Source organism: Marinobacter pelagius (assembly GCF_900114925.1).
GTDB lineage: Bacteria > Pseudomonadota > Gammaproteobacteria > Pseudomonadales > Oleiphilaceae > Marinobacter > Marinobacter pelagius.
Map to the genome: position 1 here is coordinate 110,383 of NZ_FOUR01000009.1, position 57,671 is coordinate 168,053.

General features: G+C 58.3%; 44 protein-coding genes and 2 tRNA genes (1 of these 46 running past the window's edge). 20 read left to right on the top strand and 26 right to left on the bottom strand.

Translation table 11 applies throughout. The features are described 5' to 3' along the window. Window positions 1-5 precede the first annotated feature (5 nt). The 5 genes from BM254_RS16205 to BM254_RS16225 all read left to right on the top strand — a co-directional run bounded on the left by BM254_RS16205 (window position 6) and on the right by BM254_RS16225 (window position 6,635). Window positions 6-1,478, top strand: a complete 1,473-nt coding sequence (locus BM254_RS16205) for a complex I subunit 5 family protein (protein WP_217647768.1) — start codon at window positions 6-8, stop codon at window positions 1,476-1,478. 223 nt (window positions 1,479-1,701) lie between these two features. After that, entirely contained in the window at window positions 1,702-2,301 is a 600-nt protein-coding gene (locus tag BM254_RS17920) for a PEP-CTERM sorting domain-containing protein (RefSeq protein ID WP_092006189.1), read from the top strand. An 853-nt stretch (window positions 2,302-3,154) separates the two neighbouring features. Next, window positions 3,155-4,423, top strand: coding sequence for a tyrosine-type recombinase/integrase (locus BM254_RS16215; RefSeq protein WP_092006192.1), 1,269 nt, complete (start codon window positions 3,155-3,157; stop codon window positions 4,421-4,423). A gap of 21 nt (window positions 4,424-4,444) precedes the next feature. Further along, window positions 4,445-5,299 (top strand): mechanosensitive ion channel domain-containing protein, encoded by an 855-nt coding sequence (locus BM254_RS16220; RefSeq protein ID WP_175497291.1) that lies wholly within the window; start codon window positions 4,445-4,447, stop codon window positions 5,297-5,299. Between the two features lie 133 nt (window positions 5,300-5,432). Further along, window positions 5,433-6,635 (top strand): MFS transporter, encoded by a 1,203-nt coding sequence (locus tag BM254_RS16225; RefSeq protein ID WP_092006195.1) that lies wholly within the window; start codon window positions 5,433-5,435, stop codon window positions 6,633-6,635. 20 nt (window positions 6,636-6,655) lie between these two features. Here BM254_RS16225 and BM254_RS16230 read toward each other — a convergent pair whose 3' ends face one another. Next, entirely contained in the window at window positions 6,656-6,898 is a 243-nt protein-coding gene (locus BM254_RS16230) for an HP1242/YdcH family protein (RefSeq protein WP_092006324.1), read from the bottom strand. 185 nt (window positions 6,899-7,083) lie between these two features. Between BM254_RS16230 and BM254_RS16235 the strand changes: the two genes are divergently transcribed. Further along, window positions 7,084-8,052: a beta-ketoacyl-ACP synthase III gene (locus BM254_RS16235; protein ID WP_092006198.1), complete on the top strand. Its 969-nt coding sequence runs from the start codon at window positions 7,084-7,086 to the stop codon at window positions 8,050-8,052. Window positions 8,053-8,091: 39 nt separating this feature from the next. Here BM254_RS16235 and BM254_RS16240 read toward each other — a convergent pair whose 3' ends face one another. After that, window positions 8,092-10,521, bottom strand: coding sequence for a YbcC family protein (locus BM254_RS16240; protein WP_092006201.1), 2,430 nt, complete (start codon window positions 10,519-10,521; stop codon window positions 8,092-8,094). Further along, window positions 10,518-12,134 carry an NADH-quinone oxidoreductase subunit L gene (locus tag BM254_RS16245; protein WP_092006204.1) on the bottom strand — a complete coding sequence of 539 codons (1,617 nt, stop codon included), beginning with the start codon at window positions 12,132-12,134 and terminating at the stop codon, window positions 10,518-10,520. The genes BM254_RS16240 and BM254_RS16245 overlap by 4 nt, the downstream gene beginning before the upstream one ends. Before the next feature lie 115 nt (window positions 12,135-12,249). Here BM254_RS16245 and BM254_RS16250 point away from each other — a divergent pair, with 115 nt between their 5' ends. From BM254_RS16250 to BM254_RS16265, 4 genes are all read left to right on the top strand, one after another. After that, entirely contained in the window at window positions 12,250-13,149 is a 900-nt protein-coding gene (locus BM254_RS16250; RefSeq protein WP_092006207.1) for a LysR family transcriptional regulator, read from the top strand. Between the two features lie 107 nt (window positions 13,150-13,256). Next, a complete protein-coding gene (locus BM254_RS16255; protein WP_092006210.1) occupies window positions 13,257-14,735 on the top strand; it encodes a flavin-containing monooxygenase in 1,479 nt (492 codons plus the stop codon). Between the two features lie 87 nt (window positions 14,736-14,822). After that, window positions 14,823-15,506 (top strand): FadR/GntR family transcriptional regulator, encoded by a 684-nt coding sequence (locus BM254_RS16260; protein ID WP_092006213.1) that lies wholly within the window; start codon window positions 14,823-14,825, stop codon window positions 15,504-15,506. Beyond that, window positions 15,503-16,513 carry a bile acid:sodium symporter family protein gene (locus BM254_RS16265; RefSeq protein WP_092006216.1) on the top strand — a complete coding sequence of 337 codons (1,011 nt, stop codon included), beginning with the start codon at window positions 15,503-15,505 and terminating at the stop codon, window positions 16,511-16,513. The genes BM254_RS16260 and BM254_RS16265 overlap by 4 nt, the downstream gene beginning before the upstream one ends. Here BM254_RS16265 and BM254_RS16270 read toward each other — a convergent pair. Beyond that, window positions 16,484-17,155 carry a J domain-containing protein gene (locus tag BM254_RS16270; RefSeq protein ID WP_092006219.1) on the bottom strand — a complete coding sequence of 224 codons (672 nt, stop codon included), beginning with the start codon at window positions 17,153-17,155 and terminating at the stop codon, window positions 16,484-16,486. The genes BM254_RS16265 and BM254_RS16270 overlap by 30 nt on opposite strands. Window positions 17,156-17,414: 259 nt before the next feature. On the opposite strand from BM254_RS16270, the gene BM254_RS16275 reads away from it, so the two are divergent. Genes BM254_RS16275 through BM254_RS16285 form a run of 3 tightly spaced genes read left to right on the top strand, consistent with a single transcriptional unit; the run spans window position 17,415 to window position 22,404 of the window. After that, on the top strand, window positions 17,415-19,439 hold the full coding sequence (locus BM254_RS16275; RefSeq protein ID WP_245777462.1) for a TonB-dependent receptor plug domain-containing protein: 2,025 nt from the start codon (window positions 17,415-17,417) through the stop codon (window positions 19,437-19,439). A 35-nt stretch (window positions 19,440-19,474) separates the two neighbouring features. Beyond that, window positions 19,475-20,449, top strand: a complete 975-nt coding sequence (locus BM254_RS16280; RefSeq protein ID WP_245777463.1) for an ABC transporter substrate-binding protein — start codon at window positions 19,475-19,477, stop codon at window positions 20,447-20,449. Continuing rightward, window positions 20,446-22,404 (top strand): ATP-binding protein, encoded by a 1,959-nt coding sequence (locus BM254_RS16285; RefSeq protein ID WP_092006225.1) that lies wholly within the window; start codon window positions 20,446-20,448, stop codon window positions 22,402-22,404. Before BM254_RS16280 ends, BM254_RS16285 begins: the two co-directional genes overlap by 4 nt. Before the next feature lie 39 nt (window positions 22,405-22,443). On the opposite strand, the gene gorA is transcribed toward BM254_RS16285, so the two are convergent. The 11 genes from gorA to gspE form a co-directional block, all read right to left on the bottom strand. Beyond that, the gene (gorA, locus tag BM254_RS16290) at window positions 22,444-23,805 is read right to left on the bottom strand and encodes a glutathione-disulfide reductase (RefSeq protein ID WP_092006227.1); all 1,362 of its coding nucleotides are present in this window, start codon (window positions 23,803-23,805) and stop codon (window positions 22,444-22,446) included. A 26-nt stretch (window positions 23,806-23,831) separates the two neighbouring features. Continuing rightward, the gene (locus BM254_RS16295) at window positions 23,832-24,503 is read right to left on the bottom strand and encodes a GNAT family N-acetyltransferase (RefSeq protein WP_092006230.1); all 672 of its coding nucleotides are present in this window, start codon (window positions 24,501-24,503) and stop codon (window positions 23,832-23,834) included. Between the two features lie 14 nt (window positions 24,504-24,517). Then, entirely contained in the window at window positions 24,518-25,048 is a 531-nt protein-coding gene (gspM, locus tag BM254_RS16300) for a type II secretion system protein GspM (protein WP_092006233.1), read from the bottom strand. Window positions 25,049-25,052: 4 nt separating this feature from the next. Next, the gene (gspL, locus tag BM254_RS16305; RefSeq protein ID WP_092006237.1) at window positions 25,053-26,357 is read right to left on the bottom strand and encodes a type II secretion system protein GspL; all 1,305 of its coding nucleotides are present in this window, start codon (window positions 26,355-26,357) and stop codon (window positions 25,053-25,055) included. Window positions 26,358-26,359: 2 nt separating this feature from the next. Then, window positions 26,360-27,373 carry a type II secretion system minor pseudopilin GspK gene (gspK, locus tag BM254_RS16310; protein ID WP_092006240.1) on the bottom strand — a complete coding sequence of 338 codons (1,014 nt, stop codon included), beginning with the start codon at window positions 27,371-27,373 and terminating at the stop codon, window positions 26,360-26,362. Beyond that, window positions 27,370-28,137 carry a type II secretion system minor pseudopilin GspJ gene (gene gspJ / locus BM254_RS16315; protein WP_092006243.1) on the bottom strand — a complete coding sequence of 256 codons (768 nt, stop codon included), beginning with the start codon at window positions 28,135-28,137 and terminating at the stop codon, window positions 27,370-27,372. Before gspJ ends, gspK begins: the two co-directional genes overlap by 4 nt. Beyond that, entirely contained in the window at window positions 28,137-28,511 is a 375-nt protein-coding gene (gspI, locus tag BM254_RS16320; protein ID WP_092006246.1) for a type II secretion system minor pseudopilin GspI, read from the bottom strand. The genes gspJ and gspI overlap by 1 nt, the downstream gene beginning before the upstream one ends. Beyond that, window positions 28,511-29,038, bottom strand: a complete 528-nt coding sequence (gspH, locus tag BM254_RS16325) for a type II secretion system minor pseudopilin GspH (protein ID WP_092006332.1) — start codon at window positions 29,036-29,038, stop codon at window positions 28,511-28,513. Before gspH ends, gspI begins: the two co-directional genes overlap by 1 nt. 6 nt (window positions 29,039-29,044) lie before the next feature. Further along, window positions 29,045-29,497 carry a type II secretion system major pseudopilin GspG gene (gene gspG / locus BM254_RS16330; protein ID WP_092006249.1) on the bottom strand — a complete coding sequence of 151 codons (453 nt, stop codon included), beginning with the start codon at window positions 29,495-29,497 and terminating at the stop codon, window positions 29,045-29,047. A gap of 68 nt (window positions 29,498-29,565) precedes the next feature. Next, on the bottom strand, window positions 29,566-30,777 hold the full coding sequence (gene gspF / locus BM254_RS16335) for a type II secretion system inner membrane protein GspF (RefSeq protein WP_092006252.1): 1,212 nt from the start codon (window positions 30,775-30,777) through the stop codon (window positions 29,566-29,568). A 3-nt stretch (window positions 30,778-30,780) separates the two neighbouring features. Beyond that, entirely contained in the window at window positions 30,781-32,289 is a 1,509-nt protein-coding gene (gene gspE, locus BM254_RS16340; protein WP_092006255.1) for a type II secretion system ATPase GspE, read from the bottom strand. A gap of 263 nt (window positions 32,290-32,552) precedes the next feature. Here gspE and BM254_RS16345 point away from each other — a divergent pair, with 263 nt between their 5' ends. From BM254_RS16345 to BM254_RS16365, 5 genes are all read left to right on the top strand, one after another. After that, window positions 32,553-33,143 carry a type II secretion system protein N gene (locus BM254_RS16345; RefSeq protein WP_245777464.1) on the top strand — a complete coding sequence of 197 codons (591 nt, stop codon included), beginning with the start codon at window positions 32,553-32,555 and terminating at the stop codon, window positions 33,141-33,143. A 227-nt stretch (window positions 33,144-33,370) separates the two neighbouring features. Beyond that, window positions 33,371-34,975, top strand: a complete 1,605-nt coding sequence (locus BM254_RS16350; protein WP_092006261.1) for an FAD-binding oxidoreductase — start codon at window positions 33,371-33,373, stop codon at window positions 34,973-34,975. A gap of 3 nt (window positions 34,976-34,978) precedes the next feature. After that, window positions 34,979-36,556: a glycerol-3-phosphate dehydrogenase/oxidase gene (locus BM254_RS16355; protein ID WP_092006265.1), complete on the top strand. Its 1,578-nt coding sequence runs from the start codon at window positions 34,979-34,981 to the stop codon at window positions 36,554-36,556. A gap of 1 nt (window position 36,557) precedes the next feature. Then, window positions 36,558-38,117: an FGGY-family carbohydrate kinase gene (locus BM254_RS16360; RefSeq protein WP_092006268.1), complete on the top strand. Its 1,560-nt coding sequence runs from the start codon at window positions 36,558-36,560 to the stop codon at window positions 38,115-38,117. 115 nt (window positions 38,118-38,232) lie between these two features. Continuing rightward, the gene (locus BM254_RS16365; RefSeq protein WP_092006272.1) at window positions 38,233-41,109 is read left to right on the top strand and encodes an EAL domain-containing protein; all 2,877 of its coding nucleotides are present in this window, start codon (window positions 38,233-38,235) and stop codon (window positions 41,107-41,109) included. Here BM254_RS16365 and BM254_RS16370 read toward each other — a convergent pair. Then, on the bottom strand, window positions 41,090-41,758 hold the full coding sequence (locus BM254_RS16370) for a phosphoribosyltransferase (RefSeq protein WP_175497292.1): 669 nt from the start codon (window positions 41,756-41,758) through the stop codon (window positions 41,090-41,092). The genes BM254_RS16365 and BM254_RS16370 overlap by 20 nt on opposite strands. A 282-nt stretch (window positions 41,759-42,040) precedes the next feature. Between BM254_RS16370 and BM254_RS16375 the strand changes: the two genes are divergently transcribed. Further along, entirely contained in the window at window positions 42,041-44,173 is a 2,133-nt protein-coding gene (locus BM254_RS16375) for a hypothetical protein (protein WP_092006278.1), read from the top strand. 57 nt (window positions 44,174-44,230) lie between these two features. Here BM254_RS16375 and BM254_RS16380 read toward each other — a convergent pair whose 3' ends face one another. From BM254_RS16380 to BM254_RS16405, 6 genes are all read right to left on the bottom strand, one after another. Further along, window positions 44,231-45,523, bottom strand: coding sequence for a sensor domain-containing diguanylate cyclase (locus BM254_RS16380; protein ID WP_092006281.1), 1,293 nt, complete (start codon window positions 45,521-45,523; stop codon window positions 44,231-44,233). A gap of 142 nt (window positions 45,524-45,665) precedes the next feature. Further along, window positions 45,666-48,527, bottom strand: a complete 2,862-nt coding sequence (gene fdhF, locus BM254_RS16385; RefSeq protein WP_092006283.1) for a formate dehydrogenase subunit alpha — start codon at window positions 48,525-48,527, stop codon at window positions 45,666-45,668. A gap of 11 nt (window positions 48,528-48,538) precedes the next feature. Next, window positions 48,539-50,254: an NADH-ubiquinone oxidoreductase-F iron-sulfur binding region domain-containing protein gene (locus BM254_RS16390; protein WP_092006287.1), complete on the bottom strand. Its 1,716-nt coding sequence runs from the start codon at window positions 50,252-50,254 to the stop codon at window positions 48,539-48,541. 172 nt (window positions 50,255-50,426) lie between these two features. Continuing rightward, a tRNA-Cys gene (locus tag BM254_RS16395) sits at window positions 50,427-50,500 on the bottom strand. A gap of 87 nt (window positions 50,501-50,587) precedes the next feature. Then, window positions 50,588-50,663, bottom strand: a tRNA-Gly gene (locus tag BM254_RS16400). A 184-nt stretch (window positions 50,664-50,847) separates the two neighbouring features. Continuing rightward, complete coding sequence (locus tag BM254_RS16405) at window positions 50,848-51,633, bottom strand: rhodanese-like domain-containing protein (RefSeq protein ID WP_092006290.1); 786 nt, start codon at window positions 51,631-51,633, stop codon at window positions 50,848-50,850. A 376-nt stretch (window positions 51,634-52,009) separates the two neighbouring features. Here BM254_RS16405 and BM254_RS16410 point away from each other — a divergent pair, with 376 nt between their 5' ends. Beyond that, a complete protein-coding gene (locus BM254_RS16410) occupies window positions 52,010-52,216 on the top strand; it encodes a cold-shock protein (RefSeq protein ID WP_092006293.1) in 207 nt (68 codons plus the stop codon). A 48-nt stretch (window positions 52,217-52,264) separates the two neighbouring features. Here BM254_RS16410 and BM254_RS16415 read toward each other — a convergent pair whose 3' ends face one another. The 4 genes from BM254_RS16415 to BM254_RS16430 form a co-directional block, all read right to left on the bottom strand. Then, complete coding sequence (locus tag BM254_RS16415; RefSeq protein ID WP_092006296.1) at window positions 52,265-54,913, bottom strand: AAA family ATPase; 2,649 nt, start codon at window positions 54,911-54,913, stop codon at window positions 52,265-52,267. Next, the gene (locus BM254_RS16420) at window positions 54,910-56,031 is read right to left on the bottom strand and encodes a metallophosphoesterase family protein (RefSeq protein WP_092006299.1); all 1,122 of its coding nucleotides are present in this window, start codon (window positions 56,029-56,031) and stop codon (window positions 54,910-54,912) included. The genes BM254_RS16415 and BM254_RS16420 overlap by 4 nt, the downstream gene beginning before the upstream one ends. 160 nt (window positions 56,032-56,191) lie before the next feature. Beyond that, window positions 56,192-56,926, bottom strand: a complete 735-nt coding sequence (locus BM254_RS16425; protein WP_092006302.1) for a ZIP family metal transporter — start codon at window positions 56,924-56,926, stop codon at window positions 56,192-56,194. Between the two features lie 57 nt (window positions 56,927-56,983). After that, a protein-coding gene (locus tag BM254_RS16430; RefSeq protein WP_092006305.1) for an MBL fold metallo-hydrolase crosses the window boundary here: on the bottom strand, window positions 56,984-57,671 show its 3' portion. The gene runs 356 nt beyond the window's last position; the window shows 688 of its 1,044 coding nt (coding positions 357-1,044); the start codon falls outside the window, past its right edge — the gene reads right to left on this strand; the stop codon is at window positions 56,984-56,986.

A 57,671-nucleotide genomic window follows, 5' to 3' on the forward strand; every position in this document is an offset into this window, starting at 1 on the left:
CACTAATGCTGATGACCGTGATTCTCCCTCTGGCCTCTCTTTTCCTGGCCATCAGGCCCCAGTGGCAGACAATTTACCGGTACAGCCTGCCACTGCTGCCACTTCCGGCAATACTGGCGGGTCTGATGGCCGAACTCCATCACTGGCTGGAGCTTCCCTGGTTACTTATTGGCGGGCTTTGGGGGCTGGATGAGCTACGGCAGACCTTCCTTCTGCTCACGTCTGTGCTCTGGGCAACGGCCGGTATCTTTGCGGTTGGCTACCTGGAGACACGGAAACTACGCCCATTCTGCTTGTTCTGGGCCCTCACGTTAACGGGCAACCTGGGCCTGATAATCTCTGTGGATCTTGCCAGCTTCTACAGTTTTTTTGCCCTCATGACCTTCGCCGCCTATGGGCTCGTAGTCCATGAGCGTACCGACGAAGCCAACCGGGCAGGGCGGGTCTACCTCGCCATGGCCGTGGCAGGCGAGATGGCCCTGCTCACCGGTCTGCTGATGGCGGCCCATCAGGCCGGCAGCACATTGCTTACCGAGCTGCCCGGAGCCATTGCAGAATCGGACCGGAGCGGAATGATCATCGCCTTGCTGGTCTCCGGCTTCGGCGTCAAGGCGGGGCTTCCGTTTCTTCACTTCTGGCTGCCACTGGCACATCCGGTCGCGCCAACACCGGCCAGTGCCGTGCTCAGCGGTGCAATGATCAAGGCAGGATTACTTGGCTGGCTCGTTACGCTGCCTTTCGGCGAACTGTCGTTGCCAGCCTGGAGCAATACGCTCGTGGTTCTTGGTGCGATCGGAGCGCTCGGCGGCGCAGCACTCGGTTTAAAACAGGTTCGCCCGAAAACCGTTCTGGCTTATTCGAGCATCAGCCAGATGGGGCTGATTACCCTGATGGTTGGCGCCGCTATGGCAAATATGGAACAGGCGGCAACGCTTTTCTCTGTCATCGCCTTGTATGCGTTACACCATGGCCTGGCCAAAGGGTGCCTTTTCCTTTCCACGGCAGTGGAGCTGCCAACACAACGCCGGTTCCGGTGGACTTTGTGGTTGCTAATAGCATTACCCGGTTTTTCACTCGCGGGCCTGCCGTTTACCAGTGGTGCAGCCGCCAAACTCGCCATGAAGGCTGAATTGAAGCTTGAACAGTATGATTTCGCCGTGGCGGAATACTTACCCCTGATAATGACCGCCGGGGCTGTTGCCACCATGCTCCTGATCTGGCGATTTATCTGGACGCTCCATCAAAGCGCTCGGAGAGGGCATAACCATCCTTTCAAATGGCTGGGCTGGGTGGCAGCAACGGTTTGCAGCCTCGTGGGATTCTGGTTTTTACCTGGAGCCCGATCCGAGGCAGGACATTCGTGGTTCGTGCTGACACCAGGTGAACTCTGGAGCCTGTGCTGGCCAATCGTGGTCGCAACGGCGATAGCTGCGGTGGGGTGGTTTACCAGGGGACGTAATGGCTCCGATCTTGGCTGAGTCTGGCGCTGTTTGTGGTGATTAAACTTTCCCGTGAAACTCATGAAGTTTAGACAACAAGCATATAGGAAAGGTTTCCAGATGGTTCGTCAGTATTATTTACATGTTGTGATTGTCCATCCATCTCCTTCTCTCCTAATTACACTAACAAAAAACATTTTCTTAAAAATGGCCCTTTTTTTGCTGTACTAAGCTTTGTAACTAAATCAAAAGGGGCTTTCCAATGAAAAGAGCAAAAACCACGTTTCTGGCATCACTATCGATTTTCTTGTCGGCTACAACAGTGAACGCAGCACCAATTACGATCGATTTCAACGACGGGACTGCTGGTAGCTCGGTTGGTGAGTTTTACGCGGGGTTGGGTGTGACGTTTTCCAACGCGACATGGACGTCAACATTAGGAGATCCACTGGCTATCTACTCAAGCTCTGACACGTTCCGACCAAAAGCCGACAATCCTATAATTGCCACTTTTTCGTCGGCCGTCTCGTTTGTATCAATTTTCGGGAGGGATGTTGGTGGGAATGGTATTCGGATTGATGCTTACGACTCCCCAGTAGCTGGAAACTTGGTCGATTTTGACGAGTTTTTCGGAACGGGAATCGGAGTTGGAACCGAAGCCACTATCGCTGCAAGCGATCCCTCAATTTGGCGTGTCGAGTTTTACCAGCCGGATTCAATTGTTGCAGGTGAGGGTATGGTGTGGGACAACTTCACTTTTGATAGCGATGCGGTGGCGTCGGTACCGGAACCCGGTACTCTCGCACTCTTAGGTATCGGTCTTGCCGGAATGGGAGTGGCGAGACGCAGATGGAATGCTTGAGCCACAGACACTTCTCTGTCTTTTGATCACCAAATTCCGGCATCTTGCCGAACAGGCGGGTAGCTAGAAGCCCTCTTGCTTGTTACAGATTACAGCAGCCTCTGTGTCGCGATCTGAGGCTGATTTCCCGCAAGCCAGGAAGACTGTCTTGCCATCAGCATTTGTTTAGTGGGATTTATGGGAGCACTTACCGCTTTTAACATAATATACATTATGCGCAGTACCGGATTGGCGCAGCTAAAAATCAGGGCACCACACACCTTCCCAAAAATCTATAGAGAACGATAGCTCAAGCCACATTCTTCAGACCTACCAACAACCGCCGGGGTCAGATCGGGGTCAGATGAATGCTTTCATCTGACCCCTTATTATTCTCCGCAGCGAACTCGGTGCATTGTCGCTATTTCGAACCCTGATGAACCCTGGTACCAAAGCTTCCATTTCATCTTCCGCTCCCATCTCACAAGTCGCGTAAGTCCGGGGTCAGATGAAAGATTTCATCAGACCCCTTTTCCTGGAACAACCCCCCGGACAAACCCCGAGCTGAAGAAACACCGAAGTGCATCAATCCACCATGACCAGCGATCCCGACACCGGGGTCAGATGAAAGCATTCATCTGACCCCTTTTTAGAATCCCCGCAAACGCTCGACGGTCGAACGCACCTCGATACGACAAAAGCGCGTTCAGTTTTTCAAACGCAAAACCAAACCACCAAACAGTTCAGTTACACCAAACAGATATTAAGGTAACATTCTGATTTCAAGAGGATATACATAATGTCCAATATTTAGGAGTATTGGACATTGGGCGGCATTTTAACGCCCTGAACCCACCATCAGAAAGACCCTCGCATGACCTCCAAAGCCAGATTCCCCGGTTTTCCAGTATTCGATACCGCCGAACTCATCCATGAACAGGCCGATCTCGAGCTCTATCCAGACTTGCGTGCCGCTTTGGCCTCCCTGCCAGTTGACCACGATGCGGCTCTTGAAGACTTCCAGATCGCTCACAGATTTCTGGTCAAATACAGCGATGTATCAGGCACTTACAACCGCTTTCGAAGCGAGATTCAGAGGTTTCTGAATTACACCTGGTTGGTCGCAAAGCGTCACCTATCCCAGGCGGACACCGACCTGGTAAGCAGTTATTTCTCCTTTATAAAGACGCCACCCGCAGGCTGGGTGTCCCGGGGGATCTACCCGGCCTTTATCGCCAGTGCTGACCTGCGGCGTTTCAATCCCCATTGGCGCCCAATGGCCCTGCGGTCCAAGGACACGAACACGCCCTATTCCGTATCCCAGGCCAGCCTCAACGCCAGTCGCACCGCCTTGCAAACGTTCTTCAAGTACCTGGTCAGTCGCGATTACCTGCAACGAAACCCACTGCTGGATGTTCGCAAACGGGATCGGAATGCCAAGCCAAACCTGAACCAGGACCGCGATGCCGAGGTGCGGCGGCTCACGGACTGGCAATGGTCCTACCTGCTGGAAACGCTGACCGAACTGGCCAGCGCCGATGCCAAGTTCGAACGTCATCTTTTCGTGATCGTAACGATGAAAAGCCTGTTTCTGCGCGTCAGCGAATTAGCCCCAAGACCTGTCGACCGGGGCCAGATGCGAACGCCCACCTTTGGCGATTTCAGACGAACCATCGTCGATGGCGAGCCCTACTGGGTTTATTCGGTTTTCGGTAAGGGCGACAAGACGCGTCAGGTTACTCTGCCTGATGCCTACCTTGATTACCTGAAACGATGGCGATTACATCTGGGACTCACCTCCCCCCTGCCCGTTCCCGGCGAATCCACACCGATCCTTCCTTCCAAAAAAGGAGATGCGATTGGTAAAAGGCAGGTTCAGCGGATCTATGAGCAGGCCATGGTCGGCACTGCCGATCGAATGGAGCGAGAAGGTTTTAGCGATGAAGCCAAACAGATGCTGGCGATCCGATCCGAGACCCACTATCTTCGGCATACCGGTGCCAGCCAGGCGATAGAGGCCGGTGGCGATATCCGGCACATCAGCGAAGAGCTCGGACACGCCAATGCTACTTTCACCGAATCGGTTTACGTGAATTCCGAGCAGGTCAGAAGGCGCACCGAGGGCCGACGCCGACTGGTCTGAAGTAACACAGGGAACTTGAATATGTTGGAAAATCTGGCCTTGTTGCCGGAAAACTTTTCAGTACCGGGGTCTATGTTTCGGTTATTGGTGAGCACGGCTCTCTTGGTCGTTGCCATTATTATCCTGCGAACCCTGACCGCCCGATTCATCCGAAAGAACGTGACTTCCTCAGAACTGCGTGGAAGGTTGCTGGTTAACTCCCGCAACGGGTTTCTGTTGCTGGGGATACTGGGCCTTGCGCTGATCTGGGGAGATCAGATCCGGGCCCTGGCACTGTCCATCGTCGCCATCGCCGCCGCTGTTGTCATTGCGACCAAGGAATTGATTCTGTGCATGTCCGGCTCGATTCTCAAAGGTGGCGCCAGGTCGTTCAATCTGGGAGATCGCATTCAGGTGAAGGATTTTCGTGGCGACGTGATCGACCAGACGCTCCTAGCCACAACGATCATGGAGGTCGGCCCTGGCAAGACGGGCCATCATCGTACGGGCCGCATGGTTGTAATACCCAACTCACTGTTTGTGTCAGAACCTGTTATCAACGAGAGTTTCACCGACAACTGGGATTTTCACGCTTTCACTGTACCGTTCAAGCGGGAGGACGACTGGCCTGCAGCCCAGCAAGCCCTTCTCGAATCGGCCAGGCGCCAATGCGAGCCTTACCTGGAAACTGTCCGGAAATACATGAACAAGGTTGGTATTTCGCGCGGGCTGGAGGTGCCGTCCGTAGACCCGAAGGTCAGCATTCAGGTCCCGGCGGCCGGGGAAATCCATCTTATCGTCCGACTACCCGTGAAATCCGGGCAGCGGAGTCATGTTGAGCAGGCCATTCTCTCAGAGGTTTTCGCCAACCGAGCGTTTTCTGGCAAGAACGCCTGAGAATCCCGAATTCACTGTTGCGGCCTTTAGGCACTCTCCATCCAGACTTATCAGTTCGCGGAATTGCCTATAAAAATCAGCCCCAATCTCCGCGACAATGCTCGGTTTCCCCTCCACTTTCCAAAGGAAACCCATGTCAGCCAGGAACGCAGCGCAATCCGTCACGCCGACACAGGCAATATTGATCCAGATTGCCCTCGCCCTGGGTGGATTCGCCATTGGCACCGGTGAATTCGCGCTCATGGGGCTCATGCCGAACGTGGCCAGCGACCTGGGAGTGAGCGAGCCTCAGGTTGGTCACCTCATCAGTGCCTACGCTATGGGTGTGGTGGTAGGCGCTCCCTTGCTAGCCATCATCGGCGCGCGCTTTTTCCGGCGTCATTTATTGATCGCATTGATGGGATTCTATGCCCTGGGCAACCTGGCCAGTGCGGTCGCGGGTGATTACAGCACGCTTCTGGTCTCCCGGTTTATCGCCGGCCTGCCCCACGGTGCCTACTTCGGTGTGGCTGCACTTGTTGCTGCGTCCCTGGTACCCGTCAACCAGCGGGCCAAGGCGGTCAGTCGGGTCATGATTGGTTTGACTCTGGCTCTGCTCATTGGCAATCCCCTGGCAACCCTGATGGGACAAAGCGTGGAATGGCGCTATGCCTTCGCCTTCGTAGGTTTGATGGCCTTGGTTACCGGGCTGTCGGTATACAGCTTCCTCCCGGTTGATCGTAACGAGGAACGCAACAGCCCGTTGCATGAGGTCCGGGCTTTTGGCCGGGCGGAGATCTGGTATCCGCTGGCCATTGGAGCAATCGGGTTCTCAGGAATGTTTTGTGTATTCAGCTACCTGGCGCCAACTCTTCTGGAAGTTACTGAAGTGTCGGATGGCTGGATTCCGGTCGTTCTTTTCATCTTCGGGCTGGGCGGATTCACCGGAAACATCCTGGGTGGATGGATCTTTGACCGCCTTCAGTTCAGAGGGGTCGGCTGGTTGCTGTTGTGGGCTACCGGCACGCTCCTGCTATTCCCGCTCGCCACTGACAACCTCTGGCTAATGATGGGAATGTGTTTCCTGGTGGCGCTGATGGTCGGGCTTGGGCCTGCCCTGCAGACTCACCTGATGGATGTGGCCAGCGGCGCTCAGACCCTCGCTGCCGCTTCCCACCACGCTGCCTTCAACGTGGCCAACGCCTTGGGGCCCTGGTTGGGTGGTCTGGCAATTACAGCGGGCTTCGGGTGGGAATCCACGGGTTATGTCGGTGCGACCACCGCGGTGGCGGGACTGATGATTTTCTTTATGGCCTGGCGCCAGCTTTCAACGGCTGGCGCCACCAGTTCCGTATAGGATCTAAGGGTGCGCGGAATTTACTTACCGTTTGTTAATGTCTGGTAGAGCTCATCCTTCAGCTGGGCTCGCCACGTCTTCAACCGGTGCATTTTGTCATCACTGATGGGTCCACCTCTTTTTTCCAGCCCTTCGATTTCCTGGTCCAACTCCGAGTAGCGGGTGAGTTTCTCGCTGAATTTCATGTCGTTGGCTTTGAGTTCCTCGATTCGGTCCTTGTATTCGGGAAATTCCTTTTGGAGTTCGTGGCTGGTAATGCCCATGGTGACTTGCCTCCAGTTAACTGAATTTGAGCGAGCGTTTGGCTCCTCCATCATCATAGTAGAACTGGAACATTCCTGTGGGGTCTTTGACAAATCGCTAATAACCTCAGGGGTCGTCAAAGTATAGGATGGCACTATTGCACCCAATGCCATACTGAAAATCGTACACCTGAGGAATAACAAGCATGACCTACGCCCGAATTGCTGGCACCGGCTCCTATCTTCCGGAGAAGATCCTGACCAATAAGGACATGGAGTCTCTGGTGGATACTTCCGACCAGTGGATTCGGGAACGTACCGGTATCGAGCAGCGGCACATTGCCGAGGACGGACAGACCACTGTCGACCTCGCCGAGCAGGCCTCACTCCGGGCGATTGAAGCAGCCGGCATCAAGGCTGAAGACATCGATCTCATCGTGTTTGCCACTTCCACCCCGGACAAGATCTTCCCGAGCTCCGCCTGCATCCTCCAGGCTCGCCTCGGCATTCACGGCTGCCCGGCTTTTGATATTCAGGCTGTGTGCAGCGGTTTTGTCTACGCACTCTCCGTTGCGGACAAGTTCATCAAGACCGGCAGCAGCAAGAAAGCCCTGGTGATTGGCGCAGAAGTGTTCTCCCGGATCCTCAACTGGGAAGATCGCGGTACCTGTGTGCTGTTCGGTGACGGTGCCGGTGCGGTGATCCTTGAGGCCAACGAAGAAACCGGCATTCTCTCCACCCATATCCACGCGGACGGTCAGTACGAAGAGCTGCTGCATGTTCCTTGCGGCATTGCCGATGACTTCGAGCGGGTGAAAGCCGGTCTTGCCTTCGTGGAGATGAAAGGTAACGAGGTGTTCAAGGTGGCGGTGAATACCCTGGGCAAGATCGTCGATGAGACCCTTGAAGCCAATAATATGGAAAAGAGTGACGTGGATTGGCTGGTGCCGCATCAGGCCAACCTACGGATTATTTCGGCGACGGCCAAGAAGCTTAAGCTGCCGATGGATCAGGTGGTGGTGACCGTGGACAAGCATGGGAATACGTCCGCGGCATCTATTCCCTTGGCGCTGGATGTGGCTGTGCGGGACGGGCGGATCAAGCGGAATGAGGTGGTGTTGCTGGAGGCCTTCGGGGGTGGGTTTACCTGGGGGTCGGCGTTGCTTCGGTATTGAAAAAAGGGGTCAGATGAAAGCGTTCATCTGACCCCGACTTCACCCTTTCCAGGGAATCAACTCTCCCCCACTGCCCAACTGGTACAACCATAACCACTGGTTGTTCACCAGCGCTGCCACGTCCGGATGCTTTTCCAGTACCGCCCGGATACGGGCTTCCGGCGCGTCTATGACTACCGTCAGACGCATGGGTTCGTGTCTCCAGAGGCGGCCGTCGTGGACCGACTGGATCGGCAGGCCGATCCGCAGATCTGTGCCATTACCTTCGATTACTCCGAGATTGCCTCCCACCACGGAATGCAGCAGTTTGTTGCCGGCACCGTAGACCGTAGGCGCGGTGACGGAGGCGAAGTACTGGAGGTTGATCCAGTTTGCCACCACCATCGGGGCGGTCATCAGTGCTTCCAGGATTCTACCGTCCTCATCCTGAGCCGGGTCGTAGTCGTGCAGGAAGCAGCGACCACCAAGATTGGCACCGCGGCTGCGCTGGCGTTTGGCGAAGATAATTGCCGCATTGTTGGCCAGGCCCCATTCCGGCCGGATTTCCGCCCAGTTGTTGGTTCGTCTGCTCAGCTCCTGCTCGAGCTGTTCATCCGTGGTTCCGTTGAGGCCCAGACTGGTGGCCCGCTCACGGCGGGTCTCGTGGCCAGCCTCTGCCAGGGCCCGCTCCAGCTCCTCAAGCCGGATCAGGTGGGAGTCCGGCACCCGGTCACGGCCGATGATCCTGACCTTGTCGGTGACCGTGCAATGCTCCGCCGCCAACGCCCAGCAGTAATCCGGAATGCGGATGCCCCGCTCTGCCAGCCCCTCGCGAACAATCCGGTCGTTGAGCAGCTCGGCGGCGATCCTCGCGTTGACACCTCCATTCTTGCCACCGCAGGCACCACAGGCCAGTCCGGCCTCGTTGGGGTTGTTGTCGGTATGGGTTCCGTGGCCAACCAGTAGCAGAAGGCTGCCAAAGTTGCCGGTGAGGGACATGCCCCGCAACAGGTTCTCGGCAATCGCGACCCTTTCCTCATCCCGGACCGGATCACCTCCGTGCACATGGCACAGGCGCCCTTCCCCGAGGCCGTCTTCTCCAGCAACCGAAGCGGAATTCCGGTTCAGGCTGTCACGGATCAGTTTCCATGCCCAGGCAAGCCCGGTGGTTTCCACCAGGGTAAAAGTGGAGAGACTGGAATACTTGCCCTTCCGGACTGACTCCCTGGTCATCTCCCGTTGGTCCAGGCGACGGTTCAGATCCATGTCTTCCGTCAGGTTGCCGGTGGATTCATTGAACCGGTAACTGGGTGCCAGCAGACCCGGAAGACGCGGCTCATCTTCCCTGGGCCCGGGCTGTTGATGGGTCACAGGAACGCCGAAGAATCCGGCAAAGCCGATGGTCTGGATTCCCGGTCGTCCTGCTTCCAGATGGCGCCGGAACACCTCGGAACGAACGTCAATACAGAACGCCGCCTGAATGGCCGGTGGCGTTACCTTGTCCTTCTCGCGGTGAGACGCGGCCTTGATCAGCCGGTCCTCCAGGCTCCGGGTCCACGCAAGTTCGAATGCCCGCTGGAAAATCCAGGGGCTCATTTCCTGAAGATCAGGCACCGGTGAATCGCTTGCGGTGTCCGTCCAGGCTCCCCGGCTGCGCTGCCATGCTGCCTTGCGTTTCACCGGCAGGCGATCGATCGCAAGCCACTCCCAGGCGAGAAGAATCGTCAGGAGTTCGGCGCAGGCGTCCGAGCCACGGCCCTCCAATCCCGCGCGCCAGTCAACACCCCGGCACCAGGAAGCCCATCCCGGCAGACCGCAAAGCAGGCTGTGGCCCAGAGCCTCAAGTTCACCCTCGGTATAGGGCAGGCCTTCGATGATCCGTCCGGCCGCCTGACGCCAATCTGTCGGGAGTCCCGCGAGCGCCTCGCGAGTAACTCCAAGCTCCGTTCCCTTGCCGGGCCAGGGATCGATGCGGGTCTGATCCAGCCAGAATGCGAACAGACTTCCGGAGTCATCCTCAGAGCGCCACCGGGACTGCCTCTGGTCAAAAAATCGTGCGCAGACACGGCCAATCTGTTCCCTGACCTCCGCGGCCGGGGACGGCCGGGAATCCGGCGGCGGAAAATGTTCCAGCGCGGAAAACACCTGCCGGTTGCCACCGGGGCTGCGTTTCAGGGCACCAATGACGGCATCGACCGACACCTCCAGCTCCCGCTCCGAAATAGCCTCCAGAAGGTCCTCCTCCCGGATCCGACCGCTTTCCAGGGCGTTCAGGTAGAACTCGGCGGGCATCAGCACACCTATGCCTGCATTGCGCTGCAGTTTGCGGGCTGCGCCGATCATGGGCAGGTCACGCAATCCCCACCAGGGATTCACGGCGATCCAGCGGTCCAGCGGCCAGATCGGTGCAATCGTCTGGCAGATTCCCGACAGCAAGGCGGTTACCTCTTTTTCGGGGGCCGCCAGGGCAACGGCGAGTTTAGCGGTCATGATCTTTCTCCTGCAGTAGCGGGATAACCGGACAGGTGGTCGCGAGTTTTGTGCGGAACGTTCAGCGCATCACTGGCAAGCTTGCGGGTGATCTGCTCAAAAGGCTGTTCCAGACGCAGCCCCTGGCTGAATCGAGCCTGAAGAACACGGACCGCCCTGGACCGGCTGGCAACCAGGATCAGCGCAGAGAGCAGTGCCAGCGCAATCAGGATTCCCCAGGCAACAATGGAAGCCTCAAGGGGCGGCACCATCGCTTCGTGCGCTCCGAAGGCACCACCAAGGACGGCATGCAGTGCACCGTAAAGCGGCACCAGCATGAGGGCCATGGTCATGACCAGCGCCCGTGTTTTGGCGCTGGCACCGTTTGGAATGCCCATGATCACGCTGGTAACCGCGAGGACCAACAGGCCGGCAAGCACCGATTTGCCCTCAACCAGATCAGGCCAGAGCCAGAGGATCAGGGTGGCGAGTGCCGCACCGGCACCGGCCAGCATGATGTTGCCGCCCGTTGCTGAGCCGGAGTGGAACGAGATAGCGGAGACCTTGACCGTCCGTCCCGACGCCAGGAAGGAATGTGCCTTGTAAAGGGAGTGCGCGAGCAGGTGCAACAGCGCCAGCACATAGGCTCCGAGCGCGATTTCGAACAGCATGAAGCCCATCTGGGAAATGGTGGACCAGGCCAGGGCGTGCTTGACGGAGGTCTGGGTCATCATGGTGAGCACCGCAATCAGGGCTGTGCCCCCGCCCACCACCAGCAACAGGGCATGGCCGGCGGTGAATCCCTCAAACACCGGGAACAGCCGCAGCCACAGGAATCCACCCAGGTTGATGACACCGGCATGCAACAAGGCAGAAACCGGTGTGGGAGCTTCCATAACCCGCAGCAGCCAGCCGTGGAAGGGAATCTGGGCACATTTCAGGATGGCAGCCACCGCCAGAAGTACCGAGGCAAGCGTCAGTGTTGCGGAAGACTGGCCTACAACCGCACCTCCTTCGATCATCTCGGGCAGTCGGAACGTTCCGTAATGGCTCCAGAGCAACAGGACACTGGTGATAACACACACATCACCAAGCCTGCTGGCAATGAATTTCTGGGCAGCGGCGAGCCGCGCCTCCGGCCGGTCCCCGTACAGAGTCAGTAACTGATGCAGCGCCAGGCTGACACCGATCCAGGCGCCTGCCAGCACCAGCATGTGGTCGGTAAACACCAGCAGGAGCACACAGGCCAGCGTTGTCAGGAACCAGGGCAGGAATGTCTCCCGCGCCGGATCGCCAGCCAGATAATCACGGGCGTACCTGAGAATCACCCATCCGATGAACGCCACCATCACACCCATCCAGACCGCCAATGCATCCGGGTACAGGCCAAGGCGGGCACCCTGCTCCGGCAGCCCGGTGTCAATCAGCCAGGCATCCAGCAACAACAGCACACCTACGATGCCCGTAATTGCCAACGTGGCCAACAGGAGGCCCTCGGAAATGCGCCAGCAATGGCGGAGTTTGAGAGGGTTACGTGTCCAGTTACTGAAAACGGCAACGGCAAAGAAACTGATTGGCAGCAAAAGCCAGCCGATCAGCACCGGAATGGATAAAAAACTGAAGCTCTCGTTCATGCTTAACTCCCTTCATCGCGTACGCATACTTTGCCGGGAGTGCAGCATCGATAAAAATGGTTTATAAATATCAAACCGTTCACTTAAACAGAACGTTCAATCCGGGACAGCTCGAATGCGACTGAACTACCACCACCTCTACTATTTCTGGACCGTGGCCCGTGTCGGTCATCTGACCAAGGCCGCGGAATCGCTGCATATTTCCCAATCGGCCCTGTCCGGGCAGATCCGGAAGCTGGAGGAGAGCCTCGGCCATGACCTTTTTATCCGTGAGGGACGCCGGCTCAGGCTGTCAGAGGCAGGACGGGTTGCCTTCAACTATGCAGAAGACATTTTCCGGCAGGGAGAGGAACTGGCGGCATTGTTCCGCTCCGGCAGCCAGACCAACCGGGAGATTCTCAAGGTGGGCGCGGTTGCCACACTGTCCCGGAACTTTCAGGAGGGATTTCTGAGGCCGCTGCTGGGGCGGAAGGATCTGGAACTGAAGCTTCAGAGCGGCAGCCTCGATGATCTCCTCAGGCGTCTGTCTGCCCACCGGCTGGACCTGATTCTCTCCAATCAGCCGGTCCAGGGCGATGAGCAGAATCCCTGGCGTTCAAGGCGCCTTGCCCGGCAACCCGTGAGTGTCATCGGCCCGCCGAGTGATAACAGCATGCCTGATCTGCCCAAATTCCTGCACGGCAGGAACCTGATCGTGCCAGGACCGGACAACCATATCCGCCAGGCCTTCGACCAGATCTGCGAATACCACGGCATCTACCCGAACATCATCGCGGAAGTGGATGACATGGCCATGATGCGACTGCTTACCCGTGATACCCGCAACTTTGCGGTGTTACCGCCGGTTGTGGTCAGGGATGAACTGCGTGCCGGGGTATTGCGGGATTACGGGGCCCTTCCCGGTGTTTACGAGGAGTTCTATGCGATCAGCATCCGCCGTCAGTTCCAGCAGTCGCTGGTGTCGGAACTGCTGACTCAACCTGCAGATGAGCTGCTAACCTCCCTGCCCGGTTGAGAATTCTGACTAGCGCCGATGTGCGAATAAGTCATACATTCCTTTCGTCTGTCGCCGTATACTCGGAACGAGTCCATGAAAATAACAACATCCGGGCAGCGAGAATCATGCAAAGAGCAAACACCGAGTCCCCGTCCATACTTATCATCGGTACCGGTTTTGGCGGATTGGGGATGGCGATTCAGCTCAAGAGAGCGGGCTACCACAACATTATCCTGCTGGAAAAAGCGGGCCGCGTGGGCGGCACCTGGCGCGATAACACCTATCCCGGCGCCGCCTGTGACGTCCAGTCCCATTTCTATTCCTACTCCTTTGAGCCCAAGCACGACTGGTCCCGCAAATTCGGCCTGCAGAGTGAAATCCTGGGTTATATGGAGCACTGCGTTGAAAAATACGGGCTTGGCGAGCACATCCGCTTCAACTCGGAGGTTGCAGAAGCGGAATTTGATCAGCGGCTGAACCGCTGGAACGTGACCCTGACCTCCGGGGAAACGCTCACCTCCCGAATACTCATTACCGCGACCGGCCAACTGAACCAGCCGGCCTGGCCCAATATCGAAGGCCTGGACCAGTTCCAGGGTCGGATGTTCCATTCCGCCCGCTGGGATCACGATTACGATCTGACCGGCAAGAAGGTCGCCGTGATCGGCACCGGTGCGAGCGCCATCCAGTTTGTGCCCGAAGTCGCCAAACAGGCGAACACCCTCAACCTCTTCCAGCGCAGCGCCGCCTGGGTCCTGCCCAAGCCGGATCGCCCGTTCAAGCCCTGGGAGCAGTGGCTGTTCAGCAAACTGCCGGTCTGGGACCGGCTCTATCGGTACCTGATCTACTGGAAGAACGAAACCCGGGCGCTCGCGTTCACCCGTTTCAATGGACTGCTGGAGATCTTTGCCCGACAGGCGCGGAAGGAAGCACAAAAACGGGTTACTGACCCGGAAAAACTCCGGAAGATCATCCCGGATTATCAGATCGGCTGTAAGCGTATCCTGATCTCCAACGACTGGTACCCGGCCATCAACCAGTCCAACGTGAACCTGGTTACCGACGCCATCCGCGAGGTCGCACCGGACGGTGTGGTCACCGCCGACGGCTCTCACTACCCGGCCGATGCCATCATACTGGCGACCGGTTTCCGGGCATCCGAATTCCTGTCACCGATCACCATTACCGGGCGCAACGGCAGGAACCTGAACCAGGCCTGGGAAGACGGCGCGGTTGCCTTCAAGGGCATCACCGTCAGCGGTTTTCCCAACATGTTCATGCTCTACGGGCCCAACACCAACCTGGCCCACAACTCCATTCTTTACATGCTCGAATCCCAGTTCCACTACGTTCTCGATTGCCTGAAGGCACTGGACAAGTACCCGGGAGCGGCCATGGATGTGCGCGAGGATCGCCAGGAGCGTTTCTCCCAGGTGGTTCAGACCGGGCTGGAGGGAACCGTCTGGGATACCGGCTGTACCTCCTGGTACCTGGATGAGAATGGCAAGAACACCGTGAACTGGCCAGGCTTTACCTTCACTTACCGGTTTGCCACCCGGCACGTAGAGACCGCCGACTACCAGTTCCTGAACCCCGCCAACTGACTTTCCTTCAACGGCAGTTCCGCTGCCGTTGAATTTTCGGCACATTCATAGGATGATTGGTTCATCTGTTAGAAGGATGATCATCTGATGCTGGAAAAGATCCGGAAAGGTTCCCTGGTGGAAACCGCTATCGAAAGCCTCAGGCAGGCCATCGAGAAGGGAGACTGGGCTCTTGGAGACAAGCTCCCGGTCGAGTCGGAGCTGTCCGAATCCCTTGGCGTAAGCCGTAACACCGTGCGGGAGGCGGTCCGTGTTCTTGTACACGTGGGTATGCTGGAAACCCGTCAGGGTGACGGTACCTATGTGCGCGCCACCCGGGATGCCGGCGAAACGCTGCGGCGCATTGCCCGCACCGAGCTGGCCGACCAGCTGGAGGTCCGCATCATGCTCGAATCCGAGGCCGCCAAGCTGGCCTCACTGAGGCGAACGGAGGACGATCTCAAGCGCATGACCGATGCCCTTGATGCCCGCGCGCGCTCCGCGAACAACCTTGAGGAACGCATCAGGCACGATGAGCGGTTTCACCATGCCGTGGTCATGGCCTCCCACAACCCTGCCCTGCTCGAACTCTACGATTATTTCTCCCACGGCGTGAGCCAGACCATCGAGCGCACAGAGATGGATGCCGACCTGCCGGAACCATCCCAGGAAGACCACGAACTGCTGCTGGCCGCCATTCGTCGCGGTGAAGCCCAGAAGGCCGGACAACTGGCCCGGGAACTGCTCCAACCAAGTCTTGACGCCCTCAATCCGGGAGCTGACATTTCATGAAGTTGCGCATTGATACCTTTACCCTGCTGTTGCTGGGGGCCATTGTTCTTGCCTCTTTCCTTCCTGCCACCGGCACTGCTGCGGACTGGCTGGCAACGGCCGGCACCGTAGCCGTGGCTCTCCTGTTCTTTTTCCACGGCGCGGCGCTATCCCGGGAGCAGATCATTGCCGGCGCGACCCACTGGCGCCTGCACATCCTGATAACGGCCCTCACCTTTGTATTCTTCCCGCTGGCCGTTCTGCCTATCAACGCGCTGTCGGACATTATCCCCACGTGGATGCCCCGGGACCTTGGGCTTGGCTTCCTTTATCTGGGGGTTCTGCCCTCGGCGGTCTCTTCTTCCATTGCCTACACAGCGATGGCGAAGGGCAACGTACCGGCGGCGATCTGCAGTGCGGCAGCCTCGAATGTATTCGGCATGATGCTGACACCGTTCCTGTTATTGCTGCTGGTCAGTACGTCCGGTGCGGGAGGGTTCTCGGTGGCCGAGGCGCTGAAGGATATTGTGATGCAGCTGTTGCTGCCGTTTGCAGTGGGCCATGCCATGCGACCCTGGCTGGGAGGTTACCTGGCCCGGAACGAGAAACTCATGGCGCGCTACGATCAATGCGTGATCTGGCTGATCGTGTACTCCGCGTTTTCCCATTCCGTGGTAAGCGGGCTCTGGCAGAACCTGCCGTTGCAGGCCATCGTCTTTGCCGTCGCCCTGTGCTTTGCACTTCTGGGCTTCTTTATGGTGATGGCGCGGTTCCTGGTACGGCGGTTCGGCTTCAGCCTGGAGGATGAGACTGCCGTTGTGTTCTGCGGATCAAAGAAAAGCCTGGCATCGGGGCTGCCTATGGCCAAGGTGTTGTTTTCCGGTCACCCGGGCTTCGGCATGATCGTGTTGCCGATTATGTGCTACAACCAGATCCAGGTGATTGTCGGGGCCATTCTGGCCCAGAAATATCGCGAGAAAATTGAACAGGCGAGGGAATCATCCCCCGCCCATACCGCCGAAAATTGACGCCAGAATCACCAGTCCGACAATCCAGCCGATGACAGCCGGCCAGAAATTGACCATTTGTGGCGGCTGTTCCGGCTGATCCTCGGCCATCCCGGGTTCCGGGAAGTTCCGGTCATCAACCGGCTCCTCCGGTACGTCCTGCAGGCTGTACCAGTCGAACCACTCGCCCAGAAAACGGGTGACCGGGGCTGCCAGGCTGCCGTTTTCCGCCATCGGCCGAAGCTGCGGCTCCAGCTGAACGGCAATTTCGCGGCGCAACGCCGGCTTGTCGGCAGGCGGCTCGCACAGGATAGCCTTCCAGATACCCACATCCTTGCTCCGCTGGGAATCATTCAGCAAGGCCTTGATCTGGATGACCACCTCCCGGACGATCTGGCTTTCCTCCGCGTCCAGGGGCCTTTCCCTGACAGGAGCCGCCTCAACGGCATCCCCACGGTCTTCCTCTTGAACAGAGCTATAACCCGGCTCCGACGTAACGACGGCTGCAGACTCCGGTGCCGACTCACCGCTGGCCTCCTGAAACGCTCTGCGGAGCGCTTCGGCCTCATCCGCGGACGCAAATTTCAGCTGCTGTTCATACGCCTGCTGTATTCGCTGACGGTCACTGGTTGGTTCGATTCCAAGGATTTCCCAGCAATTCATATAGCCGTAACTCCCAGCCCCGAGATTGATTACAATATTGAGAGACAAACCGTGTGTAGTCCCCTACGATAGGTAAAACAAGAAGAATACCGTGTTAAACCCCCTGAGACCGGCAGATTATAGAACGTGATTCATGAGTGTTTCGACTAGATTGCAGTTAAGTTTCATAAACCTGCCGCGCCGCCGGTCATTTCGTTACGCTCTGATGCTGCTCTCCGCTGCATGTTTGCCGGCCCACGCCCAGGTTTCCGACCCCTTGATGTCGTCAGAAATCTTCGCGCTTGACAGCGAACTCTCCGAACTTCCTGAAGTGCTGACCACTACCCGGCTGAGGCAATCCAAGCTCAAGGTACCGGGCACCACCACCATCCTTACCGGTGACATGATTCGCGACCTGGGGATCATGAACCTGGTGGAAGCGCTTAGACTGGTGCCCGGAATGGTCGTGGGCGACCGGGGCAGTACCAATCCTGTGGCAACGTACCACGGCACATCCCAGTATGAACAGCGCCGGCTTCAGGTTCTGATTGACGGGCGTACAGCATACCGCGCGAGTCTCGCTGATGTGGACTGGTTAGCCATGCCGGTGGCGCTGGAGAATATCGAACGCATCGAGGTGAGCCGGGGCCCCAACTCTGCCGCCTATGGCATCAACGCCTTTCTAGGTACCGTTAATATCATCACGCGGTCACCCGACGACACGGCCGGTGTTGAAGCCTACGCGGCATCCGGTTCAAGAGGTTACCTGAGAACGTTCACCTCAGTCGGTGATGCCAATCCAGACGGTAGCTGGCGACTGTCCTACGAAAAACGCAAATCCAATGGCTTCGACTCTCAGCTGGAGGGCGGCGAGGCGGTGCCGTTCCATGACGGCCATGACACTAACAATTTCAACTTCGACAGCATCGTGAAAATCGATAATCGACACTCCGTTGATTTCCGGGCAGGTGCGCTGGAGGGTGTCAATGAAGAAGACAAGGATAAATCCGGAAAACTGGGGGCAGTGACCAATCCGGATATTCTGATGGACGACTACTACCTGCAGGTCCGATTCAATGGCGCTACATCCCGAAACCATTTCTATCACCTTCAGGCCAGTTACCAGAATCAGAAAAGGAGGCAGCGCTGGACCATTGCTATTCCAGGAGATGTGTTTTCTTCGCTTCTGCCACCGGACAGTCCTTTTCCGAGCGACCCGGATACCTTCTTCATCGCTGACCTGAACGAGGACATTGAAGAGTCCCGACAGGAATTCGAACTGCAGGATACGCTGCTGGTCAATCCGGACCTGAAGCTGGTATCAGGACTTGGTTATCGCAAGGATACCTTCAATTCGGAAACTTTCTTCAATGGACGGGGCAACAACTACCAGAGCCGGGTATTCGCCAACGTGGAATACTCTCCGGCGCGGTGGGTAACATTCAACGCCGGCGGGAACTACGAGAAAACCACGACGACCCGTGAAGGCTATTTCTCTCCCCGGGCCGCCACGAACTTCATCTTCAATGACAACCATGCGCTTAGGTTTGTGTACTCCCGAGCCGTGCGAACACCGGATGCGTTTGAGCAGGATCCTGACTGGTCTTACCGTCCAGCCAATGTCCGGCCGCCATTTACGGCGCTTGAAGGGGTAAGGTTTCTGATCGAGGATCTGGTCGATCCCCAAACCTCAACCCTGGGTGAGGACCTGGACGAGGAATGGATAACGTCCCGCGAGATCAGCTATTTCGGCCAGTTTCATTTGGATAATGCGCTGTTTTCCATGGAAGTCCGCTATTTCAATGATGAACTGGACGACATGATCAGCGGCGTTATCAACGAAGAGGAATGGACCATAGATAACAATGTTGACCTGGACCAGGAGGGATTTGAAATTGAAACCTCACTGGAGTTTCCGGGTACGATGTTACGGGCTACCTACGGTTATCTCGACCAGGATGGCCGGTACACTGGTGATCCAACGGGTCTGTCTCAAAGCGATCAACAATACACTGTTGATTTGTTGGGACGGTTATCCGCCCAGCATTCCGGCAGTCTGGCCTGGATCCAGGAATTCCCGATGGACCTGACTTCCTCGGTGGCCTATTACTGGACGAACGAGGTCAGGAATACCCGTTTTGAGCGTGCGGATTTCCGGCTCGCCAAACGGGTGGACGCGCCAGACTACAGTTACGTGCTGGCGCTCACGATGCAACACTATCTGAATCCAGAGGCATGGATGAGTCCGGACAACCGGATTGAGGATCATAACCAGTTTTTCATTGAAGCGGGGATCCGCTTCTGAACGATAATCAGGGACAGCGTTTTACCCGGGATGGTATGAAGCGAGCGAGTTTGTTCCAGACAAGTCACCATGATCGTGCTGCGGTTACCTGGCCGCCGGTGATGTTTCTTTTTGCACTTCTCACGGTTTTCTTGTCGACCGTTGCCCAGGCACAGGATCTGGCCGTCAACACCGTCTATATCGCAAGTTCCGGCAATCCCGCCCTGGACCAGCACATGACCCGGCTGCTGGGGGATGCGTTGGGAGATGAAGCCGCCCTCCGGCCACTGACCAATGGCCAGACCGCGACGCCGGATGATGCCCCGATCGTAACCATCGGCCCCTCGGCCTTTTCCAGGGTGCGCCAGGCCAACCGCCGCGCCCCGATCCTGGCCATGCTGGTAGAACGGTCTTTCATAAAGGATTATGCGGCACGTAACCCCGGCCAGATCTCAGCGGTTTATTACGATGTGCCCCTGGAACTGCAGGCATTGATCGGAAAGGCGGTGCTGCCCCAGGCAACCAAGGTAGCCATCATTGCCAGTACCGAGACGGCCGGGCTTTATGAGCCGGTGGTCGATAAATTACCTGCCATGGGCCTGCAACCAAGGGTTTTCATCGTTGATACGCAGCAGGATCTTATTCCGACCCTGGTCAGGGCATTAAGCTACGGCGATTTCCTGCTCGCCGGTCCCGATGACCGTATCTACAACCCCAGCACCATCAAACACATCCTGCTGACCACCTACCGCCGCAGCCGGATTGTCATTGGCCCGAGCCAGGCCTATGTCAAAGCAGGCTCACTGGCATCCGGTTACGCGCCTTTTCCCGGCATGGCGGAGGCCGCTGCAGATAAGCTGCACCACTATTTTGCCAAAGGGGAGTTTCCGGTTCCGGACTACCCCGATCAATACAGCGTGGAGATTAACAGTCAGGTGGCACGATCCCTGAACATTCCATTACCTGACAAGGAAACCCTGGAACAGGAGCTTGATCAGGCACGGGCGCAATTTGAGGGTTCTGAAGAATGAACAGGCCCACGACCACCAGGATTTCTCTGTCCCGCAAGCTGTTGCTTCTGGGTGCCCTGCCCGCCGTGGTTATGTTCATTGTGCTGATGGTCTTTTTCACCTCGGCCAGGCTTGAGGACGCCCGAAAGGACCTGATAGCGGGAGGACAGATGCTGGCGGATAGCCTTGCTCCCGCGCTGGAATATCCCGTTGTTTCCGGTAACAGCGTGGCGCTGGAACAGATTCTTTCCCAGTCCCTGAAATACAGTAACGCAGCCTGGGTCCGTGTAACGGATGTCATGGGAGACGAAATCGGAATGGCTCGGGCCTCCAGCGAACCCCGGACCGAAGGGGCCGGTCACAACTACCTGACCTTCGAGGCGGAGATCCTGCAGTTGCCACTGAAAATCGGGGCCAATGACGCCAACGAGTGGTTTGCACCAGAGTTCGGATTTGATTCGGGGGCACTGAGGGTCGGCACCATTGAGGTCGGCGTCAGCACCCTTGCCCTGCAGGCAAGACAACAGGAAATCCTGTGGACCTCCATTGCCGTTGGTTCCTCACTGCTGCTGTTTACAGTCCTGGTGGTGAGGCATTTCCTCGGCAATATTCTCTCGCCCATTCAGGGCTTGTCGGAGCGAATCGACCGTCTGATCAACCGCGATTACGCGAAAGCTGTTTCGAGAACGTCTGGAAGTTCGCGAGATATCAACCTGATAGAACATAAACTTAATAAACTTGCTGAACACCTGGCAAACCTCAAGGCAAAACATGATCAGGTGTTGTCAGCATCAGAGTCGGCCCGCGAGAGGGCGGTAGCAGCCAACCAGGCAAAATCCGAGTTTCTTGCGACCATGAGTCACGAACTTCGCACCCCACTTAACGGGGTTCTGGGGATGGTCGACCTCATTGAAGAAGAACCACTGACATGCCGGCAGCGGGATTATTTGAAAACGGCCCGGCAATCGACCGAAGACTTGCTGACCGTCATCAACGACATCCTTGACTACGCACAAATGGATGGCGGAGAAATACGGTTGGAAAACCGTGAGTTTGACCTCCGTAATGTCATCAATAACTGCACGGCCTCCTACCGTCACCAGGCCGAGCAGCACGGTCTTTCCCTCAGCGTCGATTTCTATGGCGACTGGCCGGAGAACGCATTGGTCATTGGTGATGCGGGCAGAATGCGGCAAATTATCGCCGGGCTGCTGGATAATGCCATCAAGTTTACCGCCGAAGGCGCCATCACTGTCCAGGCGGGCTGTTTTCCGCTGGAGGAAAACAGCATTGTGCTCAACTGTGCGGTGAACGATTCAGGCGCTGGCATGCCCGCCGAGCGCATGCACGACATTTTCAATTCCTTCGAACAGCTGGATTCCGGCAACACCCGTCGTTATGGCGGCACCGGCCTCGGCCTTTCACTGGTCCAGCGTCTGGTGGAGCTGATGGGTGGCCACATCCAGGTGGAGAGCGATCTTGGCCAGGGCTCCAGCTTCCGCTTTGAGCTGCCGTTTGAACTGGGCCCGACGGTCATCTCCGCCCCCACCAGGAGAACACTCCCTGCCCGAAGTGAGGACGACGGGCTACCCCATGCTCTGGTGGTGGAAGACAATCCGGTAAACCAGCGGGTGGCTTCAGCGATGCTGACTCGTCTGGGATTCCGCACGGACACGGCGGCAAACGGCGAAGAAGCGGTGAATATCGTCCAACGCAATCATACCGGCTATGACCTGATCCTGATGGACTGCCAGATGCCGGTCATGGATGGCTACGAGGCAACCCGTCGTATCCGGGAATGGGAACGCAGCAATGGCCAACAGGGTATTCCAATCATTGCGCTGACGGCGGACGTATTGCCGGCGACCGAATCCATCTGTCTTGGCAGTGGAATGAATGATTTCCTGGCCAAACCAGTCCGGAAGGAGAATCTCCAGGAAGTCCTTGGCCGCTGGACGGTCATACGGGAGGAATGAGAGGAAGGGCCAGCCATCACGTGTAGCTGGCCCGGACTGTCAGGCGACAGGTTCCCTCATGGTGACGAATTCCTCTGCAGAGGTCGGGTGAATTCCCATGGTGGAATCAAACTCGGCCTTGGTCGCCCCTGCCTTGATGGCAACCGCCAGACCCTGAATGATCTCACCGGCATCCGGACCCACCATGTGAGCACCGAGCACCTTGTCGGAGTCGTCGTCAACAACCAGTTTCATGAGGCACCGTTCGTCGCGGCCACTCAGGGTGTATTTCATGGGACGGAACTCGGAACGGTAGATCCGCAGCTTGTGACCTTTATCCCGGGCCTCGAATTCAGTGAGGCCGACTGTTCCGATATTCGGCTGACAGAAAACCGCTGTTGGGATGGCGGTGTAATCCATCTCGCCCTGCCCGTCCCCGAACAGACGACGGGACAGCACCATAGCCTGCGCCAGGGCCACCGGAGTCAACTGCGGAGTACCAATCACATCGCCAAGCGCCGTGATCGAAGGAACCGCAGTCTGGAAAGTGTCATCCACTACGATATGCCCCGAGGCACTGAGCTCCACCCCCAGGTCTGTCAGACCAAGACCGTCAACCAGCGCCCTACGCCCGGTTGCCGCCATGACCAGCCCGGTATCCAGGGTTTCGCCCGTGCTTAGCTTGACCTGGTAGTGCGTATCGTTGGATTCGACAGCCTCGATGGTGGTACCAAAACGCAGGTTGACGCCTTTCTTGCGCATCTCCTGTTCAGTGAAATGACGAATATCGTCATCAAAGCCGCGCAGGAACAGCTCTCCCCGGTAGAGCAAGGTGGTCTCTACACCCAGGCCGGCCAGGATGCCGGCAAACTCCACCGCGATGTAGCCGCCACCCCAGACCACCGCATGCTTCGGCAGCTGCGGCAGGTAGAACATTTCGTTCGAAGTCAGGATGTGCTCTTTGCCGGGTACATCGGGAACAACCGGCCAGCTTCCGGTGGCAACGGTGATGTGTTTGGCAGTGTAGGAGGTATAGCCAACCTGCACGGTGTTGGCATCCTGGAGGGTCGCGGTGCCCTGGATAATCGTTACCCCGGCGTTCTCGAGAAGGCGCCCGTAGATACCGTTGAGTCGTTCAATCTCGGCATTCTTGTTGGCCACCAGCGTGGACCAGTCGAAACTGACGTCACCCAAGGGAACGTTCCAGCCATAACCAGCTGCGTCTTCCAGCTCATCGTGAACGTGCGCGCCGTAGACGAACAGTTTCTTCGGGACACAGCCGACGTTTACACAGGTTCCGCCGAGATATCGCGACTCAACGACAGCTACCCTCGCCCCTCGCTGGGCGGACATCCGGGCCAGGCGGACACCGCCGGAACCGGCGCCGATAACGATCAGATCATAATCCAGACTGTCAGACACAGTTTCTCCTGTTGATGAAAATGACTTCAACCGGGTCCAGAGGCTGCTGCTTTGCTTTCCGGTTTCAGTTCCCGGAACAGCACGTGGTCCTCATAGTCGCCCAGACGAATCTTGCCCAGGCTCCTGAACCCTTCGGATTCGTAAAATGGCAGATAGCGGCTGTTCCCGGTATCCAGGACCAGGCCGCTGCCCCGGGGATTTTCGCTACAAAGCCGTTCAACCGTCTTTAGCAGTAAGCGGCCATAGCCACGATTCTGGTATTTCGGATCCACCCCCATCAACGGCAGTTGATGCGCCTGTGGCTGGGGCAGCATGTTTCGTATTTTCTCGTGATAATCGAGGTAACGGCGGGTGGAGGCAAAACCGGTGGTCAACACCATGCGGATGCGCCAGCTCAACTGTTCGGCCAGGTTCATCCTCAGTTCAGGTTCCCCAACGAAAGCCACCGCCACCAGCGTATTATCCACCATTACGCCAATAGCGTCCTGATTATACTCAAAGTAAAGGTCGATCAATTCCCGTACCGTGGCGCGGACACGCTGGTCGTAGCCCGGCCGCCGGTGATCGAACAGGTACTGGAACGTCGGTTCATTCCGGTAGGCGTGGTAAAGAATGGATTGCGCTTCGTTCCGGGCGGTGTCGTCGAGACGCACAATTACCGGCTCAGGATTGTTATTATTGTCTTTGCCGTCAGTCATCGCCTTCCCCTTTTTCAGATAGTCAGTGTCAAACGAACTGAAACCTTACCCGGGTCGTTGCCCCGGTCCATGGCAGCCTGGTCGATAACCACGCCGTTTTCTGTGTTGAGCCGCTCCAGCCAGGAGGCAACGTCGGCGTAGGGTACGCCGTCCAGCCAGACACGGATTGCCTCATCGCCACTGGGTTCAAAACGCTGCAATGCCAGGCCTGCCTCGCGGGCGGAACTGGTTACCAGGGCCATCAGAGCTCGGCCGTCATCCGGCTTGTCTACAGCTGCGGAGGAGGTGGACGACGAAGTTCCCGCCAATCCCTGGATGACCGGTTCGTTGGCCTGTATCCACCCCAGCAGGTCCGCCGCGTTATCGCGAGCGCTGAGAGAGCGGTCATGGAAGCCAGCTACCGGCTGCCACACGGCGAAATAGAGAATTCCCACCAGTATGGCGATCGCCAGCAAACTCAATGCCTGCTGGTCACGGCGGGGCAACTGATCGTACTGCGCAACCAGCTTGGCGACGGCAGGCTGTTCCTTCAAGCGTTCCAACATTCCGTTATCCTCCCGATACCGTCAAACGGCCACGGGCGCCGCCGGATTCATTGACGACCGACCCTATCTGGGCCTCAAGCCCCTGCCCCGACAAGCCGTTCCGAAGCGCGCTTAAACGATCGTAACTGTCGGCACGGATATCCACCACCAGCTCGCCCCGATCCTTGCTGAAGTTGACCGAGTTGAAGGTCACCGAGCCGGAGGACGGTAACTGTGAGTATTGCTGACCGGTGTATTTCATCAGCGCGATGAAGTCGAGTTCAGGGCCCCGGGATCCGGCAACCCGTAGCTGACCTTCAAGAACCCGCCGGACGTTTCCGGCATGGGTGCGACGGTCATCGGGAAAGGCATCGCGATAAATGGCCATGGCCTGTTCTTCAAGTTCTTCCGCCTGCCCCTGGTAATAAAAGCCCATTCCGGCCTCGAACGCCACCTGAATGACAAACCAGATTGAAGCCACTGCAATCAGCGGCTTCCAGGGTTTGAAGGGACTGTCTTTGCCGGCCTTGACCGAGAATGCGCCCTGGCAGAGGTTGATCGGCTGGCAGCGATGGTGATGGTGGGCATGAGCAAGCAGCTCCAGGGGCATCAGATCGAGCTGTTCCTGCCGGACCACAAGCCGCCCGGGGGCAGTCAGTTCCGCGATGACCGACTGATGGTATTCCAGTTCGTCCTGTGTTCCGTACACCGTGACCGGGACTTCGGCCATCACTTCCTCGGTCGGAGGTACCGCCAGGGTGTGGGCAAACATGCCAAGGTTGGCCGCCTGCATGCTCAGCCACTCGCCACGATCGCTGACCAGCATGGCCACCTCGCCGTCCAGGCATATGCTCCAGCCACCCTCGGTGGCCGGCAGCAGTGACGCATCCGGATAGATGGCATCGAGGCGGGCATTCTCCCACCCGGAGAACAGGGTGATCCAGTTGCCCATCCGTTCCCGATCGATGGCGGCAACCCGATAGCCTTCTTCCGAGTGCTTGCCCAGGGCCAGGTGAACCGAGTCGATGTCCTGGGCAATCTGCTCCTCGACCGCATAGGGCAAAGCCTGAAGGATGAACCGGTTCTGTTTGGCCGGGATATCAGCAACGCAGAAAAGCGCGTCCTCGCCGGGTATCAGGCCCACCAGCAACACGTTTTCCAGCGCGTTCTGGGCCAGGGTCTGCTCGATAATGTCCCGGTTATCCCCGGTGCCGCGGGCCTGAGCATCGCCGGTGGCATCCTGAAGCACCCAGTTGTAAAGCTGGGCGTCCGGATTCTCATCGATATCCGCAAACGGCGGGACCGGCCGGACAAAAAGGCGATAAGACATGGCTATCCTTCTGAAATGGTAAACGGCTCTTTGGTAATTCGGTTTTTCTGTCCGGTATCCCTGTGAACCGTCCGGACCTCACCTTCCCCGTTACGGAAAACGGTGCTGACCATATTAACGACACGATTATCGTAGGTAATCCTTGAAACAACTTCAAAAAAACGGGTTTGCAGGGTCAGCCCCGTAGTCTTGAGCCCGAGACCGGCAAACTCCGGTAAGGCGAGGAAATCCTGAAGATTCCCGAAGGCTTCCTCTTCCCGCTTTTCCAGGACGGAGGCAATCGCCGCCTCGGATAATTCCTCGTGCAGGCTTTGCAGCACGGGACCAGTCGCGGTGTTGACGTTGATTCCTGCGCCACTGACCGGCAGAGCCGCCACATGGGGTCGCAACGCCTGGTAGATTTCTTCGGTCATGCCCTCGATCAGTCGCAGCTCCGTGACGTCAACAAACGGCTGGTTACCGGCACGATAACCGGGATCGGCCATCAGGTACTGGCCATCTTCGGCACCATAGGCGCTGATGGTCTGGTCATTGCTGTCAATCCAGTCGATCAGGGCATCAGCGGTGATACTGGTGACGCCCAGGACCATGAGAAGTCGGGTGAACCGATCCTTCGCCAGGGTGTCCACCTGCCCCGCCGGAGTAACAAGATCGTTCAGGTTGAACCGGCCGCCAAGATCATCTATCTGCACCTCAACCACACTGTTGCCATCATCCAGGGGAAGGATGGCCGCGTTCATCGCCCAGAACTCATCGAGGCTATCGACCATCGAGCCGTCTTCCTTGTCCTCCTCGAAATCCCGGACCAGGATACGTCGGGCGAAGGCCTCGGCACCCAGGGCGATACTCTGCCCCTGCTGTTGGGCCAGGTAATGCCCGGCCTGGAATACCCGGATGTTAAGTTGCTGGGTCATGCCTGAGGCAAGCATCACCACCAGCGCCATGGCCAGTAGTACCATCACCAGGGCGACACCGCGCTGCCGGTTTCCGGATGGGCGACCCCGAAACACTATCATCCCGCAGCTCCACCCGGCTGGGTAGTGGTTTCCTGGCCTGGTTGCTGCTCCGGCGGCTGTTCGGGTTGTTGTTCGTCCTCTTCTTCCTCGTCGGTTTCGGTGGCGGCTTCATTTGCCTGGTTGACCAGCCCCTGGGCTGCCGCCGGGTCAAAGTCCGGCAGGGCAAAAGTACGGACCAGCTCGCCAAATCGCTCGTGTTCTATGGTGACTTCAATGCCCAGGGGAAACGGGAATTCCGGGCGGTCGCCGGGGGTCAGGCCAGCCAGGTCATCATCCGACGGCCAGTCTTCCTGCCAGCTGCGTTCGCTGTTCATGAAACGCACCTCAAAGGCGGTAATGTCCTCAAGGAGCAGAACGTTCTCGCTGTTGTCTTCCTGGCCCTGGTCCACCGTGGGCCAGTAGCGCCGGAAGAGCTCGGTACCGGTGTATTCCCAGCCTGCCCTCTGGAGCCCGCTGCGTCTCAGCCCCAGCGGGTTACGCCAGCCCTGGCGGGTCAGCAACAGGGCATAGCCTTCCTCGCGGCTGGTCAGTGCCGGCTGAAAGTCACCGTAGACATCCCGGGCGGAACGATTCACCACCTGGGTGATGTCCCGTTCCAGGAGCAGCATGGCGCGCTGGATGCGATCGAACTCCTCGGCCAGCTCATTGACCCGGTCCCTTGAATTGACCACGCCGTTAATGACCTGCCAGACACCCAGACCGATCACTGCAGTGATGGTTACCGCAATCAGCACTTCCATGAGGGTAAAGCCGGACTGGCGCATCACTTCTCCCCCACGAACGCGGAAAGCGTATGAAGCGGCACCGGATCACTGACTTCATCGGTGTACTTGGCCACGGATACTTCTATCCGCCGCATGGTGGGCTCAGCCGTGGCTTTTACTGCTGTCGTTACCTGCCACCGGAATGGTCCGTAATCCGTGTCGGTGGAATTCTCGGAGATGCCGGGAAGCTCTTCGTCGAGGCGGATGGCGTTAATGCGATTGTCCGCGATCCAACCGGCCAGGGTCTTGTCGCGGATGCGTTCGAAACTGGAAATATACTGGCTGCCCACCTCGGCTGCCGCGGTGGCAATCAGGCCGAAAACCAGCAACGCCACCAGAACTTCAATGAGGGTAAAGCCACGGGCGCGTTCCATCAGAGCTCGTCCTCCGAGCCGGGCTTGCGCCAATGGATACCGGTTACTCCGTCCGACTCGAGCACATGCATGTAGTCGGTGTTGCTGCCCGGGGTAAACTCGACCTGGAACGGCGTGGTCTCACCACTGGAGAAAAATACGATATCGGGCAGTTCGCGATCCTCCTCGGACGCCAGCCTGGGGGCATCGTTTTCAATGTATTCGGTCGCCACCAACCAGTCCGGGAAAGCCCTGGCCTGGAAAATCCGTTCGCCGGAAGCTTTCCACTCGGCGTTCCGGTCCTGGAAGGCCACGAACTGGTAACCACCGTCTTCCAGCCTGACGCCCATCTCGAGATTGTTGAGCACCGCCTGTTCAGAGGCGGTTTGCATCAGCAGATAAAGCTCCCGGACCTCATTTTCCAGCTCCCTCTGCTGGGAACTGCCTCCCATGGTGAAGACCGCGAGGGAGGCCAGGAGCCCCACTACAATCAGGACAACGAGGATCTCTATCAGCGTAAAGCCGCTTTGCGTTGTCCTGTACTGCACAGCCAATCAGCCCTCGGTTTTCCAGACGCTGATGTCGGCAGCATCACCGTCACCGCCTTCCTGACCGTCAGCGCCATAGGAATACAGATCGTAGGGGCCTTCGGTGCCCGGGCTTACATACTGGAACTGGTTACCCCAGGGATCTTCCGGAACGCTCTTGAGATAGCCATCCTGGTTCCAGTTCTTCGGCTCGGGACTGCCGCTGGGCCTGGATACCAGTGCCTCCAGACCTTGCTGGGTAGAGGGATAGTGGCTGTTATCCAACCGGTACAGGTCGAGAGCGCTCTGGATGTTCTTAAGCTGGGTCTCGGCGATGGTTACCTTGGCCTGATCACTCCGCCCCATGATGTTGGGCGCCACGATGGCCACCAGCAGGCCCAGGATGACCATCACCACCATGATTTCAATCAGGGTGAAACCGCGCTGTGTGAAGCGTTTGTGCATAGTCTTGCTCGTCATTTTCTCACTCGTCGTTGCTATGGATTCCTTTCCCGGAATAGAACTGCCGGGCCCCCGGGGCCCGGATGTCAGCCAACCAGGTTGCTCATATTCAGGATCGGCAGCATGATTGCCAGCACGATAATCAGCACCACCACACCCATGACCAGCAGCATCATCGGCTCAAACAGGCCAACAATGGCGGCAATCTTGGACTGCAGGGTGTTCTCCTGCATCCGGGCGGTTCGTTCCAGCATACTATCAAGTTCGCCGCTGGCCTCGCCGCTGGCAATCATGTGCAGCATCATCGGCGGGAAATAACCGGTCTGGTCCAGTGACCGGTGCAACGACCCGCCTTCGCTCACCTTGCGGGCAGCATCCCGTAACCGTTCCCGAAGGTAATCGTTGGATAATACCTCACCGGCAATTCGCATGGCTTCCACCAACGGGACACCACTGGTGGTCAGGATACTCAGCGTGCTGGCATAACGGGCGGTATTCACCCCCCGCACCATGCCGGAAACGAGCGGCAAATGGAGTAAACGCTTGTGGAACCGTTTCCGGAAACCGGGTTTGCGCAAGGCAACTCGAAAGCCGATCAGAGCCACTATCAGGATGATCAAAAGGTAGACACCATAAGTGCCGAGAAATTCCGACATGGCCAGCATGGCCATGGTCAGTGCCGGCAGCTCCTGGCCCTGTTTCAGGAACACCTCGATGATGTCCGGAACCACGTAGGTCAGCAGGAAGACCACGATGGCGATGGCCACGAAGCTGAGAATGATGGGGTAGATCGCCGCCAGCTGAATTTTCTGACGGGCTTCCTGCCGGTTCTCCGTGTAATCGGCCAGGCGATTCAGCACCAGGTCCAGGTGCCCGGCATGCTCGCCAGCGGCGACGGTGGAGCGGTAAAGGCGGGGAAACGCCTTCGGGAATTCGCCCAGGCTGTCTGCAAGGCTGTAGCCCTCCATGACTTTGGCCCGGATGGCAATGAGCATGCTGCGGATCCTCGGCCTGGAGGATTGCTGTGCGGCTGCACTAAGGGCCTGCTCTACCGGTATACCGGACTGGATCAGCGTGGCCAGCTGACGGGTCACCAGCGCGAGATCAGAGGCGGTCAGTGAACCCCGGCCACTGAGCGGACTGGCGCGGCGCTGTTTTTCCACCGCCGGCTCAACCGCCAGCGGCGTCAAGCCCTTTTCGCGGAGTTGCTGGCGCACAGCCCTCGGGGCATCGGCCTCGAGCACACCGTGTTTCTGTTTGCCTCGCGCATCCAGTGCCTTGTATTCGTATGCTGGCATGGGTTACTGGCTCCGGTGGGTTACACGGAGAACCTCTTCTACCGTGGTGACGCCATCCAGAATCTTCTGAACCCCATCCGCATGAATACTCGGACCGCCCTTGCGGGCTTCTCTTTCCAGCTCAAGTTCACCTGCGCGTTTGTGGATAAGCGAGCTGATTTCCTCGTTGATCTCCACCACCTCATAGATACCGATACGCCCCCGGTAGCCCAACTGGTTACAGTGTTCACAACCTTTGGCGCGATAAATCGTCGGCGGATTGGCGGGATCCTGCTGCAGGAACTCGCAATGCTCCTCGCTCGGCGTGTAGGGCTCCCTGCATTCCCGGCAAAGCACCCGAACCAGGCGCTGGGCGACGATGCCCACCAGGCTCGAGGAAATCAGGAAGGGCTCGATTCCCATGTCCATCAGACGGGTAATGGCGCCGACCGCCGTGTTGGTGTGCAGGGTCGAAAGCACCAGGTGACCGGTCAGACTGGCCTGCACCGCGATCTCGGCGGTTTCCAGGTCCCGGATCTCACCGATCATGACCACATCCGGGTCCTGGCGCAGGATCGCCCTCAAGCCCCGGGCGAACGTCATGTCCACCTTGGTGTTGACCTGGGTCTGGCCAATTCCCGGTAGGTTGTACTCGATGGGATCCTCGACGGTGAGGATGTTCCGGCTGCGGTCGTTGATCTCCTGCAGCGACGCATACAGCGTGGTGGATTTACCGGAACCGGTGGGACCGGTCACCAGCAGGATGCCATAGGGTCGATAGATCAGTTTGCGGAGAACCTTGAGGTCCTGCCCAGCCATACCGAGCGATTCCAGACGGATGGAGCCGGCCTGTTTGTCCAGCAAGCGCAGTACCACCCTCTCGCCGCTGGAGGATGGCATGGTCGAAACCCGGATATCCACTTCCCGGCCGGCCACCCGCAGGGCAATCCGGCCGTCCTGGGGAATCCGTTTCTCGGCAATGTCCAGCTTGGCCATGACCTTGATCCGGGATACCAGCAACGGCGCCAGCGCACGCTTGGGCTGCACCACTTCCCTCAACACCCCATCGATCCGGAAGCGCACTACCAATTGCTTCTCGTAAGTCTCGATATGAACGTCCGAGGCATTGGTCTTGACCGCCTCGGTCAGGATGGCGTTGATCAGCCGGATGATCGGGGCATCGTCTTCCTGCTCCAGCAGGTCTTCCGTCTCCGGCACCGAATCCGCCAGCGACGCCAGATCCATGTCGTCGCCGATGCCCTCGACCATCTGCATGGCCTCGGCGGAATCACTCTGGTAGGCCGCATTCAGCGCCTGGTCGAAGCGAGCGGGATCGATGGCCGAGAACCTGGCCCGGCCACCGCTGAGACGATTGGCCTCCGCAACCGCCGAGTGGGACGCACCAGGGCGTACCAGGATGACCGGCTCGCCGTCTTCAGAACGCGTCAGGATCACCCCGTTGCGTTTGGCAAAGGTAAACGGAAGACGTCCCAGCGGAGCATCCTGCGGCTGAACTTCGGTCTCGGTGGTCAAGGTCGTCCTCGTTTTCGTCAGGCAATCTTCTTGTCGGTAACCCGGGCCTCATCAGCCCGGAAACCCTTTTTGATTCAACTAATTCAGAAAGGCTACCACAGGATATGGACCCGCTGAATAACTCTATACACTATACTGCCACTAAAACGTTGCAGTCTGATAACCTGTGGCCCTTTTAATGGCCCACCAAGCACTCAGGATGATCGATGCTGTCAATTCACCCACGGCTCCCCATGGTTCTCGCGACAGTTGCCGGAGCAACCATGCTGGCGGTTACAGCCTGGCAGGGATACCGGTTCTGGCAGACAGAAAGCCAGCCAACCCTCTCTGCCACCGGCCATCCGGCTCAACAATCCCTGCCGGGTACCCGGGAGGTTCCCGATGTAGATTTGGCAACCCTCACCCTGTTTGGTTCCCCCAACGCCGATAGCGAGCCGGCCGAGCTTGATACCGAGAACCTGCCCGAGACCAATCTTCGGCTTTTCCTGCGCGGTGTGCTTGCAGCCAGCGGTGAATTTCCCGGCAGCGCCCTGATCGAGGACGACAAGAGCAAGACTGAGGTTTACCTGGTGGGTGACGAACTGCCGGGCAATGCCACCCTGCGGTCCGTATTCCCTAACCGGGTGATAATCGAACGCTCCGGCAAGCTGGAGAATCTGTACTTCCCTGAAGAGGCCAATCGCTCCGGCATGTCGTTTACCGCAGACGACCAGGCCGAGCAAGCCGAAGCAGAGGCCTCTGCGTCAGGCCAGTCCACCACCTCGCCCACCACCCCGAGCGCCGATGAGCAACGGCGTGAGGAAATCCGCCGGCGTCTCGAACAGCTCCGGGAACGCCTCCGGAACAACAACTAGGTCCAGCCATGACGACGGCAGCGCCAGGACTGTGCCGCCGCTCCGGCTGGTCAACTCGTTCGCGCTGGAAGGAACTCAACAAACGCCTGGACCAGTCCCTCCGGCCGTGACGGATCCGACAATGGGATGGCGGCAAATGACACCCCGAATGTCGTCACCCGACAATGACGGGCCGATCTGAACCGCTAGAATGCCAACCGGACCAAGAATTCAGACGGAGTACTGCCATGAGACGCTGGAACGGCTGGGGCGACGACCAGTTTTCACTTGAATTGCCAAAGGAAGGTCAGGCCTTTCTCGATGAACGCATCGGGCAGGGACAACCATTGAGTGACGCAACCCTTGAAGCTGTTTGTGCCGGCGTGCCCGAATCCCGGATTTCTCCCGCCCCGGAGATCCAGCATCTGGTCGACCTATCGCCTGAGACCCGAGTCCGCCATGCCCGGGGCCAGAGCCTGCCCGACTGGCTGGCCATGCGTAGTGGCGACATTGGCCGGTTCCCGGACGGCGTTGCCCTGCCCCGCTCCAGCGAGGATGTCCAGGCACTACTCAGCTATGCCCAAAACCATGGCGTTCAGCTGATTCCCTACGGCGGAGGCACCAGCGTCGCCGGTCATGTCAATCCGGCCGACACCGACAAGCCGGTACTGACGGTCAGCCTTGCCAACATGAACCAGCTGACCGATCTGGACCGGGAAAGCCAGATCGCAACCTTTGGTGCCGGTACCCCCGGTCCCCTGGTGGAATCCCAGCTTCGTGCCCACGGCTACACCCTGGGCCACTTTCCGCAGTCCTTCGAACTCTCCACGATCGGCGGCTGGGTGGCTTCCCGCTCCAGCGGCCAGCAGTCCCTGCGTTACGGCCGGATCGAGCAATTGTTTGCCGGTGGCCGGATCGAGACACTAAAGGGCACCCTGGAAATACCCACGATCCCGGCTTCCAGCGCCGGCCCCGACATCCGGGAGATGATCCTGGGCTCGGAGGGCCGCATGGGCATCATTACCGAGGTGAAGGTCCGGGTCAGCGAACTGGCGGAAAACGAAAGCTTCCATGTGGCCTTCTTTCCCGACTGGGACAGTGCCCGCACCGCCTGCCGGAAGCTGGTCCAGCATCGCACCCAGCTTTCCATGCTTCGCCTCAGTAACCCGGTGGAAACGGAAACCCAGCTGGCATTGGCCGGACACCCGGCCCTGATCGGACTGCTGGAACGCTTTCTCGCCTTCCGGGGCGCTGGCCAGGGCAAATGCATGATGACCTTCGGGGTTACCGGCACCCGGCACCAGTGCAAGGCGTCGCTCGCCCAGGTCAAAGCCATCTGCAAGGAATATTCCGGCGTCTACACCGGCACCCGCATGGGCGAAAAGTGGGCGGAGAAACGCTTCGCCATGCCCTACCTGCGTGAGGCGCTCTGGCAAATCGGCTATGCGGTGGACACCCTGGAAACCGCTACTGACTGGTCGAACGTGGACAACCTGATGCATCTGATTGAATCCAATCTACGTGACGGCCTTTCAGGCGAGCAGGAACGGACCCACGTGTTCACGCACCTCTCCCATTTCTATGGCCAGGGCTGCAGCATCTACACCACATACGTGTTCCGAGTCGGTGACAATTATGAGCGGACCCTGCAGCGCTGGCAGAAACTGAAGCACTCCACTTCCGAGCTGATCGTCAACAATGGCGGCACGATCAGCCATCAACATGGCGTGGGCAAAGACCATGCGCCTTACCTACCGGTGGAAAAAGGCGAGCTGGGCATGGAAGCCATCCGGACCCTGTGCCACCAGTTTGACCCGGACACCCTGCTCAACCCCAAAACACTGGTGGAGTAACCCATGGCCAGAAAGGGAAGCCTTGCAGACCTGACCACGGCCAATCCCGAATTCGATGTGGTGGTGGTCGGTGGCGGAATCACCGGCGCCGGTGTTGCCCGGGAAGCGGCGGGCAGCGGCCTCCGGACCCTGCTGGTGGAACAGAAGGACTTTGCCTGGGGCACCTCCAGCCGTTCCTCCAAGATGGTCCACGGAGGCCTGCGCTACCTTGGCAGCGGCAACCTCCGATTGGCCCGGGAATCGGTCACCGAACGGCAGCGCCTGATGCAAGAGGCGCCGGGGCTGGTGGACCCACTGCCCTTTGTCATGCCCCATTTCCGCAAAACCTTTCCCGGCCCGAAGCTGTTTCAGCTGCTGCTTGGCATCTATGATCGCATCGCCGGCGTCAAAACCCACCGCTACCTGAATCATCGCGAAGCCCTGCAATGGGTGCCCTGGCTCATCTCCGAGGATCTGAACGGCGCCAGCCTGTTCATGGATGGTGTGACCGATGATGCCCGCCTGGTGCTCCGGGTCCTGGACGAAGCCCGTCGGGACGGCGCAGTCTGCCTGAACTACACCGAGGCCAGAACCCTGCGCCGGAACGAAGGCCGGATCAGCGGTATTGAACTGGTGGATGCCGAGGACGGACATGCAGTGACGGTCAAAACACCGCTGGTCATCAACGCCACGGGCGCCTGGGCCTCGACGCTTCAACAACAGGTAAACGCCTCGGAACCTCTCCATATACGGCCACTACGGGGAAGCCACCTGGTGCTTCCCTGGCACCGGTTGCCGGTTTCCTGTGCCGTCTCGCTGCTGCATCCTGACGACCGGCGGCCGGTGTTTGCCTTTCCCTGGGCGGGAACAACGGTGCTTGGCACCACCGATCTTGATCACCAGGGCGATTTGAATAACGAGCCCGGTATTACCCCGCAAGAAGTGGACTATCTGATGGCGATTGCCGGGCGGCTTTTCCCGTCCTCCGGACTGGAGCACACGGATATTCTGTCTACCTGGGCCGGCGTGCGCCCGGTGGTGACCGATGGGACCGGCAAGGCCGCGTCAAAGGAAAGCCGGGAGCATGTGCTGCGCGAGGACAACGGCCTGGTGAGCATTGCCGGCGGTAAGCTCACGACCTTCCGGCGCATTGCCCGGGAAGCACTTGAACTGGGTCTGGGCGAGCAGCGCCGGAACCTTCTACGCCCTGACTCCAGCCCGGTATTCACCCGGCCGTCGCCACCAAATCGGCCGGCCGGTATACCGTTCCTGACCTGGCAGCGCCTTCTGGGCTGGTATGGCCCCAATGCGGGGACCCTTTGTGCAGCAGCCAACCCGGCGTCCGTCGCCCATACCGGCGTGCTGTGGGCGGAGCTGGCCTGGGCCTGCCAGCATGAGCAGGTGGTTCATCTCGATGATCTGCTGCTGCGCCGGGCCCGCCTGGGGCTAGTGTTGACGGGCGGGGCAGCCGAACTTCTGCCGCAGATAAGACGCTATTGTCAGCCACTGCTTGGCTGGTCCGACCAACAATGGGAACAGGAAAAAACGCGCTACCTGAAGCTGTATCACCAAGCTTACAGCTTGCCGGCGGAGGGTGAGTGACATGACCGAAACACCTCTGATCCTGGCCATCGATAACGGCACCCAGAGCGTTCGGGCGCTGCTGTTCGACACCCAGGGCAATCTGGTTGGCAAGGGCAAGCAGGACATCGAGCCCTATTTCTCGGAACAACCCGGCTGGGCCGAGCAGCATCCGGATTATTTCTGGGAGAGCCTCGGAGCAGCCTGCGACAAGCTCTGGCAAAGCACCGATGCCAGTCCCGAACGGGTGGCCGGCGTCACCGTCACCACCCAACGGGGCACCGTCATTAACCTGGACCCAAACGGCCACCCCTTGCGCCCGGCCATCATCTGGCTCGACCAGCGCCACGCCCGCGTTGACGGGCCGGTCAAGGGCCCCTGGGGCTGGCTGTTCAAGCTTGCCCGCCTGGAAGACACCATTAACCGGTTTCGCGAGAAAACCCAGGCTAACTGGATCGCCCAGAACCAGCCGGAAATCTGGGCAAAAACCCACAAATTCCTGCTGCTGTCCGGTTATCTCAACTTTCGCCTGACCGGGCAATACCGTGACTCGACCGGCAGCCAGGTAGGTTATTTGCCGTTTGACTACAAGAAACACCGCTGGGCAGGCAGCCATGATTTCAAATGGCAAACCATGCCCGTACGACCAGACCAGCTGCCGGAACTGGTGGCTCCCGGTGACCCACTCGGCCAACTAGTTCCGGAGGCCGCCCGCCACCTGGGCGTACCGGAGGGGCTTCCCGTCATTGCAGCCGCCTCGGACAAAGCCTGTGAAGTTCTGGGTTCCGGCGGTCTGAGCCCGGACATTGGCTGCATGAGCTATGGCACAACGGCAACGATCAACACCACCAGCCCACGATACGTGGAGCCTGTGCGCCTGATGCCGCCCTATCCGGCTGCTCTGCCCGGGCATTATTCCACGGAGGTGATGATCTACCGTGGATTCTGGATGGTCAGCTGGTTCAAGCGGGAGTTTGGTCTGAGAGAACGGAAAATTGCCGAACAGCAAGGCATTGAGCCGGAGGTCCTCTTCGACGAACTGGTGCGGGATGTGCCTCCCGGCTCCATGGGACTCATGCTGCAACCCTACTGGTCCCCGGGTGTGCGCCAGCCGGGACCGGAAGCCAAGGGTGCCATCATCGGTTTTGGTGACGTTCATACCCGGGCCCACATCTACCGGGCAATCCTGGAGGGCCTCGCCTACGCCCTGCGCGAGGGCAAGGAGCGGATTGAGAAGCGCAGTGGTGTGCCCATCCGCAGACTCCGCGTAGCCGGGGGCGGCTCCCAGAGCGATGCGGCCATGCAATTGACTGCGGATATTTTCGGACTGCCCGCCGAGCGCCCCCACACCCATGAAACGTCCGGCCTGGGCGCTGCTATCGACGCGGCCGTGGGACTGGGCCTGCACCAGGATTTTGAAACCGCCGTCTCGGCCATGACCCGTGTTGGCGAATGCTTCCAGCCCGATCCGGAGACCCACGCGCTGTATAACCGGCTCTACTCCGAGGTGTACCTGGCCATGTACCCTAGATTGCAGCCCATATACCGAAAAATTCGTGACATAACAGGCTATCCCCGCTGATAATTTACTCGCCTGTTCGTCGTCTCCTGCGGGTCAGTATTTTCCAGCAGACCCGAGCCGAAAATTTCGCAGTGGTATAGACTTGAACCCTTGAAAGTCTGATTGCAGAAGGCCCATGTCACGGTACCAGAACCAAGCCCAAAGAACCGACCTGCCGATTGCCCTGCCGCAAGTCGTCGGGCTTGTTGTTGTCCTGGTTTCCCTGCACCTGATTGCCCGCCACGATTTCCTGCTTTTCCATACCCTCGTGGAAATGCTCCGTATTGTCGTGCTGGCAGGACTATTTGCGCTTGCCTGGCATACACGACATTGGGCCACCAACAGCTTTCTCGGAGTCATCGGCACCGCCGCCATCTTCATCGCATCCCTTGAGCTGCTCCATACTATTGGCTACAAGGGCCTCGGCATTTTCCCCGACGATGACGGCAACCTGCCGACCCAGTTGTGGATCGCCTTCCGCTACCTTGAAGCTGTCGCTTTCCTGATCGCGGTGATGGCTGTGAGGTGGCGTATCAGCCTGATGTTACCCTTCGCGGTCTTTGGCTCGGCCGCCGTGATTCTCGGGCTTGCCGTATTCTCCGGACTATTTCCGGACAGCTACCTGGAAGGCAGCGGTCTGACGCCCTTCAAGGTTACCTCTGAGTACATCATCGCCGGGATCTTCGCGGTCACAATGATATGGCTCTACCGCCAGAGACGGCGCTTCGCCACACCGGTCTTCTACCTGATCCAGACCTCTCTGGTATTCAACATCCTGGCGACCCTGACACTCACCCGGTATGTCAGTGTCTATGGCCTTGCCAACGAACTGGGCCATTATTTGCTGCTGGTGTCTTCTTACCTGATCTACCGGGGCGTACTGGTAACCGGCCTGATCAGGCCCTACCAGTTTCTCTTCCGGGACCTGAAACGCCATGAAGAGCACCTCTCGGAACTGGTCGCCGAGCGCACTGCGCAACTTGCCCGCAGCGAATCCCTGACCAGAACCTTCATCGAACATTCGCCCGCGCTCATCTATCTGATGGATGCAGAGGGCCGCGTGACGCTGACCAATCCTGCATTCCGGAAGCTGCTTGGTCTTGAAGGTCAACACATCCTGGGCAAGAGCATTTTTGACGTGTTTCCGCCCGCAGCGGCGGCATCGATCAGCCGCCAGGACCAGCGAGCGCGGGAACTGGCCAGGCCAATCACCGTGACCGACATCGTAAACTTCGAGAATGAGCCGAGGATGTTCGAGGCCGTGCACTTCCCGATCCTCGATGAAAACGGCCAGCTATCCGGAAGCGGAGCCATTGCAACCGATGTCACCGACCATCGCCGGACCCAGGCCAACTACGAGCTGATGGTTCAGGCTGCCATGGATGGTCTGCTGGTGATGGATTACGAGGCAAACTTCATCCAGGTCAACCGTGCAACGGAAGAGATCACGGGATACTCCCAGACCGAGCTGCTGGAAATGAACATCCGTGACCTGGAAGTGGATCTGGACGCCGAAGCCATCGAGCGCTCACTGGATCAGGTCATGGTTGAGGGTTCAGGGCGTCTGGAAAGCCGCTGGCGCCATAAAGATGGCAGCATCCGGGATGTGGAAATCAGCGCCCACGTCTTTGATGGCACATTCACCTCGGGCTTTTTCTCCTTCGTGCGGGACATCACCAAGCGCAAGTCCAACCTGGCCCGAATCGAGTTTCTCGCCCACTTCGATCCCCTGACCAGGCTCCCGAACCGCGCCCGGTTCGAGGAACTGGTCAATGACCGCCTGGACCGTGCCGGATCTTCAGGCAGTCGCTACGCCCTGGTTTATCTGGATCTGGACAACTTCAAGGACATCAATGATTCACTGGGCCACACCGTCGGCGATAACCTGCTGAAGGAAGTAGCCCGTCGTCTGGGCACCCTCCCCCCGGAAACCCATGTCATCGCCCGCGCATCCGGGGATGAGTTCATGGTGCTGGCCAAACTCGGGCCCGAAGAGAAATCCTGTGTGCATGAAATGGAGAGGCTTCACCAGTTGTTCGCCAACAGTTTCGCAATAGAAGGACACCATCTGGCAACTTCTGTCTCCATGGGGGTCGCCCTGTTCCCGGATGACGGTGATGACTTCACCACGCTATCCCGCAATGCCGATACCGCCATGTACGCGGCCAAGATGGAGGGAAGAAACACCTTCCGCCGGTTCGATACCACCATGCAGGAGAAGGCCTTCGAGCGGCAGAACCTGCTGGCCAAGCTGCGCGGAGCCCTGGAAAGAAAGGAAATGGAAGTCTATTACCAGCCCCAGATGGACCTGGCCACGCGCAAGATCACCGGCGCGGAGGCGATCTTGCGCTGGAACAATCCGGAGCTGGCGTGGGTATCCCCTTCCCGCTTTATCCCGATCGCCGAAGAAAGCGGCCTGATCGTGGAAATTGGCGAATGGGTACTGCGTGAGGCCTGCCGGCAGGGCCAGGCCTGGCTGGAGAGCGGAATGCCGCCGATTACCCTGGCGGTCAACCTGTCTGCGATTCAGTTCCAGCGGGGGGATCTGTGTGACAAGGTCGGCGGGATACTGGACGAAACCGGCTTCGAAGGCCGTTACCTGGAACTGGAACTGACCGAATCCGTACTGATCGGCGACCATAAACGGGTGGTAAAGACGATTCAGGGGCTTAAACAGCGCGACATCCATCTTGCCATCGACGACTTCGGTACCGGCTATTCCAGCCTTGCCTACCTTAACCGCTTCGCGGTGGACAAACTCAAGATCGATCGCTCGTTCATCCATGACATGGGCTCGGATCCCAATAACTCATCGGTCGTGCTTGCGATTATCCGCATGGCGCACAGCCTGGGCCTGAAAGTGATCGCCGAAGGCGTAGAGAACGCATCCCAGCTGGAGCAGCTCGACAGGCTCGCTTGCGACGAGGTGCAGGGTTATCACCTCGGCAAGCCCATGCCTGCTACCACGTTTCAGCGTCTTCTTTCCAATGGTGTCATGACACTCCCCGATTGAGTGCCTCGAAGCTTGCCTGCAACAGCTCGCACACTTCCTCGTCCGTCACCGGATTAAAATTCCGATAGAACTGGCCGACATAATTGAACTCTGCCGGCTCCTGCAGGCAGATGCAGTGATCCACCATTTCCCCGTATTTGTCGGTCGTGCCTTCCGGCCCGGCCGGAATGGCCACAATCAGTGATCTGGCTCCGGCGTTTCTGACCATTTCGATCGCCAGGTCCATGGTGGCGCCGGTTGCGATGCCATCGTCGACGAGGATCACCTGCCGGCCCTGAAGATCCGCTGTCGGAGCATAGCCTCGGTAGGCCTTTTTGCGCTCGTAGATGACGCTGAGTTCCAGATCCCTTACCCGTTTTATCTGCTCCGAAGTGATCGCCAGCGAACGCACCAGCTCCGAATTCAGGTGCGGTATCCCGTCCTCTCCCACTGCTCCCATGGCCACCTCCGGCTGCCATGGCACCCCGAGCTTGCGAATGTTCAGGAAATCCAGCTGCAAATTCAGCTGACGGGCAATTTCGTAACCGATGGGAACTCCTCCACGGGGAAGCCCCAGAACCACGGCGTTGGACTCAATATTCATCTCTGCCAGCACTTCAGCCAACCGGGCACCGGCGTCCTTCCTGTCCTTGAAGCGAGTTTCAGCCATCCTTGCCTCCATGATCCCGTTCCAGTTCCTTTCAAAACATAGTAGCGCCAAGCCAGCTCAACCGGAAATTTCTATACCGGCAATCATAGGTACAACCCGCTCCTTCCTGATGGCTATTTTTTGATCCAGATCTACCACGCTCAGAAATTCTGGACCTATAGTTATCTTACACAGAAGAGCAGAAGGGGTAGGCAAGGCCACCAACGCCCTGCCAGGTAGTTGCCAATCGACGGCTTCTGTCCGGATTTGTATTAGTTACGGTGCTCCGGCGTAACATCTTCAATGGGTGTGGCCATGATGTATTTGCACAACTACAGAAAAGCTTTTTTTGGAACCCTCCTGACCTCTGCCTTCCTCGCTGGCTGCGATGGCAGCTCGTCCAACTTTGGCAGCTTGCCGGATGTCATTGATAACGGAGGAACGATCCCCCAGGCCGATATTTCCCCGGCCGTACTAGATAGTGCCGCGTCTTTCCTTGGCGCCGCCACCGGAAAAGAGATACCGCTTTCGGTGGATTCAGTCATTTTTATCAACTCGGCACTGGGACTGAACGATGTCCCCAATGATCCGCAGAACCTGTTTGGTGACTTGTGGATGATCGTACGCGATGCCTATGGCGCTCCTGTGCTGGATACCCAGGGCTGCGTACAACCCATCGCCTCGGAAACAATCACGCTTCCGGACGGCACCACGACTGACACGGTGCCAATGGTCATTGATACTCTGGAAGAAGAGCCGGTTTGTGCAGTGGAGGAAGGCTACGAGCAGTACACCATCGAACTGGAGATCGGACGTCTGAACATGGTTCGCACCATGACCCAGAATCCGACCGTTTTCGCTCGTGCTCTGGAAGAGGCCATCAAGAACATCAACGCCTCCGAATCGATCAAACTTGACCCTGCCGGGCGGCTGATCCTGGTTTCCAGTGATCCGGTCACCGGTTTACCGGTTGAAAACACCATCGACTCTCCGCGTGAGAACCTCGCCCTATACAATGCACTTCTCAAGGAAGGTCGGATTGCTGGTTTCGGCCCTGAGAAACACGAGGGCGGACAGACCATCGCGCCTCAATGGCTCGAGATCCGGGAGGACCTGGACCTCGGTGACCTCGCCTATTTAAGGGACGGCACGCCAGGGCGGGACCATGGCGTTGATTTGCATGATGGCTATGCCGATCTGTCACAAGCCGTTCATGACCGGCAACTGGATTATGCAACCCAGACTTTGAGCTACATCCAGTATTATGACGACGGCAGCGCCTGTCATTACCGTGATGAGACAGGATATGCCTGGGAGCAGGTATTCGGCCTCGAAGATTACAATGGGGTGAACATCAACGGCTTCATGACCCATGCGGACGACGCCCGGCGCACCATCGTGTTTATGCACGATGTTATCCAGGATATGCCGGAAGCACCGCTGCAAACCCTGCCCACAGCGGACGGAAGGTTTGACCTGATGCACGCTGCCGCTTCCTTCCTTGGAGGTGCCTCCAATAAGAGCGTGCCCCTGACCATTGACGGCCTGGTGTTCATCAATACCGTGCTTGGCCTGAACGAGGGCGTCGACTTTACCAACAAGGGGGAAGTATTTGGTGACCTTTGGGAACTGGAACGTGATGTGAATGGCGTTCCCGTACTGGATGAAAATGGCTGCCCCCAACCGATCTCGGTTAACGGTGGGTTCGTTCCAATGGTACTCGACCCGGATTCCGGCGAATGCGAGATCGTCGAAGGCTTTGAGGATGAAGTGATTGAACTGGAGCTTGGCCGCCTGAACGTGGTTCGGGTGGCGCTGACCAATCCGCGGGTTCTCGATCGGGCGCTGTATGATGTTGTCGAGAACTCCATCAACAATTCGGTTGGTCTCCAATTGGATCTGTCTGGTCGCCTGGCCTATGGCGTAGAAGATGCCGAAGCCGGCACTGTAACCTACAAGACTGTAGACTCACCCCTGGCTGGCCTGGCGATGTATTGGGCACTCATGCGCTGGGGCAGCCTGGAGGGCGATGTTGAGATCATGGTAGACGGAAGTTGGGTGACCCATACGCTCGTAATTGATGACGCTAGCTTCACTGATGTAACCCTTGCGGAAGCCGGGTTAGAGTTTTTGAAAGCGGATAGCTCCAGTAGCGGTGTCGGACATCTCCCGAGCGGTTACGTGGACTACAGCACCTTCACCCACACCACCGAAACCATCTACTCGGGTGCCGAGGTGGATTTCGTGGAACGTCAACCGGATGATCTCAGCTGTGCCTACGGCGACCGCACTGAAGACGTGTGGGAGCGTGTGCTTGGTAGCGACCAATACAGCGGTGTAAATATCGAAGCTTTCGTCAAGCAGGCTGAAGATACCCGCAATGTCATTCAGTTCATCCACACGGTGATTCAGGATCCATTGCCGGAAGCCATCTGACATAAACCGGACTTCAAACCCCGCTTCGGCGGGGTTTTTCATTCTATCCGGCCCACGTCATGCCTGCCTCCCGGATAATGGGTACTGCACCATGATCCGGTTACGCCCCTGTCGCTTTGCCCGATAAAGCGATCGGTCACAGATTGAAAGCAAATCACGAACCGTCACAACCTCGTCCATGCAGCTGACCACCCCGGCGCTCAGGGTGACCCGGAAATCCTGACTCTCATCACCGACAAAGCTCTCGTTTTCAATGGCGCGCCGGAGATCTTCCGCCACCTGGGCCGCGTTCTCAAGGGACGTCTGTGGCATCAGTATGAGAAATTCCTCACCTCCGGTCCGGGCTACCACGTCGGATTTTCGCACCCTGCGCTGGATCAGCTCACCGAACCGCTTCAGGACCGCATCCCCGACCGGGTGACCGTAGGCATCGTTGATTGCCTTGAAGTGGTCGAGATCAACTGCAACCAGGGAAAACTCCCCGCCATAGCGATCCTGCTGGGCGGCAGTCTCTTCCAGTTTGCGCAGGAAGTAGCGACGATTGAATAGCCCGGTAAGCTCATCGGTAACGGACAGTCTTTCGAGCTCCAGCTCCAGGCGTTTTTCATCGTCAATATTCATCACCATACCCTGCCAGACCACCTTGCCATCCGGCTCCTGCTCTGGCTTGGCCACGCCCCGAAGCCAACCGGTCATTCCGCTGTTGATGACCCGGTAATCGCATTCCCATTGTTCGAGAGTACTGAAAGAGTCGGCAATGGAATCATGAACAGCCTCGCGATCTTCAGGGTGAATATGCTGGAAAAGCAACTCAGCATCGGAACAGGCTTCCTCCGGTGTAATTCCAAAGAAATCCTCGACCTTCCTGCTCATATACGTGAAGTAGTAGCCGCCGTCCGGTTCCATGACAAAGGTGTAGATAAGGCCCGGCAGAGACTCTGCCAGTTGCGACAGCCGGTGCTCGGTGACCTTCTCTTCGGTTACATCGAGATGGGTTCCCATGAGCCAGCGTGGTTGATCAGTATGCGTACCGTGTAGCAGCATTCCGCGGGTATGGATGTAACGCCAGTCACCATTCTTGTGCCGCATCCGGATGACACACTCAAACTGAGGCCCTTTGCCATCCAGGTATTTCTTTAGAGCTTTCCACGCGAGGGCGAGATCTGCCGGATGGCACAGGCGTTCCCAGGTACCAAAGGTCACCGGAGCAAGCTCATCGAGGGTGTACCCCAACATGCCCGCCCAACGTTCGTTAAAGATGACATCGTTGGTGTCCAGGTTCCATTCCCAGGTGCCTGCACCGGTGCCATCCAGTATGGCCTTAAGACGGGTTTCCGGAGATAGCTGCATCCTTTCCCTCTGACCTGGCATTTCCGGTCGCCCAGCGCTCCCCCATATCTAAAGGCGGACGCGATCCGGCGACCTCAAAACCGAACAAACATTCAGACTAATAAGTGTAGCTGAAAACGGGATGCACAGACGGGGATTCGCATTACGCCGGGCTCAGTCGGCAGGCCGCATACTTGAACTCCGGAATCTTCCCGTCCGGGTCCAGCGCCGGGTTGGTAAGCAGGTTGGCCGCCGCTTCCACGAAGGCAAAGGGTACGAACACCATGCCCTCGGGCATGGTCTGATCGGCTCGTGCCGTCAGGGTGATGCTGCCGCGCCGGGTGACAATATGGATTGGGTCTCCCGATTCGACACCAAGGCGAGTCAACTCATCGGGCGCAAGGAAGGCCGCTGCTTCTGGCTCCCGCTCATCCAGTACCCGGCTGCGACGGGTCATGGCGCCGGTGTGCCAGTGCTCCAGAAGGCGTCCGGTGGTTAGAACGATGGGATACGACTCATCCACCGGCTCATCCGGCGGCAGCGGCCGGGTCGGCGAGAACCTGGCCCGCCCCCCGACGCGAGGGAAGGCATCGGAGAAGACCACATCCTGCCCTGGTGCGTCGTCGGCGGGGCATGGATAGGTCACGGAACCTTCGCGTTCCAGGCGGGCCCAGGAGATATGATCGAGCGAATGCATGCCCTGCTTCATCTCGGAGAATACCTGCTCGGGGCCCGCGTAGTTCCACCCCAGCCCGAAACGGCGGGCCATTTCCTGGATAATCCACCAGTCGGGTTTTGCCTCACCGGGCGGCGCCAGAGCGGCACGGCCCATCTGCACCTGCCGGTTGGTGTTGGTGACGGTGCCGGACTTTTCCGACCAGGCGGCGGCGGGCAGGATGACGTCGGCAAACTGGGCAGTCTCGGTGACAAACAGGTCCTGCACCACCAAATGTTCGAGAGCCGCAAGCGCTGCCCGGGCGTGGGTCAGATCCGGGTCAGACATCGCAGGGTTTTCGCCGAGAATGTACATGCCCTTGATTGTCCCCGCCAGAATAGCGTTCATAATCTCGACAACGGTGAGCCCCGGTTCAGGATCAAGTTTCGTGCCCCAGAGTTCTTCAAAAGCGGCGCGCAGCTGGGTGTCTCCCACCGGTTGGTAGTCGGGCAGGACCATGGGGATCAGGCCGGCGTCCGAGGCGCCCTGAACATTGTTTTGCCCCCGCAAGGGGTGCAGACCAGTGCCGGGCCGGCCGGTGTGGCCGCACGCAAGGGCCATTGAGATCAGGCAACGGGCGTTGTCGGTACCATGCACATGCTGGGAAATGCCCATGCCCCAGAAAATCATCGCCCGATCGGCGCCGGCATAGGCCCGGGCCACTTCGCGAATGGCTTCCGGTTCAACGCCACAGAGGGAGCTCATCACCTCCGGGGTCATGTTCGAGACACTTGCTGCCAGTGCCTCGAAGCCCTCGGTGTGGGCATCGATGTAGGTTTGGTCAAACAGCCCCTCATCGATGATCACGTGGAGCATGGCGTTGAACATTGCCACGTCGCCTCCCGGCGAGAAACGCAGGCTGCGCCAGGCGTAGGCGTCCAGTGCCTGGCCCCGGGGATCAATGATGATGAGTTTGGTGCCGTTTCGCGCCGCCTGTTTGAAGTAGGTGGCGGCCACCGGATGGTTAACGGCCGGGTTGCAGCCGGTGAGGATCACCACATCCGCCTGAAGCGCCTGCATGAACGAGGCGGTGACCGCGCCAGAGCCCAGACACTCCATTAACGCCGCCACGGAGCTGGCGTGACAGAGCCGGGTACAGTGGTCAACATGGTTGGAACCAAAGCCCGTACGCACCAGTTTCTGGAACAGCCAGGCTTCTTCGTTGGAGCACTTGGCGCTGCCAAAGCCGGCGAGCGCGTCAGCGCCGTATTGTCCTTTAAGCTGGGTTAACCCGTTTGCTGCCAGATCCAGCGCCTCTTCCCAGCGTGCCTCTCGAAAGTGGGTTAACGGATTGGCCGGATCAAAGTCGGGATCAAGACCCTTGGGGACGCCCTCCCGACGGATCAGCGGGCGGGTAAGACGTGCCGGGTGTGATGGATAATCAAAGCCGAAACGGCCCTTCACACACAGCCGGCCCTGGTTTGAGGGCCCGTCTTTGCCTTCGACAAAGAGAATACGCCCTCGCGGCTCGCCTGCCTTTAGTTGCGCATGGGAAGGCTCGTCTTTCACGTGATAGGTCAGCTGGCAACCCACCCCGCAATAGGGGCAGACGGAGTCGACGGTGCGATCGGCCATGGTGGAGTCTCCGCGGCCCTCGGCATCAATCAGGGTGGCGGGCATCAAAGCCCCGGTCGGGCAGGCCTGCACGCATTCGCCACAGGCAACACAGGTGCTGTCCCCCATGGGATCATCGAAATCGAACACCACCTTGGATGCGGCGCCACGGTGCGCCAGACCAATGACGTCGTTGCCCTGAACCTCGCGGCACGCACGCTCGCACAAGCCGCAGGTGATGCAGGCGTCCAGATTGACGCTCATGGCGGAGTGACTGGTGTCATGGCCCCGGGCATGGGTCAGCGAATCCGATCGAGGCACAACATGGTGAACCGTGGGCTCGTCGCGATCCGAACGGGCCGGGAGGCGCTGGCGAACGGCGCTGGCATCGATAGCCAATTCATCCGCCGTATGCCACAGGTGGCTAGACTGGTCCGGACTTTGCGCTCGCTCGGGCTGATCGGCCAGCAGCAATTCCAGTACCCCCCTCCTGGCTTCCTGGGCACGGGCGGAGCCTGCACTTCGCACGACCATGCCGGGCGCTGCCTCGCGGATACAGCTTGCGGCGAGCACCCGCTCCCCTTCGATCTCCACCATGCAAGCGCGGCAATTTCCATCAGCCCGGTAACCTGGCGCGTCTTTGAAGCACAGGTGCGGAATGGTCTCGCCAGCGCGCTTGGCAACCTGCCACAGGGTTTCGCCGGGGTAGGCCTGAACTTCAACGTCGTCGAGCGTCAGGGTAAAGCTTGCGCTCATGGTTGCCTCCCCTAACCTTTCGCTATCAGGTTGCTGCTGGCGAGTTCGCTGCGGAAATCTCGCAGCAGACTCAGCACCGGATTGGGTGCGGCCTGGCCGAGACCGCAGATGGAGGCATCGGTCATTACTCTGGCCAACTGTTGGAGCGTCTGCTCATCCCAGGTGTCGCGTTCCAGCAACGTGAGCATTTTCTCGGTGCCCACACGGCAGGGAGTGCACTGCCCGCAGGATTCATCCGCGAAAAAGCTCAGAAGGTTGCGGGCTGCCGCGGCCAGATCGTCCTGTTCAGACAGAACAATCACCGCAGCAGAGCCGATGAAACATCCGTGCTCCTGCAAGGTATCGAAATCCAGGGGAATATCTGCTTTGCTTGCGGGCAGTATGCCGCCGGAGGCCCCGCCGGGCAGATAGGCCAGCAGGCGATGCCCTTCCGCCATGCCGCCGCAGTATTCCTCTATCAATTCATTGAGGGTGATGCCCGCGGGGGCGAGGTGAACCCCGGGCCGAGCGACCCGACCAGATACAGAAAAGCTTCGAAGGCCGCGACGACCATGCCGCCCCTGACTGGCGAACCAGTCGGCGCCCCCGGCGTGGATGCGCGGGATCCAGTAGACCGTCTCGACGTTGTTGACCAGGGTGGGCTGGCCAAAAAGTCCTTTCTGGGCAACGAAAGGCGGGCGATGGCGTGGCTTGCCGGGTTTGCCCTCCAGGGACTCGATCAGGGCGGATTCCTCGCCACAGATATAGGCTCCCGCTCCCCGACGCAAGATCACGAAGCCCGGGTTGACGATTGCGGCTGCTTCCAGCTCGGCAATGGCCTCTTTCAGCACACCCTGCAGGCCGGGGTACTCGTCCCGCAGATAAATGTATAAGGCCTTCGCCTCAACCGCCCAGGCGCTAACCAGCGCGCCCTCCAGGAATCCATGGGGTTCACGTTCCAGGTAATAGCGATCTTTGAAAGTGCCCGGTTCCCCTTCGTCGGCGTTGATCACTGCGTAGCGTGGCCCCGGCTCGGCCCGCACTGCCTGCCACTTGCGGAAGGTAGGAAATCCGGCGCCGCCGAGGCCGCGCAGGCCGGCATGCTCCAGTTCCTTCTCCAGCGATTCGAGGTTCACCCGGCCTTCACGGCAATCTGTTAGCAGTTGGTAACCACCGGCCGAACGATAATCCGACAGACGTTGCCAGGAGACGCCCTCTGGCTGGACCTGCCTCTGCTCTAACGCGGCCCCAACATTCTCGGCGTTGGCATTCAGCACATGGTGCTGCCCCACGGCCACCACGGGCGCAGTGTCGCAGCGACCCATACAGGGCGCGCGCTTTACCCTCACAGTTTCGGGATCAGCTCCTTCAGACAGCGCCTGATGCAACGCCTCCGCTCCGGCCAAACGACAGGAGAGCGAGTCACACACCCGTAAAGTCAACGCAGGTGGTGGCGTTTGTTCGTCGTGAATAACGTCGAAATGGGCGTAAAAGGTGGCCGTTTCATAAATGGCGGCCATGGGCTGATTCATGAAGGCTGCCAGGGCCCGGAGGCGAGGCATTGAGAGGTGACCATAGGTGTCCTGCAGTGCGTGCAGGTGCTCGATCAGGCGATCCCGGCGGCGTAAAGACGGATCGTTGCGTTCGTCACCGATCAGGTCCCGCAGCTCCGACAATACGGCGGGTTCCAGTTGGCGACCACGAGGTGCAGAGCGCCGGGGTTTGACCTTCTTTTCGTCTGTTCTCATTGTTTTTGACCAGGCCCTGAAACACACAAAGACAGCCTTGTTGGCTAGCCTGACTCTTTACGAGCTATTGAAGCATATCAGGGTGTGGTGCCACCAGACGATCGTAAACTGATTGGATAGGAAAACGGCCCTAACCTGCAGTTTCGGACTGCTGGAAATCAAGAGGAAATAATGGAGGCGCGGGTCGGAATCGAACCGGCGTACACGGAGTTGCAGTCCGCTGCATAACCACTCTGCCACCGCGCCGGGGAAAGCCTTTGATGCTGGCTTTTGCTCTCAGGAGGCATTGAGAGACTTGAATTGTGATTTCCAACCGGCTGACCGGAGAGAAATTGGAGCGGGAAACGAGATTCGAACTCGCGACCCCAACCTTGGCAAGGTTGTGCTCTACCAACTGAGCTATTCCCGCTCTGTGTTCAGAGGCATTGCCTCGTCAACGGCTGCGTATTCTACGGATTACGGTTCCGTCGTCAATACTTTTTTTCAAGTTTCTGTTTTATAGGGATTTGTTGATTAAAGTTTGTGCGCCCGCCCTGATTTTGGAACCAGCGCGGCGCACGATCAAATATCGAGAATAAACTGCCGGCAAGCCCTTAAAGAGTATCGAAGAAGGCTTTCGCACCGCCGGCCATGAAGTAATAGTTTTGCACACCCCTGGCTTCCAGGAAATATTGCAGCCACTGCACCTGCTTACCTACCGCATCGTAAATCAGCAAGGGCTTGGTGTTATCGGTCCGTTCGGCGAGCAGTCGGTCCCACTTCGCACGGTTGTCGAAGGGAATTCTCTTCTCCCAGCCCATGAACAGTGCCAGCCCGGCACGTTCCTTGGAATCCCGGGCATCGACCGCAAAGCCGGCTGCCTGGAGTTCGCGGCCGAACTGATCCGGCGGCAACAGGTGAGCCTCGAATTTTTCCCGGGTGAGCAGTTTGCCGGCATCGTCCAGTGGCTGGCCGAGCAGAACGGTACGGTCGGGATTGGCGCGGGCCCAGTCGAAGATTCCGGCATCGAAGGACCGAGGCGCTGTAGTGCTTTCATGCTCTGTCTTGGCCACCGCCCGGTAGGATTTTTCGCAGGTTCGGCCGTTACAATAGAAGACCAGGGGTTTGCCAGATTCAGCTTCCAGACTCGCAACCCGAGCCGCGAAATCCCGGTCCGAGAGGGCGACATGGTGGGCACCAGCTATGTGGAGCGTGTCGTATTCGAATCGGGAGCGGACATCCACAACGGTCAGTTCGTCCAGTTGCTGCCGGAGTTCATCCAGCTCAATGGCATCAACCGTGGGATAGAGCTTTCTTCCGGGGAACCCTTCATCCGCTTGCAGAAACCCGGAGAACAACAGAAGTATGCAGAGAACCACAGAGTGCTGTAGCTTGATCATCAGTATTACATCCTTGTGCAGTGTCGATACACGTTAAATTTGATCCGCGCATCACCAGGCGGCAAGGTAATATTGGCAATGTTTTGTAAGGTCGCCCTCAGCTTATGTGTTCATCGGTTAGCATTTGCAACGAAAAGAGACCTTTCCCCCAGCACGTGTAAATGCCTACGAGAAAAAGCTAGGCTTTTGGTAACAGCAGGAGTACAGTGGGCCTCGTTGGAAAGATTTAGCAAAGCATTTCATCAATAAGACACTGCCAAGTATTAGCAAGTCCTGTTTTTGATTCCGCCAGTTTTTTGTTTCCCGCACAACGCTGATCAGTGATCACAACGATTCCTGGCGGCACATTGAAAATATTGAATTCAGGATTTTATCTATGTCTACTACTACCGGCACCGTCAAGTTCTTCAACGAATCCAAGGGCTTCGGCTTCATCACTCGCGAAAGCGGCCCGGACGTATTCGTTCACTACAGCGCTATTCAGGGCGGCGGTTTCAAGACTCTGGCTGAAGGCCAGCAGGTCGAGTTCACCGTGACCCAGGGCCAGAAAGGTCCTCAGGCGGAAAACGTGGTTGGTCTGTAACTAACAGCCAAATCACGAAAAAGGCAGCTTCGGCTGCCTTTTTTCGTTTCAGGGTACTGGCTCAATCTTCAGCGCCTGCAGATCCCTGGGCTCGACGCCCAGATCCTGCCAGTTTTCCGGGTGGCAGGTGAACAACAGAATCTGGTGCCGCTGCGCCGCATCGAACAGAATCCGTTTCATTCCATCCAGCCGCTCCGCATCGGAGTGAACCAGGGTATCGTCCAGGATAATCAGCGTTGGTCGCCCTGCGTCCTTTAGCAGGTCCGCATAGGCCAACCTGCTGATCAGCCCCATCTGCTCCCTCGCCCCGAAACTCAGTTCCGTCATCTGTCCCAGCTCGTCACCACGGGTAAACCTGCCCGGCATCAAGTGTTCATCCACCTCCAGCGTCGCCTCCGGGAAGAGTACCGAAAGGTAGTGATCCAGGTGTTTTTGTAGCGGTGCCTGCAAGCGACGTGTCAACGCCTGACGTTTCCCGGTAAGCACATTCAAAAGCAGATCAAGCGCCCGGGCACGCCGGTGCAGTTCATCGTAGCGGCGATTGATGTGCTCAAACTCCCCGAATTTCTCGCTGAGCAGTTCCTCAAGACCTTCTGCCCCCCAGGCTTCCAGCCGGACCCTTATATCCCGGAGTTCCCGCTCCCGGTTTTCCTGCGCTTTCTGCTGCGTGTCTGCCGCCTGCCGGAAGCGCTGGATATCCTGTTGAAGCAATTCCGGTCGGGCCTCACGTATCTTTCTGGTCAGTGCCTCCAGGTTACCCAGCACTGTCGCTTCCCGCTTCTCCGATTCCGTGATTTTGTCGCCGAGTTCACGAAGCTGGCGCTGGCTTTCGGAATTGTTCAATTCCTCCCTGAGTTGCTGCCATTCCCGGTTGGCGTTCTCGACATTCTGTCTGGCAGTCAGGATGGCCGTCTGGTGCTTGCTCCGGGCAGTTTCGGCCTCGGAAAGACGCTGCTCCGCCTCTTTCCTGGCCCTTTCTGCCTCAGTAAAGCCCGGGAGATTGGTATCACCCACTTCTGCAGATTTCAGTAGCGCATTGAGCTCCCCTTTTCGAGCCTCCAGGTCCGCCAGGGTATCCCGGGTTTCAGTCCGAAGACGTTCCAGCCCCTGCGGCGCAACCGACGCCAACAGATCCTCAGTGTGCTTCAGCCGGTTCTCCGCATCCCGAAGCCGGGCCAGCTTCTGTTCCGCATCTTCAACGTTAGGGACGCCAAGTGCTCGAAGATGTTCACTCAGGGTTTGCTCAAGGTGCGCCAGGGTGCGCCGGACACTTGCCAGATCTTCTCCACCCGGCGTGATTCCAAGGCGTCCCACACCGGGAATCTCCAGGGTGGTCTCCTCAAGGAGGCGACGTTCGCCCTCACCCTCGATGCTTTCGTCACTGAGATGCAGGCTGTGCCCCTGCTCCAGCTGCCAGGTCAGGCGTGTGGCTATGGTCTGGGATCTGATTGCTTCTTCGTCCAGCTGGCGCTGGGTCACCCTGGCCTGTTGCACCAGATCGGGGTCAATCCTGTTCTCCTGCTTCTGCTTTCTGGCCTCGTCCAGTTTTTGCTGGAATTCGGTGGCCTTATCCAGGTTTTGCCGGAGAGTCTTGTGCTGGTTTTCCAGCCGGGTGACTTCCTGTTTGAGCCTGGTCAGACTTTCCAACTGGCGGGCCTGTTCGACGATCTTGATCGCTGCGTCATAGCTTTCACGCGCATCCTGAAGAGCCTTGTCGAAAGCGGGAGTTCGAGCCTCCTCCTGTGCCAGAATCTCCCGGGCCTTACGGAGATCGGTTTCACGCTGTTCCAGTTTTTTGCCCTGACTCTGCATCTGTTCCAGATTCTGGCGGAGTAGATTCAGATTCTGGCGCACATGATCGAGTGTCTCCTGCTCTCTGACCTGCTGCGCCTGAAGTGACTCGACCTGACGAAATTGTTCCTGAGCCTGCTCCATCCTGCGTCGGGCCTCTTCCCAGGGCCGCTCCCGATTCGCTTTCTCAAACTCCGCCGTCAGTGTGCCAAGGCGATCCACCTGGGCCTGGTATTGCCCGATCCGTGCCTGCAACTCAGCAATCTCGACTTCCAGCTCGGCCCGCTCCTTTTCCAGCTGCAGATATTCCCCCCGGGGTTTTCCGGTTCCGGTAAGCAGCTCCGCCCGCTGTTTCTCGACGGCCTGGATCACGTCATCACCACCGGTGCTGGCCACTTCGCCAACCAGATTGTTGAGGGCGGATTTCAGGTGATCGCCGGCGTGCTCAACGGCCTTCTCGATATCCTGGCCGGTACCCTGCTCGACCCAGAGCAACCCTGGGATACCCCAGTGCTCTTCCTTGCTCGCACCTTTCTTGGGGAACTGATAACCCAGCAACTCCGCAAGTTTCTCTTCTGCCTCTTCACCACTGAAACTCTGGCCATCCACCTGCAGATCACAACGTTTACGCTGGAGGAAGCTTTTGGTCAGTGACCACTGGTGGCCGCCGTGCTCGAACCCCAGCTCAATCGACGGGGCCGCTGCAGAGTCGCCCCAGGGGCGCAGGTCTTCCACGGATTTGGAGCGGTGCCGCTCAAAAAAGGCGGCCCGGATGGCTCGCACCAGAGTGCTTTTACCGGATTCGTTCGGGCCGTGGATCAGGTTGATACCCGGCTGGAGACCATCGAGGGTAATGGGGTTCCGGAACTGGCGAACCTGTTCGATACTCAGTCTTTCGAGTCTCACTGGTTCACCTCCTGCTTACCGCTGTTGAGCAGGCCGGTAAGGATAGCCAGAGCATCCCTTGCCGGTTCCGGGTGGTCTCCCAGCTGGAGCTGCCTCAACTCCTCGATGGTTTCCCCAAGGTAGCCATCGGCGTTAAGCGCCGCAATATCCTCTTCGGTAGGCTCGAGCTGGAGGGCGGCACGGTCGCAACTGACGCTTCGGAACCGGGCCTCCGCCAACGAAAGCGCGTGATCGAGGCGCTGCAGACCTTCCAGGGTAATGGCGCCATCGAGGCGGATATCCAGAACCGACGCTTCCGGAAGCTCTTCCATACGCTGGATCAAGCCGTCCAGGTCTGAGGGCACAGATAGCGTTTCCCGCCACTGATGCCAACGATAGCGGGCGATATCAACGCTTTTGATGTCAGGTACCGCACCAGGCTCGGAAATATCAACTATCAGGGCATAACCGGCTTCGTTGTTGCGGAAACGTTCCGGCTCCGGCGTACCGCTGTACCAGCTTCGCTCGTTGATCTGCTTGGCGCCGTGCCAATCGCCCAACGCCAGGTAATCAAGGTTGGCCTGCTCCGCCCGGTTCGGTGCAATCGGGTTGGTCGCATCCACTTCATCCGGCAGAACACCCTGTACGCTGCCATGGGCCAGACCGACCCGCAGAAGACCGGCGGGCGTCTCGCGCTCGCTGAAGTCTTCGGTCAGATCACTGTAGGTATGACGCTGGGTCAGCGGTGCGCTGAGTACGGCAATGCCCTGCTCTTTCAGCAGGATCACATCCGGCTCAAGGGCAAGGTGAATGTTATCGGGTACTGCCTTGAGCCTCCGGGCCCGCGTCCAGACACTCTCGGCAAGGGCGGCATCGTGGTTACCGGGGAGCATGACCCAGGGGCCTTTGAACGCACTGGTCGCGTTGAATACACGGCGAATAGTCCGGTCGGATACTCCCTGGGCGTCGAATACATCACCCGCCACCAGGACCGCATCGCATTCCTGCTCGACCGCCAGTTGAGCCAGCCTTTCGATGGCCGCGTAACGGGCCTCCACCAGCGCAGCGCCATCTTCCGTTTCAAAACGACTGAACGACCGGCCCATCTGCCAGTCTGCGGTATGAAGAAATCTGGGCACAAATATTCCCCTGTCCGAATGCATGCTCTCTCGACACGCAATCAAGGTTACCCGTACCTGAAGAAAATTGCACAACACTCTGATTGGCGGGAGCTTTGGGCTGCGGAAGAAAGCGGAAAAGGCGGGGTCAGATGAACGTTTTCATCTGACCCCATTTTCATCATGCCTTGGACGCGACAATCACCACAGCAACCAGCACACCCCCAGCCAGGGCAACCAGGCTGAACTTCTTCTGTTCCTGCTCCGCTCTGGGCAGAAGGTGTGTTGCACCGACGTAGACAAGGGCGCCTGCAGACAACGAGAGCAAGGCGCCGAGAGCCTGCTGATCAATGTTATTAACCAGTGGATATGAAACAAGCATACCGAGCGGTGTTGTAGCGGCCGCCGCCAGAAACGCGAGCATCACGGCCACTTTCGGGGCAACCCCGCCCCGAACAAGGAGAAGATAGGTAATGATCCCTTCCGGGAACTCGTGAAGCACCATCCCCACGGTCGCGAGATAGCCGGTGAAGATGCTCACAGAGAACGAGATTGAATAGATAAAGCCGTCAATGAACGTGTGGAACCCGATCCCCAGCATCGGGATGACGCCAATCACATAGTCCTTTCTCGCCGGGTTCTTTTCGCAGACAAAGGCCGTCAGAAAACGATTGAACAGATGCAGCCCCATGAAACCCACCAGGAGCCACACCGGTGCATCCGGGTTCATGGAAAAGGATTTCGGGATGATATGGAGAAAGGAGGCCGAAATGAGAACACCCGCCGCAAAGCAGATAAAGTAGGTGGTGTTTCGATGCCCCCAATCTGCAAAGCGGCGGATCGTAAAAATGCCGATGGATGTGACCAGTGCGGCAAGGATGCTCGTTGTCAGCGCAGTCCAGAAGGTATCATCCATGCAGGCGCCTGGCTCTCCCTGGGTTGAGAAAATAGTTTAGGTAAAAGTTATATCCCTTTAATTTCTCGTGATTTCCATGAGTCCGCGACTCAGACTGGCCACCTTCTCAAAACCGTTCTCCCTGAGAATATTGACCGCCATAGCTGACCGTCGGCCGGAGCGACAGAGCGCGACTACGGGTTTTTCCCTGGGGACATCGTCAACCCGTGACCTTAGCTGGTCCAGAGGGATGTGCAGATCCACCAGTGCTTCGGTGACCGGGCAGTCTTTGACTTCCTCAGCAAGCCTGACGTCAAGAACTGTTACCTCATCAAGGTGATGCTCAAGCCACTCTTCCCCGATTTCAGGGACCCCGGCGTAGGTTAGCCGGATATCGGCCCAATCCGGCTCCTCGGGCAGCTTTCCATCTTCAGGGCAACCGCTGCGAAGGTTGGCCGGTAGAGCCTCATCGATTTTTTTGGGATGGGGAAGCTTCATGGCGTTCATGTACTCCACGAAATCCGTTTCATTCGCCCCTCCGCCCACACGGGCATTGAATGCTTTTTCTTCCCCGATGGTGCTGACGCTCCGACCATGATAGTCGTGGGCCGGATAGACCAGGCAGGTATCCGGCAGCGCAAACAGTTTGCTGGTGATGGACTCAAACAGTTTATGGGCACTTCCCTGCTGGAAATCACTGCGGCCACAACCCCGGATCAGCAAGGCATCGCCGGTGAACACCATTGACTGGTCGGCCATGACATAG

Excerpts from the sequence above, each read along its gene's own strand:
- BM254_RS16205 (WP_217647768.1), top strand. The coding sequence starts at position 6 with ATGCTGATGACCGTGATTCTCCCTCTGGCCTCTCTTTTCCTGGCCATC.
- BM254_RS17920 (WP_092006189.1), top strand. The coding sequence starts at position 1,702 with ATGAAAAGAGCAAAAACCACGTTTCTGGCATCACTATCGATTTTCTTG.
- BM254_RS16215 (WP_092006192.1), top strand. The coding sequence starts at position 3,155 with ATGACCTCCAAAGCCAGATTCCCCGGTTTTCCAGTATTCGATACCGCC.
- BM254_RS16220 (WP_175497291.1), top strand. The coding sequence starts at position 4,445 with ATGTTGGAAAATCTGGCCTTGTTGCCGGAAAACTTTTCAGTACCGGGG.
- BM254_RS16225 (WP_092006195.1), top strand. The coding sequence starts at position 5,433 with ATGTCAGCCAGGAACGCAGCGCAATCCGTCACGCCGACACAGGCAATA.
- BM254_RS16230 (WP_092006324.1), bottom strand. The coding sequence starts at position 6,898 with ATGGGCATTACCAGCCACGAACTCCAAAAGGAATTTCCCGAATACAAG.
- BM254_RS16235 (WP_092006198.1), top strand. The coding sequence starts at position 7,084 with ATGACCTACGCCCGAATTGCTGGCACCGGCTCCTATCTTCCGGAGAAG.
- BM254_RS16240 (WP_092006201.1), bottom strand. The coding sequence starts at position 10,521 with ATGACCGCTAAACTCGCCGTTGCCCTGGCGGCCCCCGAAAAAGAGGTA.
- BM254_RS16245 (WP_092006204.1), bottom strand. The coding sequence starts at position 12,134 with ATGAACGAGAGCTTCAGTTTTTTATCCATTCCGGTGCTGATCGGCTGG.
- BM254_RS16250 (WP_092006207.1), top strand. The coding sequence starts at position 12,250 with ATGCGACTGAACTACCACCACCTCTACTATTTCTGGACCGTGGCCCGT.
- BM254_RS16255 (WP_092006210.1), top strand. The coding sequence starts at position 13,257 with ATGCAAAGAGCAAACACCGAGTCCCCGTCCATACTTATCATCGGTACC.
- BM254_RS16260 (WP_092006213.1), top strand. The coding sequence starts at position 14,823 with ATGCTGGAAAAGATCCGGAAAGGTTCCCTGGTGGAAACCGCTATCGAA.
- BM254_RS16265 (WP_092006216.1), top strand. The coding sequence starts at position 15,503 with ATGAAGTTGCGCATTGATACCTTTACCCTGCTGTTGCTGGGGGCCATT.
- BM254_RS16270 (WP_092006219.1), bottom strand. The coding sequence starts at position 17,155 with ATGAATTGCTGGGAAATCCTTGGAATCGAACCAACCAGTGACCGTCAG.
- BM254_RS16275 (WP_245777462.1), top strand. The coding sequence starts at position 17,415 with ATGTCGTCAGAAATCTTCGCGCTTGACAGCGAACTCTCCGAACTTCCT.
- BM254_RS16280 (WP_245777463.1), top strand. The coding sequence starts at position 19,475 with ATGAAGCGAGCGAGTTTGTTCCAGACAAGTCACCATGATCGTGCTGCG.
- BM254_RS16285 (WP_092006225.1), top strand. The coding sequence starts at position 20,446 with ATGAACAGGCCCACGACCACCAGGATTTCTCTGTCCCGCAAGCTGTTG.
- BM254_RS16295 (WP_092006230.1), bottom strand. The coding sequence starts at position 24,503 with ATGACTGACGGCAAAGACAATAATAACAATCCTGAGCCGGTAATTGTG.
- gspM (WP_092006233.1), bottom strand. The coding sequence starts at position 25,048 with ATGTTGGAACGCTTGAAGGAACAGCCTGCCGTCGCCAAGCTGGTTGCG.
- gspL (WP_092006237.1), bottom strand. The coding sequence starts at position 26,357 with ATGTCTTATCGCCTTTTTGTCCGGCCGGTCCCGCCGTTTGCGGATATC.
- gspK (WP_092006240.1), bottom strand. The coding sequence starts at position 27,373 with ATGATAGTGTTTCGGGGTCGCCCATCCGGAAACCGGCAGCGCGGTGTC.
- gspJ (WP_092006243.1), bottom strand. The coding sequence starts at position 28,137 with ATGCGCCAGTCCGGCTTTACCCTCATGGAAGTGCTGATTGCGGTAACC.
- gspI (WP_092006246.1), bottom strand. The coding sequence starts at position 28,511 with ATGGAACGCGCCCGTGGCTTTACCCTCATTGAAGTTCTGGTGGCGTTG.
- gspG (WP_092006249.1), bottom strand. The coding sequence starts at position 29,497 with ATGACGAGCAAGACTATGCACAAACGCTTCACACAGCGCGGTTTCACC.
- gspF (WP_092006252.1), bottom strand. The coding sequence starts at position 30,777 with ATGCCAGCATACGAATACAAGGCACTGGATGCGCGAGGCAAACAGAAA.
- BM254_RS16345 (WP_245777464.1), top strand. The coding sequence starts at position 32,553 with ATGCTGGCGGTTACAGCCTGGCAGGGATACCGGTTCTGGCAGACAGAA.
- BM254_RS16350 (WP_092006261.1), top strand. The coding sequence starts at position 33,371 with ATGAGACGCTGGAACGGCTGGGGCGACGACCAGTTTTCACTTGAATTG.
- BM254_RS16355 (WP_092006265.1), top strand. The coding sequence starts at position 34,979 with ATGGCCAGAAAGGGAAGCCTTGCAGACCTGACCACGGCCAATCCCGAA.
- BM254_RS16360 (WP_092006268.1), top strand. The coding sequence starts at position 36,558 with ATGACCGAAACACCTCTGATCCTGGCCATCGATAACGGCACCCAGAGC.
- BM254_RS16365 (WP_092006272.1), top strand. The coding sequence starts at position 38,233 with ATGTCACGGTACCAGAACCAAGCCCAAAGAACCGACCTGCCGATTGCC.
- BM254_RS16370 (WP_175497292.1), bottom strand. The coding sequence starts at position 41,758 with ATGGCTGAAACTCGCTTCAAGGACAGGAAGGACGCCGGTGCCCGGTTG.
- BM254_RS16375 (WP_092006278.1), top strand. The coding sequence starts at position 42,041 with ATGGGTGTGGCCATGATGTATTTGCACAACTACAGAAAAGCTTTTTTT.
- BM254_RS16380 (WP_092006281.1), bottom strand. The coding sequence starts at position 45,523 with ATGCAGCTATCTCCGGAAACCCGTCTTAAGGCCATACTGGATGGCACC.
- fdhF (WP_092006283.1), bottom strand. The coding sequence starts at position 48,527 with ATGAGCGCAAGCTTTACCCTGACGCTCGACGACGTTGAAGTTCAGGCC.
- BM254_RS16390 (WP_092006287.1), bottom strand. The coding sequence starts at position 50,254 with ATGAGAACAGACGAAAAGAAGGTCAAACCCCGGCGCTCTGCACCTCGT.
- BM254_RS16405 (WP_092006290.1), bottom strand. The coding sequence starts at position 51,633 with ATGATCAAGCTACAGCACTCTGTGGTTCTCTGCATACTTCTGTTGTTC.
- BM254_RS16410 (WP_092006293.1), top strand. The coding sequence starts at position 52,010 with ATGTCTACTACTACCGGCACCGTCAAGTTCTTCAACGAATCCAAGGGC.
- BM254_RS16425 (WP_092006302.1), bottom strand. The coding sequence starts at position 56,926 with ATGGATGATACCTTCTGGACTGCGCTGACAACGAGCATCCTTGCCGCA.